This is a genomic window from Amycolatopsis kentuckyensis, assembly GCF_041679295.1.
Lineage (GTDB): Bacteria > Actinomycetota > Actinomycetes > Mycobacteriales > Pseudonocardiaceae > Amycolatopsis > Amycolatopsis kentuckyensis_A.
In genome coordinates, this window is record NZ_JBGDMD010000005.1 from 113,829 (window position 1) to 169,625 (window position 55,797).

The window sequence follows — 55,797 nt, forward strand, 5'->3', positions numbered from 1 at the left end:
GGCGCCGATGGACCTGATCCAGGCCATCCTGCTGGCCCCGGTCGAGCTGCTGTGGAACGGCGGCATCGGCACGTACGTCAAGGCGGAGAGCGAATCCCACGCCGCGGCCGGCGACAAGGCCAACGACGCCATCCGCGTCGACGGCAAGCAGCTGCGCGTCAAGGTCTTCGGCGAAGGCGGCAACCTCGGTCTCACGCAGCTGGGCCGGATCGAGTTCGCCCGGGGCGGCGGCAAGATCAACACCGACGCGCTCGACAACTCGGCCGGCGTCGACTGCTCCGACCACGAGGTCAACATCAAGATCCTGCTCGACCACCTCGTGCAGACCGGCAAGCTGGAGCGCGAGCAGCGCAACGAACTGCTGGAAGAGATGACCGACGAGGTCGGCGCGCTGGTGCTCAAGGACAACTACCGGCAGAACGCCGTCCTCGGCGTCAGCCGGGCGCACGCCGCGCCGATGCTGTCGGTGCACGCGCGCCAGGTGCAGGCGCTGGTGTCCGCGGGCGCGTTCGACCGCAAGCTCGAAGCGCTGCCGAGCAACTCGGAGTTCCGCGAGCTGGAGAAGGCGGGCAAGGGCCTCACGTCACCGGAGCTGGCGACGCTGCTCGCGCACGTCAAGCTGGAGCTGAAGGACGAGCTGCTGGCCAGCGACCTGCCCGACTCGAAGGTGTTCGCGGCCCGGCTGCCCGAGTACTTCCCGAAGCCGCTGCGCGAGCGGTTCGGCTCCGCGATCGGCGAACACCCGCTGCGCCGCCAGATCATCACCACGCTGATCGCCAACGAGGTGGTCGACGGCGGCGGCATCTCCTTCGTCTACCGGCTGATGGAGGAGATGAACGCGACCGCGACCGACGCGGTGCGCGCGTACGCCGTGGTCACGCAGGTGTTCGACCTGCCCGCCCTCTGGCAGGAGATCGACGCGCTCGACAACGTCGTGCACACCGACGTCGCCAACGAGATGGTGCTGGAGACGCGCCGGCTGCTCGACCGGGCCGCGCGCTGGTTCCTCACCAACCGGCCGCAGCCCCTCGCCCCGCTGTCGGAGATCAAGCGCTTCGGCCGCGTCCTCGGCGAACTGGTGCCGAAGATCGGCGACCTGCTGCGCGGCCGCGAGGCGGAGTCGGTGCAGAAGCACGTGGACGAGCTGATGGCCGCGAACGTGCCGGAGGAGCTGGCCCGCCGCGTCTCGCTGCTGCTGCACACGTACGGCCTGCTGGACGTGACCGAGGTCGCCGAGCTCGCCGAGCAGCAGATCGGCGTCGACGCGACGCACAGCCCGGCGGAGACGGCGGAGCTGTACTACGCGCTTTCGGACCACCTGGACGTCGACAAGATGCTGACCGAGATCAGCGCGCTCGAACGAGGCAACCGCTGGCACGCGCTCGCCCGGCTTTCGCTGCGCGACGACGTCTACGGCTCGCTGCGGGCGATCACGCTGGACGCGTTGCGGCACAGCGATCCCGGCTCGTCCGGGGACGCGAAGATCGCGCAGTGGGAGAAGACGAACTCCTCGCGGCTGCAGCGGGCGCGCGTCGCGCTGGACGAGATCCACAAGTCCGGCCGGCTCGACCTGGCGACGCTTTCGGTGGCCGCGCGGCAGATCCGGAGCACGGTGCGGTGACCTACGTTTCGCACGTCCGCCCGCGCTGGACGGACATGGACGTCTACGGCCACATCAACCACGCGAAGATGGTGACGTTGCTCGAAGAGGCGCGGATCCCGCTCCTGTTCAAGGGCGCCGTCGAAGCCGGGCTGGACCAGCTGCCGAAGGGCATCGTCGTCGTCAAGCTGGAGGTGGCCTACAAGGCGCCGATCGTGGTGTCCGGGCAGCAGCTGCGCGTGGACATCGACCTGACGGAGCTGCGGGCGGCGAGCTTCACGCTGGCCTACCGGGTCCACACGGGGCCGGCCGGATCCGATCCGGTGGCGGTGACGGCCGAGACGGTGCTGGCGCCGTACGACACGGTCGCGTTGCGGCCGCGTAGGCTCATCCCGGCCGAGTCGGAGTTTCTGAAGCAGGGGTTCGCGGATGCCTGAGTTGTTCGTGCCGGACGCGGCCGACCGGGAGACCCTGGGCGCGTTCGTCGCCCGCGCGGTCCGGCTGGACGGCCAGACAGCCGTCCGGCTGCGGCAGCGGGGTGACGGCGTGGTCGAGGCCTGGACGGCGACGCCGTTCGAGTGCTTCGCGACGCGCGCGGTGGCCGGTGACGTCACCCCCGGCGACGTCACAGTGTCCGGCAACGAGCTGCTCGCGGCGCTGACCGTGGCGGGTGGGCCGCGGATGGACCCGGGCCCGGCCCGCGACCTGCTCTGGCACGGCGAGCTGCCCCCGTCCGGCCGCTGGCCGCTGGTCGACGAGCTGCCGGCGCGGGTCGTCGCGGAACTGGCCGACCGGGGCGTGACCCTGGCCCGGGACAACGCCGGTCCGCACGGCAACCCGCCGGCGTCGCTGATGGACCAGGCGGTGCTGATGGTGAGCGGCGAAGCGACCGAGGTCAAGGTCCAGATGCGCTGCCTGTTCGCGATGTCCGGCATGGGGTTCGTGGATGCGGACCTGGCCGAGGACGTCGTCCGCGTGTCGGCGACGGACTCGTGGCTGCGGCTGGACGCGCGCTACGGCGCGATAGTGCGGCGCCGGCACGCGTTGTTGCCGTTGTTGTTCTGACGGATTCCTTACGGCGGCCACCGTTCTTCACCGGGCGGTGGCACTCTGGAAGCATGCCCCCGGACGACGATCCGACCGCGGAGTTCCTCGACGGTGTCCGCGCCGAGGAAACGCCGTGGCGGCGCGACCGTCCGCCGGGGGAGCAGGCGCCGGAGCGCGCCGAGCGTCCTGAGAGGTGGGGCCGCGCGCGAGCGGCGGGCCGGGCGGCCGCCCAAGCCGCGCCCTACCTCCAGGCCGCGGCGCTCGTCGCGTGGCTGGCCAGTGGGGCCTTCGACGACGGTTCGGGCGATCAGAACGGCTGACGTGTTAGAGTCCGCGCCTTCCCTTGGGAGAGGCGGACGATGAGGTTTCCGGCGTTCACCGTGACCGTGACCCGCGAGGCCGGCCAGTGGATCGCGAAGGTGACTGACGGCGTCGAGGCCGCGGGCGAGTTCAAGCGGTTCCCCGACGTCGATCCGGGCATGCGCAAGGTCATCGCGAACCTGACCGGCCTCCCGCCCGAGCGGTTCTTCCTCCGCTGGCGGTACGAGTTCGAGGACCAGGACGCCACCGACCTCGTCCTGCAGTACCAGGAGGCGCACCGGATCGCCGAGGACGTCGCCGAGTGGCGGGAAGGCGTCCGCGCCCGCCTGGTCTCCACGCTGAACGGCCGGCTCTCGCAACGCGCGATCGCCGACCTCCTGGGTCTGTCGCACCAGCGCGTCAACCAGCTGGCGCGCGGTCCCGCACCCGAGGCGGCCGACGTCGGCAAGCCCGGCCGGTGGGTGCCGCTCTAAACCAGCCAGGCGGCCGAATCCGCGGGCAGCTTGCCGTCCACCAGCGGGCTGCTCGACAGCAGCACCTCACCCGGCGGCAGCGCGATCGGCGACGCGGACGTGTTCAACGCGCACACCAGCCCGCCACCCTTGCGCCGGAACGCGAAGCAGCCCGCCGGGGCGCCGTACCACTCCAGCTCCTCGCCGCCGAACGCCGGATGCGTCTTGCGCAGCTCGATCGCTTGGCGGTACAGGGAAAGCGTCGAATCGGCGTCCTCGATCTGCTTCTCGACCGTCAGCCCGGCCCACGACGGCGGCATCGGCAGCCACGTCCGCGGGTTGCGCGAGAACCCGAACGGCGGCAGGTCGCCCTCCCAGGGCAGCGGCACGCGGGAGACGTCCCGGCCGAACTCCGCGCCGCTCGTCTTCGCGCGCGGGTCGGCCATGTCGGCCGGCGCCAGCTCGACGTTCGCCAGCCCCAGCTCTTCGCCGTTGTACAGGTACACCGCGCCCGGCAGGGCCAGCTCCACGAGCGCCATCGCCCGCGCGCGCCGCACGCCGACGGCTCCGCCGCCGTAGCGGCTCACTTGCCGCCAGACGTCGTGGTTGCCGAGGGTCCACGTCGCCGGCGCGCCCGAGCGGGCGGGGACGGTCAGGGAGCGCTCGATGGCCGTGCGCATCGCGTCCGCGTCGAAGTGCGTCAGCACCAGGCGGAAGTTGAACGCCAGGTGCAGCTCGTCGGGCCGCAGGTAGCGGGACAGGCGCTCCTCGTCGGTCACCCAGATCTCGCCGACCGCCATCGCGTCCGGGAACTCGTCGAGCACCTTGCGGATCATCTGGTGGATCTCGTGGACGCCGTCGTGGTCCCAGCGCGGGTCGTAGTAGTGGCTCGGCCCGAGAGCGTCGGCGCGGGGATCCATGTCCGGCAGGCCGGGCGGCTTGGCCATGCCGTGCGCGACGTCGATGCGGAAGCCGTCGACCCCGCGCTCGAGCCAGAACCGCAGGGTGCGTTCGAGGTCGGCGGCGACCTCGGGGTTGGTCCAGTTGAGGTCCGGCTGCTGCGGCGCGAACAGGTGCAGGTACCACTGGCCGTCGGGCACCCGCGTCCACGCCGGGCCGCCGAACGCGCTGACCCAGTTGTTGGGCGGGTCCTCGCCCTTCGGGCCGACGCCGTCGCGGAAGATGTAGCGGTCGCGCTCCGGGCTGCCGGGCTTGGCCGCCATCGCGGACTTGAACCAGGCGTGCTGGTTGCTGGTGTGGTTCGGCACCACGTCCACGGTGACCTTGATGTTCCGCTTGTGCGCCTCGGTCAGCAGGACGTCGAAGTCGCCGAGGGTGCCGAACATCGGGTCGACGTCACGCGGGTCCGAGATGTCGTAGCCGTGGTCGGCCATCGGGGAGCGGTAGAACGGCGTCAGCCACAGCGCGTCCACGCCCAGCAGCTCAAGGTAACCGAGCCTGGAGTGGATGCCTTCCAGGTCTCCGACGCCGTCACCGTCCGAATCGGCGAACGAGCGCACGTAGACCTGGTAGAAGACGGCATCTCGCCACCAGGCGTCCTGTCTCATACGAAGCTGTTCATCATGCTGTGCGCGGCCATCTCCAGGTAGGCCCAGAGCTGCCCGCGGTACGGCTCTTCCAGGTTCTCCTCGTCGACGGCGATCCGGATGCAGCGCAGCCAGGCGTCCCGTTCGATCGGCCCGATCTTGAACGGCGCGTGCCGCATCCGCAGCCGCGGGTGCCCGCGCCGGTCGGAGTAGGTGTGCGGGCCGCCCCAGTACTGCATGAGGAAGAGCCGGAAGCGCTCCTCGGCCGGGCCGAGGTCCTCCTCGGGGTAGAGCGGGCGCAGGACCTCGTCACGCGCGACTTCCTCGTAGAACCGCGCGACGATCCGGCGGAACGTGGGTTCGCCGCCCACCGCTTCGTAGAGGTTCGCCGGTTCGCTCACTGCAGACACGCCTTCCATTTTGCCCTTCGGGTACGGGTTCCCGACGCCCGGTCCCGTTCCTTCCGGTAGGTCGCAAACCCGTTTCCCAGCGTAACGGCGCCTCGCTACGGTTTCCGACCGTGACGACCACCTTGGACCACTGGCGCGACCACCCGGAACGCTGGGCCGAGCTCGCCCACACCGCGATCCGCGGCCCGGACGGCGAGCCCGACGACGCCCACCGCGCGGCCCGCGAGGCGGTCCTGCGCCTGCTGCTGCGGGACCGCCGGGACTCCGATGCCGGGTTCCTCCGGTTCCTGCTGGACCAGGAGATCCGGCTGCACGACGACGACTGGGGTTACGCGGACAGCCTCGGCTTGGCGGCGCTGCTGCTGAACGAATGCGGCGAAGCCGGGGACGTCTGGCAGCTCAGCGAGGCCAAGTACACGACCTTCGACACCTCGTGCGGGCTCGACGCCTTCCTGCTGTTCCCCGCCGGGGTGGCCGCGACGCTCGAGCACGTCGAGCGCAGCGACCACCCCGACCGGGACGAAGTGGCGGCCGACCTGCGTGAACACCTGGCGCACGACCCCGGCCTCGACCACGACCGGGCCGCCCGGCTCGCCGCGATGCGCGAGTACCACTCAGGCTGACGTCACTTCTCGATGGCCGGCGCGGAGCCGGGGAACAGCCGGCCGAGCGGGGGCTCGAACCCCGCCTCTTCCAGCGCCGCGAGCAGCTGGGCGCGCAGGGCCCGCTGGACCGCCCACTGCTTGCCCGGCCGCACCTTCACGGTCAGGCGCAGCTGGATGCCCTCCGGCGTGACGCTTTCCACACCCAGCATCTCCGGCGGCTCGAGGACGTTGTCCTTGAGCAGGTCGCTTTCCGCCGCCGCCGCGGCCGTCTCGCCGAGCACGGTGCTCGCGCGCTCGACGTCGGCGGTGTAGCCGAGGGGGACGTCGACGACCGCGACCGCGAAGCCCTGGCTCGAGTTGCCGACGCGCAGCACCTCGCCGTTGCGGACGTACCAGACCGTACCCTTGAGGTCGCGCAGCGTGGTGATCCGCAGGCCGACCGCCTCGACCGTGCCCGTCGCCTCGCCGATGTCGACGATGTCGCCGACGCCGTACTGGTCCTCGACCATCATGAAGATGCCGGACAGGAAGTCCTTGACGAGGTTCTGCGCGCCGAACCCGATCGCGACGCCGATGATGCCGGCCGACGCGATGATCGGGCCGAGGTTCAGGCCGAGCTCGCCCAGCACGAGGATGAACGCGAGGCCGTAGACCAGGAACGTCGCCATCGACTTGAGCACCGAGCCGATGGTCTGGGCGCGCTGGCGGCGGCGTTCGATCACCGCGGAGCCGAGCACCTCGGGGGCGCGCTCGCGCAGGGGGCGCAGCAGGGCGGGGAGCTTCCCGCTGCCGCGCGGCAGGGTGGTGACGCGGTTGATCAGCCGTCTGATCAGCAACCGCACGACGAACGCGATCACGATGATCATCAGGATCTTGAGCGGCTTCGTCAGCAGCCAGTTCGTCGAGCCGGCCAGCCACTCGTTGCCGGTGGCCTTGAACACCTGATAGCACAAAGTGGACGCGTCGTTGATGCACGGCGTCTGGCCGGCGGCGGTGAGCAAGGGGGACACGGGAGTTCGATCATCCTTCCGATCAGGTCGGGGAGCCCAACGATAAGTGGATGTTGGGTCGCGCGGATGTGACACGTCTTGTAACACACGTGCGCTGGGGGCCTGTTCTGTGGTCGACTATGCCTACGCCCCTGGAGGTGGTCGAGTGCCAGACCGACAACCCAGCCCCCGCGGCGCCTCCGGCCAAGCCATGGCCGACGAGACGCCAGAGGTGGTCCTGCGCGCCTATCCGGGGGGTTCCGCATCCGGCGGAGCCGTCCCGGCCGGGCCGGGGAACCGCCCAGGGGGAGTTACCCGCCCGCCCGGACAGCGTAGTAGAGGCCGCGATCCGGCTGCCCCGGCCTGGGGCCGGCGCCGGGTGCTCCTGCTCAACGCCACTTTCGAGCCGCTGACCGCGCTACCGCTGCGGCGGGCCGTGGTGCTGGTGATGTGCGGCAAGGCCGAAGTGGTGCACGGCGACCCCGGCGGCATCGAGCTGCATTCGGCCAAGGTGTCGCTGCCGGTGCCCTCGGTGATCCGGCTCAGCACGTACGTGCGCGTGCCCTACCGGGCGCAGGTGCCGCTCACCCGCGCCGGGCTGATGCACCGCGACCGGTACCGCTGCGCCTACTGCGGGGGGCGGGCCGAGACGATCGACCACGTCATCCCGCGCAGCCGTGGCGGACCCCACGCCTGGACGAACTGCGTCGCCTGCTGCGCCAAGTGCAACCACCGCAAGGCGGACCGGTTGCTCTCGGAGATCGGCTGGCGGTTGCGCGTGGTCCCGCGGGCGCCCCACGGCCCGCATTGGCGGCTGCTCGCGCATTCCAAGGAGGCCGATCCGCTCTGGCGTCCGTATCTGGGCTCCGCCGCCTAGTGTCGGCCGGCTGACGGAGCCCCGGACATGCCGGCGCCCCGGCTGCCTGTGCGGCGGCCGGGGCGAGCCGGGTGCTTGCGCGCGTTCAGGTAGTGCGTGCGGCCCTGGAGTACGGGTTCAGGCAGCGAGCGCGTAGTCGCTCTGGCAGGTGACGCGGGTCCCCAGGGTGACGCGCGTGCCGCGGGTCACGCGGGTGCCTCGCGTGACGCGGGTGCCGCAGGTGACGCGCGTGCCCGCCGTGACCCGCGTGCCCATCGTGACCCGGGTGCCCCTGGTGACCCGCGTACCGCGGGTGACGCGCGTGCCGGCCGTCACCCGGGTGCCCGCCGTGACGCGCGTTCCCGCCGTGACGCGTGTACCGCGAGTGACGCGTGTACCCCGGGTAACCCTTGTGCCCGCCGTCACACGGGTGCCGGGCACGAATTCGGTGTCGCTGGGTGACGAGAAGGTCTCGGTGATCGCCTGTGCGGGGGTGTGGGCGCTGTTCATGGCAAGGCCTCCTGGGACCGGTGCGTTACCTGCTGGGGCTGGGGAGCGGGGCGCAAGGCCCGTACAGGTGAAAAAGCTACGAGGATTTCAAGGCTGCGACAAGACGACAGCGGCGGGTGCGGCCGCCTGTACGTTGAGTTGCAACCTTTCGGCCCGACGGTCTTCGCCCCAACGTTCCAGTGGCCGCGAGCCAAGCGGCGGACGGCATCCGGCTTACGACGAACGGTCGAGTGCGCCGCGCGCGGTGGGCGTGGAGGTCATCCGATACGCTCAGCGCCGTGAACGTTGTCGAGACGATCGTGGTCTTCGCCGTGATCCCGCTGGCCATCTACGGTCTCGCCGGGCTGCTGACGCTCCGGCGCAGGTCCGGTGGGGCTCCGCGGTACCGGTCCGGCCAGGCTTGGGAGTACCCGGCCATGTGGTGGAGCGCCAACCCCGAAGGGGTCGGTGCCGGGCACCGGCACGCCGGCGCCGAGAACAGCGCGCCCGAGGGCGCCCCGACCGCGGCGGGAGGCGCTCGTGGCAACTGGTGAGCTGACGAAGCGCGTCGACGAGTCCGAACTGGGCTACGGCGAGGCTTTGACGTCGAGCGGCCGCGTGTCGGCCGCGAAGATGTACGAGCCCGAGGTGCCGACGAGCCCGTTCAACACCCGTCAGCTGAGCCGCCTGGACGAAGCGCTGACGTTCGCGAGCCGCGAGACCGGGCTGGACTTCAGCCTGTACCTCGGCGAGTTGGGGACGGACAGCCGATCGGCGGCGGAGAAGCTCCACGCGACGACGGCGGACCCGGCGAACTCGGTCCTGATCGCGGTCTCGCCGGGCGAGAAGCTGATCGAGATCGTGACGGGCAAGACGGCGTACGTCCGGCTGCCCGACCGCGGCTGCAAGCTGGCGGTGGCGAGCATGGTGGCGTCCTTCAAGGAGGGCGATTTGGTTCGCGGGCTGGTGAACGGCTTGGTGAACGCGCTGCGCATGCTGTCCGACCAGGCGGGCCCCGCGCCCCGCTGACGTGTCTTTACGAAGAGCCCCGCACCGGCTGGTGCGGGGCTCTTTCACGTCCTGGCGCCGGGGGCCGGCTGTCGCCGCGGCGAGGCCTGGCTCGTCATGAACGAGTCGTTCACCTCGCCGGATGCGATGAACGAGTCGTTGATGACCATCGAAGCTCGGCGTCCCGCCGAAGCGCCTCTTCGGCCCGGCATTCCGCGGGCGGGGCGGGGGCAGCTGTCCTGTCAAAGCTCTTCCGGCACCCCGAAGCTGTCATGGTGACTACGGCCGGCAACACCGCGTCAAGGCGGGAAAGATGCCTTGACCCGGCGCTGCCGGCCGTGTTGTGGCTTCGGATCGGGGTGCGGGGGAGTCTGGGTTCTCGTCGGTGCACGTTCTCGGGGGCCTCTTGCCTTTGGTGTCGGCTTTTGTGGCGTGGTGAGGCGGTGGGCAGTCAGTCGTTCAGGCGGGGTTGGCGGATGTCATGAATGAGTCATTCATGTCGTCCGGCCCGCCTCGAGACACCGATAAGCCCCGCTGACGCACAGACGAAAGGGGCCCCGCACCAACCGGTGCGGGGCCCCTTTTCCGTCCGATCAGGCCTGCGCGTCGAAGTCCCGCGCCGCCAACGCCCGCACGATCCCCGCCCGGCCCTCCGAAACCAACCGCCGCAGCGCCTGCGAGTGCTCACCCGCCAGCCACTCGTCCGACGCCGTCACCGTCTCCGGGTCCACCGCCCACGACGGGTACAGCCCGATCGCGATCGGCTGTGCCCGCTCGCTCGACCGTCGCTGCCACACCTCGTCGATCACCTGGAAGTACTGCGGGACGTACGAGCCCAGCAGCGCCTTCTGGCCCGGGTGGGAGAAGCCCGAGATCAACGAGTCGCTGACCGCGTTCGGCAGCTCGTCGTCGTACACCGCTCGCTGCCACGCGTCGGCCTTGGCCTCCGCCGTCGGGCGCAGCGCCCGGGCGCGCTCGGCCTGGCGGCGGCCCGTTGCCGTGTTGTCGCGGGCCAGCTCCGCGTCGATCTCCGGGCTGTCCGCCCGGCCGTGCGCCACCAGCGCGTGCAGCAGCCGCCAGCGCAGGTCCGTGTCGACCGTGAGGCCCGGCAGCGGCGCCGACTCGTCCAGCCAGCCGGCCAGCACGTCCAATGTGGACGCGTCCAGCACCGACCCGGAAAGGGAGTTGACGAACGCCAGCTGGTGGTCCGAACCCGGCTCGGCGCCGCGGACCAGCTCCAGCAGCCGCGCGGTGAACGCCGGCCAGCCGGTCGAGGCCGCCCACTCCTGCTCCGCGTAGGAGTTCAACGCCGTCTGGGCCTGCAGCAGCAGCCGCTGGACCACGCCGACCTCGGTCTCCGTGTGGATGCCGCGCTGCACCAGCGTGACGAAGTCGCGGGCCTTCAGCTCGGCCTCGCGCGTCATCTCCCACGCCGCCGACCAGCACAGCGTCCGCGGGAGCGGCTCGGTGATGTCGGCGACGCGGTCGATCAGCGTCGTCAGCGACGCCGGGTCGAGGCGCATCGTGCAGTACGTCAGGTCGTCGTCGTTGACCAGCACCAGCTTGCCCGCGGGCCGCCCGACCAGGGCCGGCACCTCGGTGCGCTCGCCGTCGACGTCGAGCTCGACGCGCTGGGTCCGGACGATCTTGCCCGAGCCGTCCTCGTCGTAGATCCCGACGGCGACGCGGTGCGTGCGCAGCTCACCGGCGCCCGGCTTCGCGCCGGACTGCACGACGGCGAACGAGGTGAACGTCCCGTCCGCGCCGACCTCGTAGCGCGGGCTCAGCGAGTTGAGCCCGGTCGTCTCCAGCCACTGCGCGCTCCACCACGACAGGTCGCGCCCGGACGCCTCCTCCAGCGCGCCCAGCAGGTCGGCCAGGGTCGCGTTGCCCCAGGCGTGCTTGCCGAAGTACACCCGCAGGCCGTCGAGGAAGTGGTCGAGCCCGACGTAGGCGACGAGCTGCTTGAGCACGCTCGCGCCCTTGGCGTAGGTGATGCCGTCGAAGTTCACCTCGACCGCGTGCAGGTCGACGATGTCGGCCGCGATCGGGTGCGTCGAGGGCAGCTGGTCCTGCCGGTAGGCCCACGACTTCTCGATGTTCGCGAAGCTGGTCCACGCGTTCTTGTACTCGGTGGCCTCGGCCTGGGCCAGGACGCTCGCGAAGGTCGCGAACGACTCGTTCAGCCACAGGTCGTCCCACCAGCGCATGGTGACCAGGTCGCCGAACCACATGTGCGCCATCTCGTGCAGCAGCGTCTCGGCGCGCCGCTCGTAGGCGTAGCGGGTGACGCGGCTGCGGAAGACGTAGTCCTCCAGGAACGTCACCGCGCCGGCGTTCTCCATCGCGCCCGCGTTGAACTCCGGCACGAACAGCTGGTCGTACTTGGAGAACGGGTAGGGCGTGCCGAACTTCTCGTGGTAGAACGCGAAACCCTGCTTGGTCTCGGTGAACAGCTTGTCCGCGTCCATGTGCTCGGCCAGCGACGCGCGGCAGTAGATGCCGAGCGGGATGGTCTTGTGCTCGTCGGTGTACTCGTCGCGCCACTCGGCGTACGGGCCGGCGATCAGCGCGACCAGGTACGTCGAGAGCCGCTCGGACTCCTTGAACACCGTCCGGACGGCGCCCTCGGGCGTCTCCTCGGTGGACTCGGCCGCGGTGTTCGAGATGACCTTCCAGTCCTTCGGCGCGATCACGGTGAGCCGGTAGACGGACTTGAGGTCGGGCTGGTCGAAGCAGGCGAACATGCGCTTGGCGTCGGCCGTCTCGAACTGCGTGTACAGGTAGACGCCGTCGTCGACGGGGTCGACGAACCGGTGCAGGCCCTCGCCGGTGTTCATGTACCGGCAGTCGGCGGTGACCGTGAGCTCGTTCGCCTCGGCGAGGCCGGCGAGCGCGATGCCCTTGTCTTCGACGTACGCGCTGACGTCGACGTCCGCGCCGTTCAGGGTGGCCGAGTGCACGCGGTCGGCGACGATGTCGACCCACGTGTCTTCGCCGGCCCGGGCGCTCGAGAACCGGACGGTCGTCGTCGACGCGAAGGTCTTCTCCCCGGGACCGCCGTGGCCGTCGGTGAGGTCCAGCTCGATGTCGTATCCGGTGACGTCGAGCAGGTCCGCGCGCAGCTTGGCTTGGTCGCGGGTCAGGTTGGGGGCGGGCACAGGCACCTCTGGTCGTTGGTATCGGTTTTCAACTCCCCGCATCCAATCATGGGGACGGGGTGGCGGGCGATAAGGGAACAAGCCCGGGCCCGGTGGTGTTGGCCCGTCATGTGGGAGTCCGCCCACATCGAGACGTCACTCAGGAGTACCCCGATGACCGCTGCCGAGCAGCCCACGAAGGTCGATTTCTACTTCGACCCGATCTGCCCGTTCGCGTGGATCACCTCCCGCTGGATCCTGGAGGTGGAGAAGCACCGCAACCTCGACCTGCGCTTCCGGATCATGAGCTTGTCGGTGCTCAACGAGGGCCGGGACGAGCTGCCCGAGCAGTACAAGGAGCTGCTGGCGAAGGGCTGGGGCCCGGTGCGCGTGGCCGTGGCGCTGTCGCAGCTCAAGGGCGAAGAGATGCTGCGCGACTACTACACCGAGTTCGGCATCCGCTACCACAACCAGGGCAACAAGGACCGTGACGTGGTCATCAAGGAGGCGCTGGCCGCCATCGGCGCGCCGGCCGAGCTCTTCGACGCCGCGGACTCCACGGAGTACGACGAGGCGCTGAAGAAGAGCCACCACGAGGGGATGGACCCGGTCGGCCAGGACGTCGGCACCCCGACGATCCACATCGACGGCGTGGCGTTCTTCGGCCCGGTGCTCAGCTCGATCCCGCGCGGCGAAGACGCGCTGAAGGTGTTCGACGGCGCCGTCGCGCTGGCGAGCTACCCGGACTTCTTCGAGCTGAAGCGCACCCGGACGGGCGACCTCAACTTCGACTGAGCCGCCTTCAAGGCGTCGCGAGGGCGGCCAAGGTGACGTCGCTGGGGTAGCGGGAGGCTGCCACGGCGGCCACCTCGGTCGTCTCGCCGCGGCCCATGGCCGCCTTGAGCGCGATCAGCTCGTGCAGGCCGTGGCGGTGGTAGCGGACGAAGTCGGCGTCGACCGGGTCGCCGTGGCCGGGCACGATCACCCGCGGCCGCAGCTCGAGGAGCCGGTCGAAGGTGTCCGGCCACGCCGTCAGGTCCGAGCCGGCGCTGAAGGAGAACGCGCTGAAGCCGTGTTCGGCGTTCTCGACCACGTCGCCGGCGAAGAGCACGCCCGCGTCCGGCACGTGCACGACGACGTCGTGGCCGGTGTGGGCGCGCCCGGGGTGCAGCAGGACGGCCGTCCGGCCGCCCAGGTCGAGCTCGGTCCGGTCGGTGAACAGGTGGTCCGGTGCGACGAACGTGGTGCGCGCGATCGCGTCGGCGGTGTCCGCCTTGCCCTGTTCGCGGTAGTAGGCGATCCACTTGGCCCGGTCGGCTTCGGCGGACTCGGCCAGTTCGGTGCGGCAGCCTTCGTGGGCCCAGACGGCGCACGGGCCGAACGCTTCGGTGCCCCAGGTGTGGTCGAAGTGCGCGTGCGTGTAGGCGACCGACCACGGCAGCGGCGTCAGCTCGCGGACCGCCGCCGCCAGCTCGGCGCCCTGTTCCAGGTCGCCGCGGGTGTCGACGACCAGGCAGCGGTCGGCGCCGAGCACCAGCCCGACGGTCAGGTCCAGCTCCTCGTAGCGGCGCGCGTGCACGCCGTCGGCGACCTCGATCCAGCGGCCGGTCATGCCAGTACTCCTTCACGCAGCATCGGGGCAGCATCGCTCACGTCGAGCCGGGAGGCCAGCGCGACGTCGCCGCCGTGGCCCGCCTCGGTCAGCTCGCGGCCGGAGACGCAGGCCGCGAGGGCTTCGACGTCGACCGACCGGGCGGCGAGCGCGGCTTCGGGGGACAGCTTCGCGCCCAGCACGGCCAGGGCGGCGGCGATCGCGCCGGCGCCCATCTGGTCCTCGACGCAGGGCCGCAGCGGCCCGAGCGTCTCGCCGTGGCCGAAGATGTCCACCCCCCAGCGTTCCCCGGCGGCGATCAGCCCAACCGGGCCGCCCAGTTCTCGCGCCTTCGCGGCGACGGCGGACGCGTTGCGCAAGCAGCCCGCGAGGACGTGCGCGCCGGTCGCCGCGGCGGCGTCGCAGAGCGTGGCGCCGTTGGGCGAGGGGAGCGCGAGCAGCGTCCCGGGCGGGATTTCCGTCACAGAAGACGGCCTGAGGGTGAACGCGCCTTCGCCCGCGACCACCGCGCCGGCCGCCCGCGCCTGGGCCACCCCGCGTTCGTCGCGCCACCGCACCGGCAGTACGCGCCCGCCGCGGCCGACCACGAGATCCGTGGTGGTGCCGAAGGAAAGCACGTCGACGACGACCAGCACCGCGCATTCCCGGCCGAGCGCGGCCACGCCTTCGCCGCCCCAGTCGAGCCGGACGTCGTACCCCGTCTGTTCCCAGATCCCCACCCCCGGAGCATGCCCGAAACCGGACCTGATGGCAGACTCCAGCCGTGCGTGTCTACTTGGGATCCGACCATGCCGGTTTCGAGCTGAAGAACCACCTGGTGGCTCACCTGGAGAAGCAGGGCCACGAGGTCACCGACATCGGTCCGCACGTCTACGACGCGGCCGACGACTACCCGGCCTTCTGCGTCGAGACGGCGTTGCGCGTCGTGGCCGACGAAGGCAGCCGCGGCATCGTGGTCGGCGGCTCGGGCAACGGCGAGCAGATCGCCGCCAACAAGGTCCCCGGCGCCCGCGCCGGCCTCGCGTGGAGCGTCGAAACCGCCCAGCTGTGCCGCGAGCACAACCACGCCCAGCTGATCGGCGTCGGCGCCCGGATGCACACCGCCGAGCAGGCGACCGAGATCGTCGAAGCCTTCCTGGCGACCGAGGTCTCGCCGGAGGAGCGGCACGCCCGCCGCGTCCAGCAGCTGCTGGACTACGAGCGCACCGGGACGCCGCCGGCGCTGCCGGAGGCCTGATGCCCGAGGGGCACACGCTCCACCGGCTCGCACGGCTGCACAAGCGCCGGTACGCCGGCGCCCCGGTCGCGGTGAGCAGCCCGCAGGGGCGGTTCGCCGCCGAGGCGTCCCGTTTGGACGGTCGGGTGTTCGCCGGCGCCGAGGCGTACGGCAAGCACCTCTTCCACGACTACGGCCCGGCCGGGATCGTGCACATCCACCTGGGCCTCTACGGCACGTTCGGCGAGTCCCCGCTGCCCGCGCCGGAGCCGGTGGGCCAGGTCCGGCTGCGGCTGGCCGGCCGGACGCACTGGACGGACCTGCGCGGCCCGACGCGGTGCGAGCTGCTCGCCCCGGACCAGGCGGACGAGATCAAGGCCCGCCTCGGGCCGGACCCGCTACGCCGCGACGCGAAACCGGAGCAGGCGTGGGCGCGCGTCTCGCGCTCGAAGACGTCGATCGCGGCGCTGCTGATGGACCAGGCGGTGCTGGCCGGCGTCGGCAACGTGTACCGCGCCGAGGTGCTGTTCCGCCACGGCGTCGCGCCGTTGACGCCGGGCCGCGCGCTGGACCGGGCGTTGTGGGACGACATGTGGGCCGACCTGGTGGTCCTGATGCGCGACGGCGTCCGCGTCGGCCGCATCGACACGGTCCGGCCCGAGCACCTGCCGGAGGCGATGGGCCGCGCGGCCCGGGTGGACCGCCACGGCGGCGAGGTCTACGTCTACCGGCGCGCGGGCGAGCCGTGCCTGGTGTGCGGGACACCGGTGGCGCACTCGGAGCTGGTGGGCCGCAACCTCTACTGGTGCCCCACCTGCCAGAACTGACGTGAATGACTCATTCATGTCGTCAGGCGACATGAATGAGTCATTCACTACGTGCGAAGCCGGGCGTCAGAAGTCGAAACCGCCGCCGTCGAAGCCCCCACCGTCGAAGCCGCCGCCGTCGAAACCGCCGCCGCCCCAGTCGCCGCCGCCCATGTCGCCGCCGCCGTCGCCACCGAAGTCGCCGCCGCCGTCACCACCGCCGTCGCCGCCCGCGTCACCGGACTCGAGCGCGTCCTGCTGACCCGCGTCGTAGCCCGACTCCCAGGCCGACGCGCTGGCGATACCGCTCATGCCGGAGAACATCGCGCTGAACAGGAACATCGACCCGAGACCCCAGGCGCCGGCGACGAGCGCGGGCTTCCACCACGGCTCGCTGTACCAGCCCTGCGGCACCGGCCGCCCGGCCACGCGGCCGCCCGGGTAGTAGTACGGCGTGTCCTGCCCGGCCTCGGGCGAGGCGGCGTAGTGCTGGCCCTCGACGTCGACGTCCCGGCGCTCGGTGACCTTGCCGGCGCGCTCGCGCTCGGCCTCCTCCGGCAGCTGCGGGCCGGGGTCCATGCCCATCGCGACCCGCGCCGCGCGGACGTAGTAGAGGCCTTCGACGGCGGTGTCCTTGACCAGCCGGGCCTGTTCGATCGTGCGTGCCTGCTCCATCTGCGAGCCGGCCGCGTTGTAGCGCTCGGCGGCGTCCGCCATCGCCTGCATCGACGCGGTGTCGTTGCCGTTGAGGTTGAGGACCTGGCCGCCCAGCCGCTCGACCAGGCGCCGGGCGTCGGCCTTGGCGTCGTCGAGCTCCCGCTGCCGGGCCGCGGCGCGCTGCCGCGAGAAATAGAGGCCGCCACCGACGATCACGACGACGAGCACGATCAGGAAGATCGCGGTGCCCATGGACCACTCCCAGAAGTTCGGGGCTCGGTGACCGGAAGTCACCTTTGAATCGGACAACGCGGACGCTACGCGGAGGGTTCCCGGCGAGTGATCCGGCACACCGTCAGAGCTGGCCGAAGAAACTAGAACACGTTATAGTTCGACACCATGAAGTTCACCCTGTCGATCGCGATGAACCCCCTCGATCAGCTGGGCGGGCTCGCCCGGGCCGCCGAAGAGGCCGGCTTCGCCTCCATCGCCCTGCCGGACTCGCTCTTCTACGCCGAAACGGTGGACACGGACTACCCGTACACCCCGGACGGCAGCCGCTTCTGGACCGCGGAGACACCGTGGGTGGACCCGCTCGTCGCGACCGCGGCGATGGGCGCGGTCACCAGCCGGATCCACTTCTACACGTCCGTGCTCAAGCTCGGCTCGCGCAACCCGGTGCTGCTGGCGCGCCAGGTCGGCTCGGCGTCGGTGCTCACCGGCGGCCGGTTCGGCCTCGGGCTCGGCGTCGGCTGGCTGCCGCAGGAGTTCGAGTACTGCGGCGTCCCGTTCGAGCGGCGCGGCAAGCGCGTCGACGAGGCCATCGACGTGCTGCGGCTGATCCTCGACGGCGGGATGGTCGAGTACCACGGCGAGTTCTACGACTTCGACAAGATCCAGATGAGCCCGGCGCCGCCGTCGCGGGTGCCGTTCTACATCGGCGGCCACACCGAGGTCGCGCTGAAGCGCGCGGCCCGCGTCGCCGACGGCTGGTCCTCGGCGATGATGAAGCTGGAAGAGCTGCGCGACACCATCGCCCGGCTGAAGGAGCTGCTGGCCGAGCGCGGCCGCGCCGACGACCCGTTCGAGTACCAGGCTGTCTGCATCGACAAGTTCGGCCTCGACGGCTATCGCGAGCAGGCCGAGGTGGGCGTCACCGACATCATCACCATGCCGTGGGTGTTCGACGGCGTCGGCTTCGACGCGCCGATCGAGCCGAAGCTCGAGGCGATCCGCAGGTTCGGCACCGAAATCATCGCGAAGTTCGAGGAGTGACGGGCATGGGCGTGCAGGTCAGCTGGGACACGGCGGTGGAGCAGCCGCCGGCGCGGCGCGCGGCGTTCGCGTCGATGACCGCGGTGACGGCGGGGGACAAGGAGGCCTGGCTGGCGCTGTTCGCGCCGGACGGCGTCGTCGAGGACCCCGTCGGGCCGTCGTTCTTCGACGAGGAGGGCAAGGGGCACCACGGCCGCGACGGGATCAGCGCGTTCTGGGACAAGACGATCGGCAACGTCGAGCGCTTCGAGTTCACGATCCGCGACTCCCACGCGGCGGGGGACGAGTGCGCCAACGTCGGCACGATCACGACGTACCTGCCGGGCGGCTACCGCGTCGACACCGACGGGGTGTTCGTCTACCGCGTCGGCGAGAACGGCTTGATCACTTCGATGCGGGCGTTCTGGGAGACCGAGCGCGCGATGGCGACGGCCCGGCAGGTGACGGAGTAGCGTCCCGGCCAGCGGAAACCGATTTTCATATCTGATACATGATCTCTTGACCTCAGGTTAGGTAGGACTCTTTACTAACTGGTGTAGACCTCCGATGTCTCACCAGGGAGCAAGCATGTCCTTCCTCCGTCGCACGGCGGTCGCGGCGGCCGCGTTCGCGCTCGCGGCCGGCGGCACCGTCCTGAGCCAGAACCCGGCTTCCGCGCTGGAGAACGGGCTCCTGCGCACCCCGCCGATGGGGTTCAACAACTGGAACTCCACGCAGTGCAAGGCCGACTTCAACGAGACGATGATCCGAGGTATCGCGGACATCTTCGTGAGCAAGGGGCTCAAGGACGCCGGCTACACCTACGTCAACATCGACGACTGCTGGGCGCTGCCGGACCGGAACTCGGCGGGCAACCTGGTGCCGGATCCCGCGCGGTTCCCCAACGGCATCAAGTCGCTGGCCGACTACGTGCACGCGAAGGGCCTGAAGTTCGGCATCTACACGAGCGCCGGCACGAAAACCTGCAACAAGGCCGGCTTCCCCGGCGGTCTCGGCCACGAGCAGCAGGACGCGAACCTCTTCGCCTCCTGGGGTGTCGACTACCTGAAGTACGACAACTGCAACAACCAGGGCGTCGACGCGCAGCAGCGGTACAAGGCGATGCGGGACGCGCTCGCGAAGTCCGGCCGCCCGATCGCGTACTCGATCTGCGAGTGGGGCCAGAACAAGCCGTGGACCTGGGCCGCGCCGGTCGGCAACCTGTGGCGCACCACCGGGGACATCTCCGACAAGTGGTCGAGCATGATCGGCAAGGCCCAGGCGAACCGCGGCCTCGCGCAGTACGCCGGCCCCGGACACTGGAACGACCCGGACATGCTGGAGGTCGGCAACGGCGGCATGACCGCGGCCGAGTACCGCACGCACTTCAGCCTCTGGGCGATGATGGCCGCGCCGCTGCTCATCGGCAGCAACCTGCGCAAGGTGTCCGACGACAGCTTCTCGATCCTGAAGAACACGGACGTGATCGCGCTCGACCAGGACCCGCTGGGCAAGCAGGCGACGGTGCTCAGCGCGAACGGCGGCCTGGTCGTCTACAGCAAGGTGCTGGCGAACGGCGACCGCGCGGTGGCGCTGTCCAACGAGACGGCGGCGACGGCGACGATCAGCACCACGGCGTCGGCGACCGGGATCGGCAGCGCGTCGTCGTACACGCTGAAGGACTTGTGGAGCAAGGCGGTCCGCACGACGTCGGGGACGATCAGCGCTTCGGTGCCCTCGCACGCGACGGTGCTGTACCGCGTGTCGCGCGCCGGTGCTGCGACGCGTTACGAGGCCGAGTCGGCCTCGCTGTCGGCGGGCGGCACGGTGGACTCGAACCACGCGGGCTTCTCGGGAACGGGCTTCGCGAACGGCGCCAACACGGTGGGGAGTTACGTCGAGTGGCAGGTGACCGGACCGGCCTCGGCGCTGACGTTCGGCTACGCGAACGGAACGACGGCGGCGCGCCCGGTGGACATCTCGGTGGACGGCACGGTCGTCGCCACGGGGGTGCCGTTCCCGCCGACGGGCGCGTGGACGACGTGGAGCACGGTGACCCGGTCTTCGGCACTGACCACGGGCTCGCACACGGTGAGGGTCACGGCGACGACAGCGGACGGCCCGGCGAACCTGGACTACCTGGACTTGGCGTCGTAGGCGACCCGGGCCGCCTCGACCTTGTCCAGGTTCGGTGACCACTCGGCGAGGCTGGCGAAGAGCGGGCCGAGGCTGCGGCCGAGGTCGCTGATCTCGTACTCGACGCGCGGCGGGACTTCGGCGTGGTAGGTCCGGGTGATCAGGCCGTCGCGTTCCATCTGACGCAGCCGCTGGGTGAGCACCTTCGGCGTGATGGTGGCGATGAGCCGTTCGAGTTCGACGAACCGCTGCCGTCCGTACTCGTTGAGCGTCCACAGGATCGGCGTCGTCCAGCGGCTGAAGACGATGTCGACCACGGGGGCGATCGGACAGGCCAGCTCGGGTGTGGTTCCGGTCACGTTCGTGGCCTCCAGCCATTACTTTCCTCTAGGTACCTACTATACGTCGGAATGTAGCGTCGCTCCCATGATCACAGTCATGGGAGCGACGGGCAACGTCGGACGGCCGTTGGTGGAGATGCTGACGGCGGCGGGTGAAGAGGTGCGGGCGGTGTCCCGCCGGGGGCCGGTCCCGGCCGACTTGTCGGACGCGGCATCGTTGCGTCCGGTGTTCTCGGGGGCCTCGGCGGTGTTCCTCCTGCTGCCGCCGGGTTTCCGGGGGCCGCTGGAGCCGGTGCTGGCCGAGGCCGGCGGAGCACGGGTGGTGCTGTTGTCGTCGCAGGGCGTCGGAACGGGCCGCCACCCGGCGTTCTTCGAAGACGCGGTCCGGGCGTCGGGTCCGGAGTGGACGATCCTGCGCCCGGGCGGGTTCGCGTCGAACGCGTTCCAGTGGGCGGAAAGCGTGCGTTCATCACGGACGATCTCGGCGCCCTTCGGGGACGTCGGCTTGCCGGTGATCGACCCGTCGGACATCGCCGCGGTGGCCGCGGCGGCGTTGACGGACGCGTCCCACGCCGGTCGGACGTACGAACTGACAGGACCATCGCTGCTGACACCTCGCGACCAGGCAGCGGCGATCGGCGAGGCGCTGGGCGAGCCGGTGGAGTTCATCTCACAGACGCGTTCGGAAGCGTTTTCTGCATTCACGGCCTTCATGCCCGCCGAGGTCGCGGAGGCAACACTGGACATCCTGGGGACGCCGACGCCGGCGGAACAGCGGGTGAGCCCGGACGTGTCACGGGTGCTGGGCCGCCCACCGCGTCCGTTCACGGAGTGGGCCGCGCGCAACGCGGTGGCGTTCAAGTGACCGAGCTGTCCTATGTAGACATCGGGACCGGCGCCCCGGTGGTGTTCCTGCACGGCAACCCGACCTCGTCACACTTGTGGCGCAACGTGATTCCCGCAGTGCCGGGCCGCAGGCTGGCCCCGGACCTGATCGGCATGGGCGCCTCACCGCGGCCGCCGATCGAGTACTCGTTCGACGACCACGCGCGCTACTTGGACGAGTGGTTCGACGCCCTGTCCCTCGACGACGTCGTCCTGGTGGGCCACGACTGGGGCGGAGCGCTGGCGGCGGACTGGGCGTCGCGGCACCCGGGGCGCGTCCGGGGGCTGGCGTTCACGGAGGCGGTCCTGAAGCCGATGACGTGGGCGGAGTTCCCACCGGCGGGAGCGGAGGTGTTCCGCGCGCTCAAAACCCCCGGGGCGGGCGAGCCGGTGATCGACATGTTCCTGAAGTCGCTCCCACCGGAGTACGAAGGCATGTACCCGACACCGGAGTCCCGGATCCCATTGCTGCGCTGGGCGAGTTCGATGCCACTGGGCGGCGAGCCGGCATCGGTGGTGTCCTGGATCGAGTCATTCGACAGGTGGCTGGCATCGTCGACGGAGGTACCGAAGCTCCTGATCACGTTCGACCCGGCCCCGGGCACGATGCTGACCCCACCGATGATCGCCTGGATGAGATCGAACTTCGCAGCACTGGAGGTAGCCCACCACCAGGCGACGGCGGGCCACCACACACCGGAGGAGCAGCCGGAGTTGATCGCCTCGACATTGACGGCGTGGCTGGCTCGGTTACCGGTCTAGGTCATTTCGGCGTAAAAGGATGAAACCGACGTTACTCACCACGCACACTGCCGATTGCATACCATTGTGCCGGCTTCCCCCTCTTCACGACGAGCAGGCGGTCGCCGTCGGCCAGAACGATCCGCCAGCCGTGCTCGTCGGCGGAGTCGAGTTCGGGAATCGACACCGTAATGTCGGAACTGGCTGCAGATTTCGCCGTCCCGGGGGCGTCCGGTGTCGCCGAGTTGGCCGGCGGCGTGGCATGAGCCGAGGCGTAACCGCGGGCGAGCAGATCGGCGGCGAATACGACGGCCATGGCGCCGATGATTGCAATGGCCAGTGCCGCTTGCGAACCCGAGCTCGGGTCGGGCCCCAGCAGCTTGGTGCTCCATCCGGCGAACTGGTCGACGATCAGCGCAACGGCTCCTACGAAGGCTGTCCCGAGGGTCAGGTTGGTCGCTCCAACCGGAATCGGGTCCGCTGCGTTGTCAGACTTTTCCTTGCTGAACACCTTCTCGATCACGTTCGGCATCGGCGTGCTCCCGTCGGATGATGCGCAGGGTTGGGAGCACCTGCGCGGTCGCTAGCGCAGTCGCTCGGCTGGTCGCCTTCGCAACGTCGTCTACCTGAACGTGTCGAGAACGTGTCCGTACGGTATTCGACGCTCGCTCGGGAACAGAGGTTCACCTGGGAAACGTTCGCGGAAACCGACTTAGGCAACGCACGTGACATGCGTCACATTTGAACTTTCTTGCGTATTTGATTGAGCCGGTCGGCGCCTGAACTGTATTTCGATGCAAGGTGGCAGGTGTCCTGCGGATTTGTTCGTTGGTAGCTATTGTAGCTACAATAGCTACTTTGCGTGACCGTTGCGGTTGTGGCTTAATTCGTCGTTGTGAGGAATGAACGGTCTGTTGAGTCGAGAAGCTTTAATGATCGAACTCGTCGGTATTTGGCAGTTGGGTTACTTGTGATCATTGGTGTCCTGATTTTAGTTTTGATATTCGGGGCGGTCTGCCGTGCGCTGACGGTGGAGCAGGTTGACGATTTATTCGCGCTGCTTGGTCCTGTTTTCGCGTTGGCCAGTGCGGTCTTCGCTTATTTCTTCAGGCGAGGCGGGGGGAGTAATTGCTAGTGCTGGCAGCGTCGACGACTTGTATTATATCGTGTGCATTTGGGACTGTCTTGCCTGTCGATTGGGTAGACTGTGGTTCAGTTTGCAGGCTGCTCTGTCGACTGTGGCGAAAATCGGCGTCTTAAGGCTGAGGGCAGCTGTTTAGTGGTGCGGCTGTCGTCAATCAGGTGAGCCAGTTAAAATTCGGTATTCGAGAATCGGTTCGCGCATTGGCGTGGCCGGTGTCTACTCGATCGCAATGCTTGTCGTGTTCTTCGTGGGCGTAGATCGCCTGCCGAAGTTGTCGCGGGTTGTCGACCCGGTCGTGAACTTCCTGCAGGGCGCCGCGCAGCCGGACGCCGCTTCGCTGACGATCAGCCGCAGTGACTGCTGACCGCCGCGAAGACGTCAGCGGACGACCTCGCGGACGAGGAGTCGTCTGGTGGTCCAGGGCTGTATGACGCTCGTACCGAGACAGAAACTGAGACGGCGGAACCACGTCCGAGAGGTGGTTCCGCCGTTCTTGCTGGTCAGAGCTGTAATGCTGGTCGGGATGACAGGATTTGAACCTGCGACCCTCCGCTCCCAAAGCGGATGCGCTACCAAGCTGCGCCACATCCCGTGTCACCCCCTGGGGGGTGTGTGATCAGCCTAGCGGGTCACGCTATCCTGACCTCGCACCCGGGTACCGACGGGGGCACGCGGGTGTAGCTCAATGGTAGAGCCCTAGTCTTCCAAACTAGCTACGCGGGTTCGATTCCCGTCACCCGCTCCACCGTAGGACGCGGCGTCCGCCTCCAAGGACGCCGCGATCACGTCCAGCAGCTTGTCCGTGTCGACCGGCTTCGTGATGTAGTCGTCCGCGCCGCTGGCCAGGGTCCTGGCCCGGTCCTCCGGGGTTGCCTTGGCCGTGACCGCGATCACCGGCAGGTCCGCGTTCGTCGCTTCCGCCCGGATCGCCGCGATCGTCGCGTTGCCGTCCAGCTCCGGCATCATCACGTCCATCAGGACCAGGGCCGTGTCTTCGTGGCGCTCCAGCGCCCGGATTCCGTCCACGCCCGTCTCCGCGTAGACCACCTCCAAGCCTGCCTGCTCCAGGACCGCTGCCAGCGCGAACACGTTGCGCAGGTCGTCGTCGACGATCAGGACCTTCTCTCCGTGGAAGCGCTTCGGGGTGACGTCGGGAGCCGCCACCAAGACCGTGCTGGGCACCGGAGGCAACTGCGGCGATGACAGCGCCGTCACCGGGTCGACCAGGTTGGCCGCCGCCACCGGGAGGTACAACGTGAACGTCGAGCCCACGCCCGGTTCGCTCACCACCCGGAGCTCGCCGCCGAGCAGCTCCGTCAGCTGCTGGCTGATGTTGAGCCCCAGGCCCGTGCCGCCGTACTTGCGGCTCGTCGTGCCGTCCGCCTGGCGGAACGCCTCGAAGATGACCGCCAGCTTCTCCTCGGGGATGCCGATGCCCGTGTCCTCGACCGCGAACGCGATGATGCCCGGCGCGTTGCGCAGCGCCTCCTGCTCCACCTCCGCCGGGTCCGCCGCGCGGATGTGCAGGCGGACGCCGCCCTCGTCGGTGAACTTCGCCGCGTTCGACAGCAGGTTGCGGAGGATCTGCTGGAGCCGGTGCTCGTCGGTGTGGACGCTGCCCGGCACCGGCGGATCGATGTGGACGGCGAACTCCAGGCCCTTGTCCGCCGTCAGCGGGCGGCACAGCGACTCGACGTAGTCCACCAGCTCCGGCAGCGTGATGTCGGTCATCTGCAGGTCGAGCCGGCCGGCTTCGACCTTCGCCAGGTCGAGGATGTCGTTGATCAGCTGCTGCAGGTCCGACCCGGCCGCGTAGATCGTCTTCGCGAACTGGATCTGCTTCTCCGTCAGGTTCCCTTCCGGGTTCTCCGACAGCAGCTTCGCCAGGATCAACGCGCTGTTCAACGGCGTCCGCAGCTCGTGCGACATGTTCGCCATGAACTCGGTCTTGTACTGCGACGCCACCGTCAGCTGCCCGGCGCGCTCCTCCAGCTCCTGACGCGCCTGCTCGATCTCGCTGTTCTTGACCTCGATGTCGCGGTTCTGCTGGGCCAGCAGCGCCGCCTTCTCGGCCAGCTCCGTGTTGGACCGCCGCAGCTCGCCCTGCTGGGCCTGCAGCTGCTCCGACCGCGCCCGCAGCTCCTGCGCCAGGCGCTGCGACTCCGTCAGCAGCGCTTCGGTCCGCGAGTTCGACAGGATCGTGTTCACGTTGACGCCGATGGTGTGCCGCAGCTGCTCCAGCAGGTCCTGGTGGACCGTGCTGAACTCGTTGACCGAGGCCAGCTCCAGCACGCCGAGCACCTCGCCCTGGAACAGCACCGGCAGCACGATCAGGTTGACCGGCGCGGCCGAGCCGAGCCCGGACGACACCAGCGCGTACTCCGGGGGAGCGTTGTGGACCAGGATCGTGCGGTGGTCGACCGCGGCCTGGCCGATCAGCGACTCGCCGATCGCGAACCGCAGGCCGGCGCGGGACTGGGCGAGCCCGTACGCGGCGATGCACTCCAGCACCGTGCCGTCGCGGTCGTCGTCGCGGGCCAGGAAGAACGCGCCCTGCTGCGCCCGGACCAGCGGCGCCAGCTCGGACAGGATCAGCGCCGCGACCGACGCCAGGTCGCGGTGGCCCTGCATCCGGCCCGACAGCTGCGCCAGGTTCGTCTTCAGCCAGTCCTGCTCGCGGTTGGTCCTCGTCGTCTCCTTGAGGTTCGCGATCATCTGGTTGATGTTGTCCTTGAGGTCGGCCACCTCGCCGGACGCGTCGACCGTGATGTGCCGGGTCAGGTCGCCCGCCGTCACCGCCGTCGCGACCTGCGCGATCGCGCGGACCTGCGTGGTCAGGTTCCCGGCCAGCTGGTTCACGCTCTCGGTGAGCCGCTGCCAGGTGCCCGACACGCCGTCGACCTCGGCCTGACCGCCCAGCTTGCCTTCGGTGCCGACCTCGCGCGCCACCCGCGTGACCTCCGAGGCGAACGCCGAGAGCTGGTCGACCATCGTGTTCATCGTGGTCTTGAGCTCCAGGATCTCGCCGCGCGCGTCGACGTCGATCTTCTTCGTCAGGTCGCCCTTCGCGACCGCGGTGGTCACCTGCGAGATGTTGCGCACCTGGCTGGTCAGGTTGTGCGCCATGAAGTTGACGTTCTCGGTCAGGTCCTTCCAGGTCCCGGCGACGCCGGGGACGCGGGCCTGGCCGCCGAGGATGCCTTCGGTGCCGACTTCGCGGGCGACGCGGGTGACCTCGTCGGCGAACGCGCGCAGCGTCTCGACCATGCCGTTCAGCGTCTCGGCCAGGGCCGCGACCTCGCCCTGCGCCTCGATGCGGATCTTCTTCGACAGGTCGCCGTTGGCCACCGCGCTCGCCACGGTGGCGATGTTGCGCACCTGGTCGGTCAGGTTGTCGGCCATGACGTTGACGTTGTCGGTGAGGTCCTTCCACGTGCCCGCGACGCCGCGGACGCGGGCCTGGCCGCCGAGGATGCCTTCGGTGCCGACCTCGCGCGCCACTCGGGTGACCTCGTCCGCGAACGCGGACAGCTGATCCACCATCGTGTTCAGCGTCGTCTTGAGCTCGAGGATCTCCCCGCGCGCGTCGACCGTGATCTTCTGGGTCAGGTCGCCCTGCGCCACCGCCGCCGTCACCTGGGCGATGTTCCGGACCTGGTCGGTCAGGTTGTTCGCCATCGAGTTGACGTTGTCGGTCAGGTCCTTCCAGGTCCCGGCGACGCCGGGCACGGCGGCCTGGCCGCCGAGCTTCCCTTCGGTACCGACTTCGCGCGCCACTCGGGTGACCTCGTCCGCGAACGCGGACAGCTGATCCACCATCGTGTTGAGGGTGTCCTTCAGCTCCAGGATCTCGCCGCGCGCGTCCACGGCGATCTTCTGGGTCAGGTCGCCCCGCGCGACGGCCGTCGCGACCTGGGCGATGTTGCGGACCTGGGTGGTCAGGTTGTTCGCCATGAAGTTCACGGACCCGGTGAGGTCGCGCCACGTGCCGGCGACGCCCGGGACCTGCGCCTGGCCGCCCAGCTGCCCCTCGGTACCGACTTCGCGCGCCACTCGGGTGACCTCGTCCGCGAACGCGGACAGCTGATCCACCATCGTGTTCATCGTGGTCTTGAGTTCGAGGATCTCGCCGCGCGCGTCGACGGTGATCTTCTGGGTCAGGTCGCCCTTCGCCACGGCCGTGGTCACGTGCGAGATGTTGCGGACCTGGTCGGTCAGGTTGTCGGCCATCTGGTTGACCGAGTCGGTGAGGCTGCGCCACGTCCCGGCCGCGCCGGCCACCTCGGCCTGCCCGCCGAGCTTGCCCTCGCTGCCGACTTCGCGCGCCACGCGGGTGACCTCACCGGCGAACGCCGAGAGCTGGTCGACCATCGTGTTCAGCGTGTTCTTCAGCTGCAGGATCTCGCCGCGGGCGTCGACGTCGATCTTCTTCGTCAGGTCGCCGTTGGCCACCGCGGTCGCCACCTGGGAGATCCCGCGGACCTGGTCGGTCAGGTTGTCGGCCATCAGGTTGACCGAGTCGGTGAGGTCGCGCCACGTCCCGGCGACGCCCGGGACCTGGGCCTGGCCGCCGAGCTTGCCGTCGGAGCCGACCTCGCGGGAGACGCGGGTGACCTCGTCGGCGAACGCGGACAGCTGGTCCACCATGGTGTTGATGGTGTTCTTGAGCTCCAGGATCTCGCCGCGGGCGTCGACGTTGATCTTCTGGGTCAGGTCGCCGCGCGCGACGGCGGTGGTGACCTGCGCGATGTTCCGGACCTGCTCGGTCAGGTTGTCGGCCATGAAGTTGACCGAGTCGGTCAGGTCGCGCCAGGTGCCGGACACGCCCGGGACGACCGCCTGGCCGCCGAGACGTCCCTCACCCGCGATCTCGCGGGAGAGCCTCGTCACTTCGGCGGCGAAGCGCGACAGCTGCGCGATGAGGCCGTTGACCGTCTTGGCCAGCGTCGCGTACGCGCCCTGCAGCGGCCGGCCGTCCAAGGTCAGGGTCATCGGCTGGGAGAGGTCGCCCTCGGCGACGGCGCCGAGCACCCGGTCGAGCTCGATCGTGGGCCGGGTGAGGTCCTCGATCAGGCCGTTCACGCTGTCGACGGCCGTGTTCCAGCCGCCGGGACCGACCTCGGTCTCCAGCCGTTCGCTGAGCCGGCCGTCCTGGCCGACCGCCGCGCGCACCCGCAGCAGCTCGCTGACCAGCCGCTGGTTGCGTTCGGCGATGTCGTTGAACGCGACCGCGAGCTGCGCCGAGATGCCGTCGCCGTGCGGCACGAGCCGCCGGCGGAAGTTGCCGTCCCCGAGATCCCGCACCGCCACGAGCAGCCGCTCCAGCGCCGCCGCCTCGCTCTGGGATTCCGTTGTCATGTGTGCCGACCCTCTCCACCACGCATGCGCCAGCCATGGTCCACGACCCAGCGTGTCATGATTCGCCCTACACTTCGAGCCAGTCCGCCCGCTCACGCGGTAGCCGTGCGATAGCAGTCCGGAGGCAGGAGGTCCGTGCATGGTGTCACGTCCGGCCCCGGCGTCGGCGGCCCTGCCACCGATGACCGGTGAGGACGCGCCGCCGGGCTTCGACGCCTTCGGGCGGGCCGTCCTCGAAGACGTGCGCGACGCGGTGTTCCTCCAGGACGCCGACGGCGCGCTGCGCTGGGCGAACCCGGCCGCGCGGACGCTGACCGGCGGCGCCGAGCCCCGGCTGCACCCGATCGCGGAGACCTCGGGCCACGTCGAAGTCGCGGGTAATCGTCGTCCGGCCCGGATCCGCGCGCTCCCCGGCGGCTGGCACGCCTGGACCGTGCCCGCGGAGGACGTCCCGCAGCGGCACGTCGGCGACTTCCTCGCCGAGGCCGGGCCCAGGCTCGCCGCCGCGCGCGGGCGCCACGGCACCGCGCGGGTGATCGCCGAGCTGGCCGCGTCCGCGCTGGCCGAGACCGTTTTCGTGCTGCTGCCGACCACCCGCGGCCGCTGGGAGTGGTGGAGCTGCGAGCGCCCGTCGGCCCACGGCCACGGCCGGATCCGCCGGGTCCCGGCCCAGGTCGCCCCGGTGCTCGCGGCGACATTCGCGGCCACTGGCAAGCCGGCGCCGGCGCCGGTTCCCGCGCCCGAGCTGGCGACGCTGCCCCCGGTCGTCGCGGACCGGTTCGCCGGGCACGCCGAGGTCGCGGTGGTGTCGCTGGGCCCGAGCGCGGGCGCCGGCGTCACCGGCGCGCTACTGCTGGGCCGCCGCGCCGACCCGGAGTTCGGCGCCGAGCAGGGCCGCGCGGTGGTGGAGTTCGCCAAGGCGGCCGGGACGGCGCTGGTCAACGCGCAGCGCTACGCCCGCCAGGAGGAGGCCACGCGCGGCCTGGAGACCACGCTGCGCCCGGTCGACCCGCCCGAGCTGGACGGCGCCCGCTTCGAGACCTGGTACGAGCCGGCCGGCGGGGTGCTCGCGGTCGGCGGCGACTTCTTCGACGTCCTCGCGCACGACGACGGCAGCGCGTTCCTCGTGCTCGGCGACATCTGCGGCAAGGGCGCCGAGGCCGCGGCGCTGACCGGGCGGGTCCGGCACGCGCTGACCGCGCTCGCCATGGTCGAGCGCGACGGCCGGACGCTGCTGCGGCTGCTCAACGAACTGCTCATCGCCGGCGGCAGCAGCCGGTTCGCGACGCTGGTGCTCGGCTCGGCCCGGCCGGCCGACGGCGGCGTCGACCTGACGCTGGCCTCCGGCGGGCACCCGGCGCCGCTGATCGTGCGCGGCGCCGGCCACGTCGAAGAGGTCACCGTCCCGGGGACGCTGGTCGGCATCTCGCCGCAGGCCCGGTTCGCCGAGGCGCAGGTGCGGCTCGAGCGCGGCGACGTCTGCCTCCTGTACACCGACGGCATCACCGAGGCCCGCAACCGCCACGACCAGACGGAGCTGTTCGGCGACGACCGGCTGCGCGCGGTGCTGGCGACGGCGGCGGGGCAGCCGGCCCGCGAGGTGGTGCGGCGGCTGCGCCAGGCCGTGCGCGACTGGCTGGGGAGCTCGGCCCACGACGACATCGCGGTGCTCGCCGTCGAGTGCTCCGACTGAGTCCTTTGTGGACCGCGTTTGACCCGGTTTCGAGCGGGTAATTCGTTCGTGCATTGATCCCGACGACAGGAATCTCATGGCGAACTCACTGCACGGACGCCGCGTCGCGATCCTGGCCGCGGACGGCGTCGAACAGGTCGAACTGGAGAAGCCGCGCCAGGCCGTCCTCGACGAGGGTGCGACGGTGGAGCTGGTGTCCCTGGACACCGGCGAGATCCAGGCGATGAACGGCGACATCGACAAGGGCGACCGGTTCCCGGTCGACCGGAAGGTGGCCGACGTCGAGGTCGGCGACTTCGACGCGCTGCTGCTGCCGGGCGGCACGATGAACCCCGACAACCTGCGGACGGACGGCTCGGCGGTCAAGTTCGTCGGCGACTTCGTGCGCGCGGGCAAGCCGGTCGGGGTGATCTGCCACGGTCCGTGGACGCTCGTCGAAGCGGATGTCGTCCGTGGCCGCACGCTGACGTCGTACCCGAGCGTCCGCACCGACCTGCGTAACGCCGGGGCGACCGTCGTCGACGAAGAGGTAGTGGTCGACAACGGCTTGGTCTCCAGCCGCAATCCGGACGACCTGCCGGCGTTCTGCCGGACGGTCGTGCGGGAGTTCGCGGGCTGAAGTCCTTTGTAGACATTCACCCGGCCGTGTGTTAAGTCCCGCTTAAATCTGTTGGCTTTCGGTGCCCCGGCGGAGGACGCTGAGGGTGTGCCCAGGACCGCCCGTTCCGCTCGTGGAGAGGAGGTGGACGCGATGACAGTGCAGGCCCGCCGCTACGGCCGCTGGTGCCGGGAGCACTTCGACGTGGTCGCCGCCGCCCAGGGCGTCCCGGCACCCCGGGGCGCCGACTCCGTCGAGGCGCAGCCGGAGCCCGAGTCGCAGCCCGAGCAGCCGGTTGCCGAACAGCCGCAAGGATAGTTTTCGAGCGTGAAGAAGGCCTCCCCGGTCGTCCCGGGGAGGCCTTCTTCGTTGCCGGTCAGTGGTAGCGGTAACCGCGGCGGTACCAGACCCGCCGGGGGCCCGGCACGCCGATCCGCGTGATCACGTCCGTCAGGATCGCACCGATGACCAGCCAGATCACCGCCGCGAGGCCGTCGTTCAAGAACGTCGCCAGCTTTTCCGAATCCGGCGTGAACAGGTTGCGCAGGCCCAGGGACACGCCCGCGGACCACTCGTTGATCAGGTGTGCGAAACCGTTCGCCATGTTCGCCTCGCCCAGCACCAGCACGATGTGGACGGCGAGCACCAGCGCGAACACCGCGCACACGAGGTGGATCAGCGCGTTGACCGTGCGCACGATCCGGATGCGCGGATGGGTTCGTTCCACGACTTCTTCGGCCTGAGCCTCTTCGTACCGCGGTTCGTACGGCTCCTGGGGCGGGGGATACGGCATCGTCGGCGCCGTCCTTTCGACTGTCCGATGTGGACGTATCTGGGCGAGCGGAAGCAACACTGGTGAATACCCCTCACTCGGGCGAGCGAACCACCGGTTCCGTAAACTTCCCTCACGAGCGCAGTGATAGGGTTGTTTGCGGAACACGAGGAGGGTCATGGAGGTCTTCTCCGTCGAACAGGTCGCCGCGAAGCTCGGGCTGCACGTCCGGACGGTCCGGAACTACGTGCGGGACGGGCGGCTCAAAGCCGTCCGGATCGGCAAGCAGTACCGGATCGCCGCCGACGATCTCGAGGCCTTCACCGGGTTGCCGGTGACGGAACCGCGGCCGGACCGGCCCGTCGCCGAGCTTTCGAGCGTCGCCGAGGTCTCCGGTGTCGACCGGGCGACCGCGGACCGGATCGCCACCGTCGTCGTCGCCTCGGTGAACGGCCCGCGCGACGCCGGTGAGCGGCCGCTGCGCGTCGAGACCATCTACGACCAGGACCGCGCGACCATGAAGATCATCGTGCTCGGCGACCTCGCCGCCGGCGCCGACCTGCTGCGGTTCGTCGCCTCGTTCACCGAAGGCCTGGCGTGACCGTCTACCGTTCGCGTGAAGGCGCCGAGCTGGTCCGGCAGCGATACGACGCCCTCCTCGGGCAGTGGCCCGTGCCGTCCGAGACGCGCACCTTCGACACGCGCGTCGGGGAGACCTTCGCCGTCGTCTCCGGCCCGGTGGACGCGCCGCCGGTCGTCGCGCTGCAGGGCTCCGGCGGGACGGCCGCGCACTGGCTGCCCGACATCGGGACGCTCGCGAAGGACCTCCGCGTCCACGCCGTCGACGCCCCCGGGGAGCCGGGGCGGACCGTCGAAGCGCGGCCGCCGCTCGGGGCGTACGCCGGCTGGCTCGACGACGTCCTCGACGCGCTCGGCCTCCCCGAAGCCGCCTTCCTCGGCACGTCGCTGGGCGGCTGGTGGGCGCTCGACTACGCGCTGACCCGGCCGGACCGCGTGCCGGCACTGGTGCTGGTCAACCCGGCCGGGATCGGCCGCCGCCGGGTGGCGCCGCTGGTCAGGTTCGCCGCCTACCGCCTCTTCGGCGACTGGGGACGGCGCCGGTCACTGGCCATGGTCGCCAAGGGGAGCCCCGCCGACCCGGGGCGGCGTGCGATCGGCGAGTTCACCCTGGCGACGTTCGAGCACTTCAAGCCGCGGCTGGACGCGATCCCGGTCTTCCCGGCCGAGCGGCTGCGCGCGCTCGCGATGCCCGTGCAGGCCCATTTCGGTGCGCGTGACGTCCTGCTGGACCAGCGCGACGCCGCCGCGAAGCTCCGGGGAGCCCGGCCCGGCGCCGACGTCCGGCTGACCGAGGACGCGGGGCACTTCCTGCCCGGCTGGGCGGAGGCCGCCGCGGCCTTCCTGGCGGGTTCCGCCACCCGCTGAGCCGCGCGGTGGAACCTCGCGACGCGGCGCAACCCCGTCCCGCGCGACACGTCCAGGTGATCATGAGAATCCCGGCGCTGCTGGCGTCCGTCCTCACCCTCCTGGCCGTGTCCGGCTCGCCCGCGACGGCGGAAACCGCGGTCCCGCAAGGGTTCCGGCCCGCTTCGACGAGCTGGACCACCCCCGCCACCGGCTACGTCCTCGGCTACTCGCCGTGCGGGAAGACCTGGTGCCCGGCGCTGCTCGGCACCACCGACGGCGGGACGCACTGGCGTCGCCTCGGCGCGCCGCCGATGGCGCTGCCCGACAACCACAACCACGTCGCCTTGACGTTCACCGGCGAGCGCGTCGCCTACGTCAGCGACGGCGTCCACGTCCTCACGACCCGCGACGCCGGCGCGAGCTGGCACCCGGTCGGCCTGATCGGCGCGCGGCAGCCGTACTACCTCTCGAAGCTCACCGAAAGCGGCGGCCGCGTGTTCTCCATGCTCACCACCTACGGCGGCCGCGGATCGACGCGGCTGTACTCGGGCGTCGCCGGCTCGCCGGTGCTGGTCCCGGTGCCCGGGTTCGCGGTCACCGGCGGGCTCACCTACGGCGACCTGGCCGTCGGCGGCGGTCTGCAGGTCGCCCTCGGCGCGGACTACGGCACCGAGAAGTACTGGACCTCGCGCGACGGCGTCGCCTTCACCCCGGCTGCGCCGCCGTGCCCGGCCGGGACGGTCGCGTCGCTCGCCGGGGTGCGCGACCGGCAGGTCGTGGCGTTGTGCAGCAGCAGCCCCGGTTCGCCGCAGCCCGGCTCGACCGAGCGGCGGCTGCGGCACGCCGACCGGCTCGGCGAGCCGTTCAGCGGCGAAGACGCGGTGCCCTACCTCGGGATCAACCAGGGTTTCGCCGCCGCGTCGCCGGCGTCCGCGACCGTCGCGGCCGAGGGCGGCGGCACCGGGTTCCTGCACAGCACGACCGACGGCGGCCGCACCTGGACCACGACGGAGCTGCCGGACCGCGGGTTCAGCCTGACCGATCTGGACTTCCCGGGCGGCGGCACCGGCGTGGTCGTCGACGGCCAGCCGGACGCCGACGGCGGCTCGGCGCTGTACCGCACCACGGACGGAGGACACCAGTGGCGTGAGGTGTCGTTCGGGTAGTTGTGCCTGGCAGGCAAGGCCCTTCGGCCCGGTTCACTTGGTGAACGGCATGTCGTAGTCTGAGCACTGTCCGTTGCCGGACACAGGTGGCCGGGCCCGGGCCGGGGCCGGCACCCACGACGAGGGAGAACAGCCGATGACGCCTGGCGACCTGCGGTCCGGAACCGAGGGGGGCTCCGCGTCCCTCGATTTCTCCAAGGCGAGCCTGGCCCGGTTGTCCGACGCGCTGCTGGGCGGGCACGACCACTACGAGGTCGACCGCGAAGCGATGCGGCGCCTGCTGGCGATCGCCCCGGGCGCGCGCACGATGGCGAAGGAGCACCGCGACTGGCTGGTGCGCGCGGTCCGGTTCCTCGCCGGGAAGCGCGGTGTCGACCAGTTCCTCGATCTCGGTTCCGGCATGCCCACGGCGGAAAACACCCACGAGGTGGCGCAGCGGTACAACCCGGACGCGCAGGTGGTGTACGTCGACAACGACCCGGTCGTGCAGGTGCACGGCCGCGCGTTGCTGGAAGAGAACTACCTGACCCACGTCACGGGCGCCGACCTCACGAAGCCGTCGGAGACGTTGACCGACGAGGTCGTCAAGGAGTACCTCGACTTCACGCGGCCGGTGGCGCTGATCCTGACGTCGATCATCCACCACATCGACGACTACGAGCGCGCGAAGTCGATCGTCGCGGAGTACGTGGCGGCCCTCGCGCCCGGCTCGTACCTGCTGCTCACGCACCACTTCGACCCGGAAGAGGACTCCCCGCGCCAGGAGCTGGCGCGGCTGCTGGAGACGAGCTTCCAGGGCACCGGGCTGGGCAGCGTGCACCGCACGCGGGAGCAGATCACGGCGTTCTTCGACGGCACGGAGCTGTTGAGGCCGGGGCTGGTCTATTTGCACGAGTGGTGGCCGGACGGCCCCCGGCTGCACCCGTTGAGCGAGCTGAACTTCCTCACGCTGGGCGGAGTGGCCCGCAAGCAATGACGTGAATGACTCATTCATGTCGCCAGAGGACAGGGTCCCGGCAAAGTCAGGGGCTACCGCCCGAGGCCCGGCGCGTTTCGCCCGGATCCCGGGTTGAGGCCGTCATGAACGACTCGTTCAGCGCGTCTGGCGAGGTGAACGACTCGTTCATGACGTTGCAGCCCACCGGACCGGCCATGCTGATCCGACTTTGCCGGGACCCTGTCGCCAGAGGACATGAATGAGTCATTCACGTCATTCGCCGGGGAGGTCAGGCGGCGTTGAAGGTGTCCGGGTCCGGGCCGGTGCGCTCACCGCGGTCCAGCGGCGACAGCGACTCCAGCTCATCCTCCGACAGGGTGAAGCCGAACAGGTCGAAGTTCTCCGCGATCCGCGACGGCGTCACGGACTTCGGGATCACCACGTTTCCCAGCTGCAGGTGCCAGCGGAGCACGATCTGCGCGGGCGTCCGGCCGTGCTTCACCGCCAGGTCCGCGACCACCGGGTCGCCCAGCAGCGAGCCGCCCTTCGCCAGCGGGCTCCACGCCTCCGTCGCGATGCCGTGCTTCGCGTCGAACTCGCGGAGCTCCGGCTGCTGCAGGTACGGGTGCAGCTCGATCTGGTTGACCGCCGGGACGACGTCGGACGCGTCCATCAGCCGTTCGAGGTGCGCGGGCTGGAAGTTGGACACGCCGATCGCGCGGACGCGGCCGTCGGCATAGAGCTTCTCGAACGCCTTCCAGGTGTCGAGGTACTTGTCGCGCGCGGGTGTCGGCCAGTGGATCAGGTACAGGTCCAGCTGCTCCAGGCCCAGCTTCTTCATGCTCTCGTCGAACGCCTTGAGCGTCGAGTCGTAGCCCTGGGCCGAGTTCCACAGCTTGGTGGTGATGAACAGTTCGTCGCGGGCGACGCCGGCTTCGGCGATGGCCTGGCCGACGCCCTTCTCGTTGCCGTAGACGGCGGCGGTGTCGATGCTGCGGTAGCCCGCTTCGATGGCGGCCTTCACGGCGGCGGTGGTCTCGTCGTCCGGGACCTGGAACACGCCGTAGCCGAGTTGCGGCATCCGCACGCCGTTGTTGAGTTCGATCACGGGCACGCTGGTCACGAGGGTTCCTTTCGGTGGGTGGTTCATCGGGCGGGTACCCGCTCCGCGGCTTCGAAACTAGCCGGGGTCTTGCGGTCGAGCAGGCCGGAGACGAGCGCCACGGCGAGGCCGGCCGCGGCGAGCGCGGCGCCGATCCAGTTGGGGGCGGTGTAGCCGAGGCCGGCTTCGATGGCCTGGCCGCCGAGCCACGCGCCGCCCGCGTTGCCGAGGTTGAACGCGGCGATGTTCGCCGCCGAGGCCAGTGCGGGCGCGCCTTCGGCCTTGGCGAGCACGCGGGCCTGCAGCGGCGGCACGGTCGCGAAGCCCGCCGCGCCGAACAGCGCGATGGTGATCGCGGCCGGCACCTTCGCGTGCGCCGTGAAGACGAACGCGACCAGCACGATCGCCAGCGCGGCGAGGATGACGTAGAGGCTCGGCATGAGCTTGCGGTCCGCGGCGCGCCCGCCGAGCAGGTTGCCGGCGAACAGGCCGGCGCCGAACAGCACGAGCAGCCAGGTGACGGCCCCGCTCGAGAACCCGGCGACCTCGGTCATCATCGGCGCGATGTAGGTGAAGGACGCGAACACCCCGGCGAAGCCGAGCGCCGTCATCACCAGCGCGAGCCACACCTGCGGGCGGCGGAACACGGCCAGTTCGCCGCGCAGGCCGGCGTTGTCGCTCGTCGGCTGGTGCGGCACCAGCGCGAGGATGCCGATGGCGCCGACGACCCCCAGGACGCTGACGACCCAGAACGTCGAGCGCCAGCCGAAGGCCTGGCCGAGCGCGGTGCCGGCCGGGACGCCGAGGACGTTGGCCACGGTCAGGCCGGTGAACATCAGCGCGATCGCGCCGGCCTGCTTGGCCGGGGCGACCAGTGACGCGGCGACGACCGAGCCGACGCCGAAGAACGCGCCGTGCGACAGCGCCGCGACGACCCGGCCAGTCATCAGCAGGCCGTAGCTCGGGGCGAGCGCCGAGAGCACGTTGCCCGCGATGAACAGGCCCATCAGGGCGACGAGCACGGTCTTGCGCGGCACCCGCGAAGCGAGCGCGGTGAGCACGGGCGCACCGACGACGACGCCGAGCGCGTAACCCGAGATGAGCAGGCCTGCGGACGGGATCGAGACACCGAAGTCGGCCGCGACCTCGGGCAGCAGGCCCATGATCACGAACTCGGTGGTGCCGATCCCGAAAGCGCTGATCGCCAGTGCGAGCAGAGCGGCGGGCATGGACTTCCTTCTTCCGGAGGTAGACTGAGAGCGTTCGCAACTACGAGCGTCCGAGATAGTTGCAGACGCCGTATATTGCACAGGCTTGATAGTGCAGCGTGCAAGGGAGCACGCGCAAGCCGGGGAGAGGTGAACCGTGTCACTGGACGACGACGCCGTCGAAGCGCGCGCGCAGGGCTGGCGCACGCTGGCCGCGCTGCACGCGCGAATCGAGGACAGGCTGCAACGCGCGCTGGAGCGCGACCACGAGCTTTCGGTGAGCGAGTACAGCGTCCTCGACGCGCTCGCCCGCCAGGACGGCTTCCACCTCCGGATGAACCAGCTGGCCAACGCGGTGGTGCTGAGCCAGTCGGCGACGACGAGGCTGGTGACGCGGCTGGAGGGGCGCGGGCTCCTGGCGCGCTACCTGTGCGCGGACGACCGCCGGGGGATCTACACGGAGGTGACGCCGGCGGGCCAGGCGCTGTTGACGGCGGCGCGTCCCACACACGACGCGGCGCTGGCGGAGGCGCTTGCAGACGCCGAGGGATTGCCGGAACTTTCACCGCTGGTCGCGGCGCTGAACAGACTTTCCTTCCCCGCCGTGCCATCGGCCTGACTCGCCGTGCCGGGTTCTCCGACAAGCGCCCCAATGTGGCCTTGGTTGCGTCAGACGCACCCAAGGCGGCCTTCGGTGCGCGAGACGCACCGAAGGCCGCCTTGGGGCGCTTGACTTGCGCCGGGCCGGACGCAAGTGCCCGGCTGGAACTTTCACCGCTGGTCGCGGCGCTCGGCACGCTTTCCTTCCCGCCGGTGCCGTCGACCTGACGCAAACTTGCGCAAACCCGCCGAAACTCTCGCTCAGCGGTACGCGCCCGATCGGGGGCGGGATTACGGCGGGCGCGCTCCCGAACTCCTGCTCCATCCGTGGGACACTTTTGCTTCCCGCGTGCGATAGTTTCGCTGGTCAGCACCGTTTGTCCGGCTTTCGTCCCGCACGCCGCCGCGTTGACCGGATCGTTTCGGCCGTCCTAATTTGTTGTTCCACCAGACGAACCGGGGCGGTGTCGGCGTGGACTCCTCCTTCTCCCTCAAGCCGGTGCGCCCGGCCGACCAGGCCGCCGTCCGCCGGAGCAACCTGGCGTTGGTGCTGCGGCACCTGCGGGACGCCGGCCCCCGGTCGCGTGCGGCCATCGCCGCGGACACCGGGCTCAACAAGGGGACCGTGTCGAGCCTCGTCGCGGAACTCGCCGGCCGGGGGCTCGTGCGGGAAGGCGAACGGGAACGCGCCGGCGCCGTCGGGCGGCCCGGGACGATCGTCGAGCTCGATGGTCGCGGTGTCGGTGGCATCGGTGTCGAGATCAACGTCGACTACCTGACCGCGCTCGCCCTCGACCTCACCGGCACCGTCCTGTTCGAGCAGCGCGTCGCGCTCGACGTCCAAGCGCTGCCCGTCGCGAAGGTCCTCGACGCCGGCGCGGAACTGACCGCGCGGGCGCTGCGGGAGTGCCGGCGCCTCGAGGTCAGGCCGGCCGGGGTGACCGTCGGGATCCCGGCCCTGGTCGACGTCGCGAGCGGCACCGTCGCCTTCGCACCCAACCTGCACTGGACCGACGTCCCGGTGGTCCGCGGCATCACCGACCGGCTGACCCGGCGGCTCGGCCCGCCGTCGTTCCCGATCCGGACGGCCAACGACGCCAACCTCGGCGCCCTCGGCGAATACGCCATGGGCAGCGTCGCCGGCACCGCCGACCTCGTCTACCTGACCGGCGAGATCGGCGTCGGCGGCGGGGTGATCTCCGGCGGCCGGCTGCTCGGCGGCGCCGAGGGGTTCGCCGGTGAGATCGGGCACATCCAGGTCGACCCGGCCGGGCGCCTCTGCGGGTGCGGCCGCCGCGGCTGCTGGGAGACGCTCGTCGGGCTGGCCGGGATGCTGCGCCTGGCCGCGTCGCCCGCCGATCCGGTGCACGACCCGTCGCTCGACCTCGAGCAGCGGCTCGACATCATCCGCCGCCGCGCCGAGCGGAAGGACCGGCGGACGCTCGACGCGCTCGCCCGGGTGGGCACCGGGCTCGGCGTCGGCGCGGCCGTGCTGGTCAACGTCTTCAACCCGCGGGTGGTGCTGCTCGGGGGCTACTTCGCCCAGCTCGGGCCGTACCTGCTCGGCCCGATGCTGGCCGAGCTCCGGACCCGGGTGATCGCCCCCGGCATCGGGGGCTGCCGCGTCGAGCTGTCGTGGCTCGGGTTCTCCGCGGCTTCGCGCGGCGGGGCGCACGTCGCGCTCCAAGCGGTGTTCGACGACCCGGCGCTGGTGCCGGTGCGAGCGGAAAGGGACAGCGGATGAAGACCCCTCAACCGGTCCGCAAGATGGGACGTGTCAGGGCCGGATCCAGCAGGCAGACTGGGCCGCATTCACGACTGGGTGGAAACACGTGATCGACTCCGGCGATGTAGCTCTGGCGGGCACCCGCGCGCGCGGCGACACGAACGCCGCGTGCGGTGCCCCGTCCCGCGGCACCGGAGCTTTCGGCGCGGGCTGAACCGAACAGGTGGAGGAAGCATGGGGAAGATCGGTGTCTGGCTGATCGGGGCCCGCGGATCGGTGGCCACGACGGCCGTCGCCGGGGCGGCCGCGATGCGGGCGGGACTCGCCGCGCGCACCGGGTGCGTGACCGAGTCGCCGGACTTCGCGGGGGCCGAGCTGCCCGGGCTGGGGGACCTGGTCTTCGGGGGGCACGACGTCGTCGACACGCCGCTGGTCAAGCGGGCCGAGCAGCTGGTCGCGGCGGGCGTGCTGCCGGCGACGCTGCCGGGCCCGGTCGCGGCCGACCTGGAGGCCGCCGAGGCGCGGCTGCGCCCCGCACCCGACGGCGGAGGCCGCGCGGCGATCGACCGGGTCGTCACCGACCTCACGGCGTTCCGCGAGGGCCTCGACCACGTGGTCGTCGTCAACGTCTCCTCCACCGAGCCGCCCTGCGCGCCGCACCCGGCCCACGCCTCGCTGACCGCTCTCGAAGCCGCGCTCGACGCGGGGGAGGACGTGCTCCCCGCGAGCGCGCTCTACGCCTACGCCGCGTTCCGCGCCGGTTGTGGCTTTGTCGACTTCACCCCCTCCACGGGCGCGCGGCTGCCCGCGCTCGACGAACTCGCCCGCGCGACCGGGCTGCCGTACGCGGGCCGCGACGGCAAGACCGGCGAGACGCTGCTGCGAGCGGTCCTCGCACCGATGTTCGCCCAGCGCGCGCTGAACGTCCTGGCCTGGTCGGGCACCAACCTGCTCGGCGGCGGCGACGGCGCCACGCTCGCCGACCCCGGCGCGGCGGCCAGCAAGAACGCGTCGAAGCAGCAGGTGCTGGAGAAGAACCTCGGGCACCCGGTCGACGGCGAGGTCCACATCGACAACGTCCCGGCCCTCGGCGACTGGAAGACCGCCTGGGACCACGTGCTCTTCGAAGGTTTTCTCGGCACGCGCATGACCTTGCAGCTGACCTGGCAGGGCTGCGACTCCGCGCTCGCCGCGCCCCTGGTGCTCGACCTCGCCCGGCTGACCGGCAAGGCCTGCCGCGACGGCGTCGCCGGGCCGGTGGCCGAGTTCGGGTTCTTCTTCAAGGACCCCGTCGGCGACGGCGCGCACGACCTCGCGTCGCAGTACGCCGCGCTGCGTGAGTGGGCGAACCGGTGAAGGCGCTCGTCGAACTCGTCCGCGCGCCTGCCGCGCTGACCGTGCCCGGGGACGCCGTCGCCGGAGCCGCCGCTTCGGGGTGGCCGTTCGGTCGCCGCACGCTGGCCCTGACCGGCGCGTCCGTCTGCCTCTACTGGGCGGGCATGGCGCTCAACGACTACGCCGACCGCCACCTCGACGCGATGGAACGGCCCGAGCGGCCGATCCCGTCGGGCCGCGTTTCGCCGGGCACCGCGCTCGGCGTCGCGACCGGGCTGACCGCGGGCGGGCTCGGCATCGCCGCGGCCGCCGGCGGGAAGCGGGCCCTGCGCGTCGCCCTGCCGCTGGCCGCGACCGTCTGGGCGTACGACTTCGTGCTCAAGGAGACCGTGTTCGGGCCGGCCGCGATGGCCGCGACCCGGACGCTCGACGTCCTGCTCGGCGGCGGTGGAGCCCGGGCGGCGTTGCCCGCGGCGCTGACCGTCGGGGCGCACACCTACGCCGTGACGACGTTGTCGAGGTCCGAAGTGGACGGTGCGAAGCCCGCGCTGCCGGCGGCCACCCTCGCCGCCACGGCCGGCGTGCGCGTCGCCGCGGGCCGCGTCGGCCCGCTGGCCTCGGCGCTGCTCGGGACCTACGCGGTGACGACCGGACGGGCGCAGTACGACGCCGTCCGCGACCCGGCCGCGCCGAAGATCCGCCGCGCGGTCGGCGCCGGGATCCACGGCATGATCCCGCTGCAGGCCGGGCTGATCGCGCGGACCGGGGCGTGGCGCTCGGCGCTGGCCGTCGCCGCCGCGTTCCCGATCGCGCGGGCGCTGAGCCGGAAGGTGTCGCCGACATGAGGTTCGGGTACGGCACCAACGGCTTCGCCAACCACCGCCTCGGCGACGCCCTGCACGTCCTGGCCGACCTGGGCTACGACGGCGTCGCGCTGACGCTCGACCACCAGCACCTCGACCCGTTCGGACCGGACCTCGCGAGCCGCGTCGCGTCCCTGGCCGCCGAGCTGGACCGGCTCGGGCTGGCCGTCGTGATCGAGACCGGCGCGCGGTTCCTGCTGGACCCGTGGCGCAAGCACTCGCCGACGTTCCTCGACCCCGACCGCGCGCGCCGCGTCGAGTTCCTGACCCGGGCCGTCGAGATCGCCGCGGACCTGGGCGCGGAGGCGGTGTCGTTCTGGAGCGGGAACAAGCCCGCCGATCTGTCTATCGAGGACGCTTGGGCGCACCTCGTCGACGGGTGCGCCGAGGTGCTCAAGGCCGCCGACGAGCACGACGTCAAGCTCGGCTTCGAGCCGGAGCCCGGGATGCTCGTCGAGGACCTGGACGGCTACTTCGAACTCTTGCGCAGGCTCGGTGATCCGGAGCGGTTCGGGCTGACGCTGGACATCGGGCACTGCCGGTGCAACGAGTCCGCGTCCGTGCCCGACTGCGTCCGCCGCGCCCTGCCGCGGCTGGTGAACGTCCAGATCGACGACATGCGCCGCGGCACGCACGAGCACCTCGAATTCGGGACGGGTGAGATCGACTTCCCGCCGGTGCTGGCGGCGCTGTCGCCGTACTCCGGGCTCGTCGCGGTGGAACTGCCGCGGGACAGCCACGCCGCCCCGCGGATCGCCCGCGAGTCCCTCGACTTCCTGCGGAAGGCGGTGACGGCGTGAACGCCTGGCTCGACGAAGCCCTGACGAAGGTCGCGACCGACGCGACCGCGCTGCGCACAGTGTTCCCGGGAGTCGGCCGCCGGGTCGGCCGGGGCCCGTCGGACACCCCGGGGTGGACGGTCGACGACGTGGCCCGCGTGGAGCTGCTCAAGGCGGCTCCCGGGGCCGCCGCGGAGATGCCCGACCTCTACCGCTACGGCGACGCCGCGGAGAAGCGGGCCGTCCTGCGTGGACTGTCCGTTGTGGACATCGGGGACGCCGGACTGGACCTGGTCGCGGACGCCCTCCGCACCAACGACACCCGGCTCGTCACCGCCGCGATGGGGGAGTACGCCGCCGAGCACCTCGACGACGCCGCGTACCGCCACGGCGTCCTCAAGTGCGTCTTCATGGGCATCCCCCTCGCCGAAGTCGCCGGGCTCGACCGCCGGACCGACGACGAACTGCTGCGCATGATGCGGTCCTTCGCCGCCGAGCGCACCGCCGCGGGCCGCGACGTCCCCGCCGACCTCCGTCCGCTGCTGAACGAACAGGACGCCTGATGCGCATCTTCGACCCGCACATCCACATGAGCTCCCGGACCACCGACGACTACGCGGCCATGCACGCCGCCGGCGTCCGCGCGCTCGTCGAACCCGCGTTCTGGCTGGGCCAGCCCCGCACGAACGTCGGCAGCTTCACCGACTACTTCGACGCGCTCGTCGGCTGGGAGCCGTTCCGCGCGAGCCAGTACGGCATCGCCCACCACTGCACGATCGCGCTGAACCCCAAGGAAGCCAACGATCCGCGCTGCGCGCCGGTGCTCGACCTCCTGCCGCGCTACCTGGAGAAGGACGGCGTGGTCGCGGTCGGTGAGATCGGCTACGACTCGATGACCGCCGAGGAGGACAAGGCGTTCGCGGCGCAGCTGGCGCTGGCGATCGACCACGACCTGCCGGCGATGGTGCACACCCCGCACCGCGACAAGGCCGCCGGCACCGAGCGCAGCATCGCCGTCGTCCGCGAGTCCGGCATCGCGCCCGGGCGCGTGGTGCTCGACCACCTCAACGAGGTGACCGTCGGCATGGTCAAGGAGTCCGGCTGCTGGATGGGGTTTTCGATCTACCCGGACACCAAAATGGACGAAGAGCGGATGGTGGCGATCCTTCGTGAACACGGCACGGAACGGGTGCTGGTGAACTCGGCCGCGGACTGGGGCAAGAGCGACCCGCTCAAGACCCGCAAGACCGGCGACGCGATGCTGGCCGCCGGGTTCACCGAGGACGACGTCGACCGGGTGCTGTGGCGCAACCCCGTCGAGTTCTACGGCCAGAGCGGGCGGCTGTCGCTGGACGAGACGGCCCCGGAAGCCGAGTTCGCGGGCAACTCGATCCTGCGGGGTGCGCGCAAGTGAGGTTCCGGCACCGCGACGGCACACTCGTCCACCTCGCCTACTGCACCAACGTGCACCAGGCCGAGGACCTCGACGGCGTGCTCGCCCAGCTGGCCCGCTTCGGCGAGCCGGTGCGGGAACGCCTGGGCGTCGACCGGCTGGGGCTCGGCCTGTGGCTGGCCCGGCCGGTGGCCGCCGAGCTGACCGCCGACCCGGGGGCCGTCGGCAAGCTGCGTGCCGAGCTGGCCGCGCGCGGCCTCGAAGTCGTCACGCTCAACGGGTTCCCGTACCAGGGGTTCCACGACCCGGTCGTCAAGCACAAGGTGTACCGGCCGGACTGGTCGACGCCGGAGCGGACCGCCTACACCCTCGACCTGGCCCGGCTGCTCGCCGAGCTGCTGCCGGACGACGCCGTGCGCGGCAGCGTCTCGACGTTGCCGCTCGGCTGGCGCACCGAATGGCGGGACGACCGCGGCCAGCTCGGCCTGCTCGCCGAGGGGCTGGCGAAGGCCGGCCGTCCGGTGCGGGTCGCGTTCGAACCGGAACCCGGGTGCGTCATCGAGACCACCGCGCAGGCGGCGGCTCTGCTGTCCGATGTGGACAAGGAGTGGCTGGGCGTCTGCCTCGACACGTGCCACCTCGCGGTCGGGTTCGAGGACCCGGCGGCCGCGCTGGGCCGGCTCGAGGCGGCCGGGCTCGACATCGTCAAGCTGCAGGCGTCCGCGGCCTTGGAAGCGGCCGCGCCGAACGACCCGGCGACGCGGAGGGCGCTGGAGTCCTTTGTGGAACCCCGGTTCCTGCACCAGAGCAACGAAGGCGCGCCACCGGGCGCCGACGACCTCGATGAAGCGCTGGCCGGCGGGCTGCCGGGCGAGGCGCCGTGGCGCGTGCACTTCCACGTGCCGCTGCACGCCGACCCGGCGCCGCCGCTGACGTCGACGCGTCCGGTGCTGGCCGGCACCCTCGCCGAGCTGTTCGGCGGGGCGGCCGCGCGCACCGACCACGTCGAGGTCGAAACCTACACCTGGCAGGTGCTCCCGGACACACCCGCCGACGACGCCGGGCTGGTCGCGGGCATCGCGGCCGAGCTGGACTGGACCCGGCGTTCCCTGATCGTACTAGGCTTGGAAGAGGTTTCCGCATGAGTTTGCTCGTCCTCGACGTCGTCGGGCTGACACCCCGGCTGCTGCCGCACATGCCGAACCTGCGCAAGATGGCCGAACCCGGCTTCACCGCGCAGCTCGACACCGTGTTCCCCGCCGTCACGTGCTCGGTGCAGTCGACGTTCCTCACCGGCCTGCAGCCGGCCGAACACGGGATCGTCGGCAACGGCTGGTACTTCCGAGACCTCGGCGAGATCTTCCTCTGGCGCCAGCACAACAAGCTCGTGCAGGGCGACAAGTTCTGGGACGCCGCCCGCCGCGCGCAGGCCGGCCACAAGGTCGCCAACGTCTGCTGGTGGTACGCGATGGGCATGGACGTCGACCTGACGGTGACCCCGCGGCCGATCTACCACGCCGACGGCAAGAAGTCCCCGGACGCCTACACCCACCCGCCGCAGCTGCACGACCGCCTGGTCGGGGCGCTCGGCGAGTTCCCGCTGTTCACCTACTGGGGCCCGACGGCCGCGATCACGTCGTCGAAGTGGATCATCGCCGCGGCGCAGAAGATCATGGCGGAGGACAAGCCCGACACCACGCTCGTCTACATCCCGCACCTGGACTACGACCTGCAGCGCTTCGGCCCGGACGCGCCCCAGGCCGCGGCGGCCGCGCGCGAGATCGACACGGCGTTGAAGCCGTTGCTGGACTTCGCGGCCGCGGGCGGGCACACCGTCGTCGCGCTCTCGGAGTACGGCATCACGAACGCGAGCCGCCCGGTCGACATCAACCGGGCGCTGCGCCGCGAGGGCCTGCTCAACGTGTACGTCCAGGCCGGCATGGAGTACCTCGACCCGTGGACGTCCCGGGCGTTCGCGGTGGCCGACCACCAGGTCGCGCACGTCTACGTCGCCGACCCGGCCGACATCCCGCGCGTGCGGGACATCGTCGCCGGGCTGTCCGGAGTGGACGTCGTGCTGGATCGCGAGGGCCAGGCGGGGATCGGGATCGACCACGAGCGCGCCGGCGAGCTCGTCGCGATCGCCGAGCCGGACGCCTGGTTCACCTACTACTACTGGCTGAGCGACGACCGCGCGCCGGACTTCGCGAAGACCGTCGAGATCCACCGCAAGCCCGGCTACGACCCGGCCGAGCTGTTCTTCGACCCGAACGACCCGGCGGTGAAGCTGAAGGCGGCGTCGGCGCTGGCGCGCAAGAAGCTCGGCCTGCGGTACTCGATGCAGGTCGTCCCGCTCGACCCGGCGCCGGTTCGCGGGAGCCACGGGCGGCTGCCCGACGCGCCCGAGGACGGGCCCGTGCTGCTCTGCTCGGACCCCTCGCTCGCGCGCGAAAAGATCCACGCCACCGAAGTCAAGGATCTGCTGCTCACGGCTATCCGCACCGAGTAGGACGCACCCTGGAGGTCAGACATGGCACGACCGTTGACGTTGTTCACCGGGCAGTGGGCCGATCTGCCGTTCGAGGAGGTGTGCGAGCTGGCGAGCGGCTGGGGCTACGAAGGCCTCGAGATCGCTTGCTGGGGCGACCACTTCGAAGTCGACCGGGCGGTGGCCGAAGACTCCTACGTCCCGGCGAAGCTGGCGACGCTGGCCAAGTACGACCTCAAGGTGTGGGCCATCTCGAACCACCTGGTGGGCCAGGCCGTCTGCGACCACCCGATCGACGAGCGGCACGAAGCCATCCTGCCCGCGCGGATCTGGGGCGACGGCGAACCCGAAGGCGTCCGGCAGCGGGCGGCGGCCGAGATGCAGGCCACCGCCCGCGCCGCGGCGAAGCTCGGGGTGTCCACAGTGGTCGGTTTCACCGGCTCGTCGATCTGGCACACGGTGGCGATGTTCCCGCCGGTGCCGCCGTCGATGATCGAGCGCGGGTACGCCGACTTCGCGACGCGGTGGAACCCGATCCTGGACGTCTTCGACGAAGTCGGCGTCCGGTTCGCCCACGAAGTCCACCCGAGCGAGATCGCTTACGACTACTGGAGCACCGTCCGGACGCTGGAGGCGATCGGCCACCGCGAGGCGTTCGGGCTCAACTTCGACCCGTCGCACTTCGTCTGGCAGGACCTCGACCCGGCCGGGTTCCTGTGGGACTTCAAGGACCGCATCTACCACGTCGACTGCAAGGAGGCCCGCAAGCAGCTCAACGGCCGCAACGGGCGGATGGGTTCGCACCTGCCGTGGGCGGATCCCCGCCGCGGCTGGGACTTCGTCTCGACCGGCCACGGCGACGTCCCCTGGGAGGACGTCTTCCGCATGCTCAACGCCATCGGCTACGACGGCCCGATCTCCATCGAGTGGGAGGACGCGGGCATGGACCGGCTCATCGGTGCGCCGGAAGCGCTGGAGTTCGTCCGCAAGCTCAACTTCACCCCACCCACGGCGGCCTTCGACGCCGCGTTCTCCTCGAAGTAACGCTTCTGTTCAACGGGTGACCGCCAGCCCCGTCGGAAGGTGATCGAAACCGGCTTCGCGCCACACCGGGGCGAAGCACGCTCAAAATCAGGAAGGATCCCGCATGTCTCCGTCCCCACCGAAGTGGGCGAGGCTGTTCGGCACCGCGCTCCTGGGCGCCGGCCTCCTGCTCACCGTCGACACCCCGGCCCGCGCGGACATCCCGCCCGCGGACTACCAGCAGGTCGCCCTCGCCACCGGCGCGGCCGAAGTGGGCGGCGAGGCGATGTCGCTCGCCGTGCTGCCGGACCGCTCGGTCGTGCACACCTCCCGCGACGGCACCGTCCGCGTCACCACCGCGGCCGGCGCGACGTCGATCGCGGGCAGGCTGAACGTCTACACCCACGACGAGGAAGGCCTCCAAGGCGTCGCCGCCGACCCCGGGTTCGCGACCAACCGGTTCGTCTGGCTGTACTACTCGCCGCGGCTGTCCACACCGGACGGTGACGCACCGACGGAGGGCACCGAGGCGGACTTCGCACCCTTCAAAGGCGAGCTGCACCTGTCGCGGTTCGTGCTGAAGACCGACAACACCCTCGACCTGGCCAGCGAGAAGGTCGTGCTGAAGGTCGCCAACGACCGCGGCCAGTGCTGCCACGTCGGCGGGGACATCGACTTCGACGCCGCCGGCAACCTGTACCTGACCACCGGCGACGACACCAACCCGTTCTCCTCCGACAGCTACTCGCCGATCGACGAACGGACCGACCGCAACCCGCAGTTCGACGCGCAACGCTCGTCCGGCAACACGAACGACCTGCGCGGCAAGCTGCTGCGGATCCACCCGCAGGCCGACGGGACGTACACGATCCCCTCGGGGAACCTCTTCGCGCCGGGCACCGCGAACACGCGGGCGGAGATCTACGCGATGGGCTTCCGCAACCCGTTCCGGATGAGTGTCGACAAGCCGACCGGTGTCGTCTACCTCGGCGACTACGGCCCGGACGCGGGCACGACCGACCCGAACCGCGGGCCGCAGGGGCAGGTCGAGTTCGACCGGATCACCGGGCCGGGCAACTTCGGCTGGCCGTACTGCACCGGCTCGAACACGACGACCGAGACGTACAACCACTACACGTTCCCGAGCGGACCTTCGGGCGCGAAGTACGACTGCGCCGGCGGGCCGACGAACTCCTCGTTCCGCAACACCGGCCTCGCCAAGCTGCCGGTGCCGAAGCCCGCGTGGATCAAGTACGCGGGCGACGAGGGCTCGCCGCCGGAGTTCGGCAGCGGCTCGGAGTCGCCGATGGGCGGGCCGGTCTACCGGTACGACGCCGCTTCGACGTCGACGGTCAAGTTCCCGCAGTCGTTGGACGGCAAGTACTTCGCGGGGGAGTACGGGCGCAAGTGGATCAAGGCGGTGACCGTCAACGGCGACGGCACCCGCGGCCCGATCGAGGACTTCCCGTGGTCCGGCACCCAGGTGATGGACATGGCGTTCGGCCCGGACGGCGCCCTCTACGTCCTCGACTACGGCACCGGCAGCGACAACCAGGCGCTGTACCGGATCGAGTACCTGGCGGGCACCAACCGCAACCCGGTCGCGAAGGCCGCGTCCGACAAGACGTCCGGACCGAACCCCTTGACGGTGAACTTCTCCTCCGCGGGGAGCAGCGATCCCGAAGGCGGGGCGCTGAGCTACCGCTGGGACTTCGGCGACGGCTCCTCGTCGACGTCGGCGAACCCGGCGCACACCTACACGACCAACGGCACGTACTCACCGACGTTGACGGTTTCCGATCCGGAGGGGCTGACCGGCACCGCGAGCCTGGTGGTGACGGTCGGGAACACGGCCCCGTCCGTCACGCTGGGCTCCCCGATCGACGGGCAGCTGTTCTCCTTCGGTGACACCGTGCCCTTCCAGGTGACCGGCAGCGATCCGGAGGACGGACCGCTGGACTGCTCGAAGGTCAAGGTCACCTACCTCCTCGGCCACGACAGCCACGAGCACCAGATCACGCAGGCGACCGGGTGCAGCGGCTCGATCGCGGTCCCGGTCGACGGTGAGCACGACGCCGCGGCCAACATCTACGGCGTCTTCGACGCGCAGTACACGGACAAGGGCGGGCTGACCTCGCACAGCGTGCGCAAGCTGCAACCGCGCCACCGCCAGGCCGAGCACTTCGCGGCACAGTCCGGCATCCAGCTCGCCGACCACGGCGCGGCGGAGGGCGGCCGGACGGTCGGCTACACCGACAACGGCGACTGGATCTCGTTCACGCCGTACGCGCTGGGCAACGCCACGTCGATCAGCGCGCGCGTGTCTTCGGGCGGCCCGGGCGGGACCCTCGAGGTGCGGGCGGGCTCGCCGACCGGCACGCTGCTCGGTTCGGCGGCCGTGGCGAACACCGGGGACTGGGACACGTTCCAGACCGTCACGGCGAACCTGGCGAACCGGCCGGCCGGCACGACGGCGCTGTACCTGGTGTTCACGGGCGTCACCGGGCAGGGGAACCTGTTCGACCTGGACGCGTTCACGTTCACGACCGCGGCCGCGGCGATCGAGGGCGAGTCGTTCACGTCCGGCTCCGGCGTGCAGGTCGCGCCGCACGCCGCGGCGAGCGGCGGCAACACCCTCGGGTACATCGAAAACGGCGACTGGGCCGGCTACGCGTCGGTCAGCACCGTGGGCGCGCGGACCTTCACCGCGCGGATCTCGTCGGCCGGCGCGGGCGGGACGATCGAAGTCCGGTCCGGTTCGGCGACCGGGACGCTCCTGGGGTCGGTGGCCGTGCCGTCGACCGGGGACTGGGAGACGTTCCAGAACGTGACGACGTCGGTGTCGGGTGGTTCGGGCCCGCTGTTCCTGGTGTTCCGCGGCGGTTCCGGTTCCCTGTTCGACGTCGATTCCTTTACGCTGAGCGGTATGCCGACCCAGGTGGACCCGTCGTACGACGTGCTGGTGTTCTCCAAGACGGCGGGCTTCCGCCACGATTCGATCCCGGCGGGCATCCAGGCTCTTCGCGAGCTGGGTGCGGCGAACGGCTTCACCGTGACGGCGACCGAGGACGCGTCGGTGTTCACCGCCGCGTCGCTGGGTTCCTACGAAGCGGTGGTGTTCCTGTCGACCACGGGTGACGTCCTGGACGCGACGCAGCAGGCGGCGTTCGAGTCCTATGTGGAGGGTGGTGGAGGCTACCTGGGCATCCACGCGGCGGCCGACACGGAGTACGACTGGCCGTGGTACGGGCAGCTCGTCGGGGCGTACTTCAAGAGCCACCCGGCGATCCAGCAGGCCCGGTTCGTGACGGAGGACGCCACCCATCCCGCGACCGCGAACCTGCCGGCGGTGTGGACGCGCACGGACGAGCTGTACAACTACCGCACGAACCCGCGCGGCAGCGTCCACGTGCTCCAGACGCTGGACGAGGCCAGCTACACGGGCGGGGAGATGGGTGCCGACCACCCGATCGCGTGGTGCCACCCGCAGGGCAGCGGCCGGGCGTTCTACACCGGTCTGGGCCACACGATCGAGTCGTACTCGGACGCGGTGTTCCGCACTTCGCTCCTGGGCGCGGTCCGGTACGCCGCGGGAGTGGCCCCGGCTTCGTGCACAGCGTCCTCGTCCACAGTGGAGGGTGAGTCGTTCACGTCGGGTTCGGGTGTGCAGGTTGCACCGCACGCCCCGGCAAGCGGCGGGAACACCCTCGGTTACATCGAGAACGGTGACTGGGCCGGGTACGCCTCGGTCAGCACGGCGGGGATTTCGCGGTTCAGCGCGGTGGTGTCGTCGGCCGGAGCGGGCGGCACGATCGAGATCCGCGACGGCTCCGCCACCGGCGCGTTGCTGGGCACGGTGACGGTGCCGAACACGGGGAGCTGGGAGACCTTCCAGACGGTGACGGCAACCGTTTCACCCGGCTCGGGTCCGCTCCACCTGGTGTTCCGGGGCGGCGCGGGATCGTTGTTCGACATCGACACCCTGACGGTGTCGTAAGGACAGAGAAGGGCCGCCGTGCGGACACGGCGGCCCTTCTCCGTCACCGGACCACTTCGGCGATCCCGAGCATGTTGCCCTCGCTGTCGCGGAACCACGCGGCGCGTTCGCCGCGGCCCTTGCTCGGGTAGTTGCCGCGGATGTCCATGATCCCGTTCACGCAGCCGTCGTACTCCTCGAACACCACTCCGCGCGCCCGCAGCCCGGCGACCGTCGCCTCGATGTCGTCGACGTAGAAGCCCAGCTGCGTGAACGAACCATCGGACGCGCCGGCCGAGGCGAACAGGCAGAAGACACCGGACGCGCCTTCGTAACGCAAGCCGCCTTCGCGCTCTTCGGCCGCTTCGAGGCCGAGCTTTTCCGAGTACCACCGGCGCGCCCGGGCGAGGTCCTGGGTGGGGATGCGGGCTTCGAACTTCGCGTCGCTCAGCATCCCCCCAGGCTAGCCGTCAGCGGACGCCGAGCAGGTGCTCCAGCGCCAGCTGGTTCAGCCGGGTGAAGTGGTACCCGCGCTGGGCCGCCACGTCCGGGTCGAAGTCGTCGTTCAGGACGTCGTCGAACGACTCGCCCGGGGCCAGCGTCGGGGTCGAGAGGTCCGGGACGCGGGACGCGGCGAGGGCTTCGACGACCTCCGGGTCGGCCCGGAACGCCGCCGACTTCTCCTTCAGGATCAGGTAAGTGCGCATGTTCGCCGCCGCCGAGACCCACACGTCCGACGGGTCCTCCGTGCGCAGCGGCTTGTAGTCGAAGTGGCGCGGACCCTCGTAGCCGCCGTTCTCCAGCAGGTCGACCAGGAAGAACGCGCTCTTCGTGTCGCCGTGGCCGAAGATCAGGTCCTGGTCGTACTTCGGGCCGTGCTGGCCGTTGAGGTCGATGTGGAACAGCTTGCCCTGCCACAGCGCCTGCGAGATGCCGTGCACGAAGTTGAGGCCGGCCATCTGCTCGTGCCCGACCTCCGGGTTCAGCCCGAACATCTCCGGCCGCGCGAGCTGGGAGATGAAGCCCAGCGCGTGCCCGATCGTCGGCAGCAGGATGTCGCCGCGCGGCTCGTTCGGCTTCGGCTCGAGCGCGAACCGCAGCGAGTAGCCCTTCTCCACGACGTAGTCCGCGAGGAGGTCGAGGCCCTCCTTGTAGCGGTCGAGCGCCGCGCGGACGTCCTTCGCGGCGTCGGACTCGGCGCCTTCGCGGCCGCCCCACACGACGTACGTCTCGGCGCCCAGCTCGGCGGCGAGGTCGAGGTTGCGGCGCACCTTCCGCAGCGCGTACCGCCGGACGTCGCGGTCGTTGCTGGTCAGGCCGCCGTCCTTGAACACCGGGTGGGTGAACAGGTTGGTCGTCGCCATCGGGACCTTCAGGCCGGTCTCGGCCAGCGCCTTGCGGAACCGCTCGATCGCCTTGTCGCGGTCGGGCTCGGTGGCCAGCAGGTCGTCGTCGTGGAACGTCACGCCGTAGGCGCCCAGCTCCGCGAGCCGGTGCACGCTCTCCACCGGGTCCAGCGGCGGCCGCGTCGCGATCCCGAACGGGTCGTTCGCGGGCCAGCCCACGGTCCAGAGGCCGAAGGTGAACTTGTCGGCCGGCTGGGGAGCGTAGTCGCTCATGACTGTCCCTTCATTTAGTTCACGTTGTAGACTAAATATGCGCCGCGGGGGTCCCGGGCGTCAAGGGGCCGGTTAAAGTGCTCGCAGGAGGGACGCGATGACCCAGGCCGTGCGGCACGACTCGATGCGCGCCCGCAACCTCGAGGTCGTGCTGGGCGCCGTCAGCCGCGGCGGCCCGCTGACCCGCGCCGCGCTCGCCGAGCTGACCGGCCTGACGAAGTCGACGGTGTCCAAGCTCGTCGGTGACCTGGTGGACGCGGGGTTGCTGGCCGAAACCGGGCCGGCCCGCGCGGGCGAACGCGGCCGGCCGGGTGTCGAGGTCGTGCTGAGCGGGGCGCGCGTGGCGTCGTTGGGGCTGGAGATCAACGTCGACTACCTCGCGGTGCGCGTGCTCGACCTCACCGGCGGCGTCCGGTTCGCGGCCCGCCGCGAGCGGGACAACCGCGGGTCGCGGCCGAAGAAGGTCCTCGCCGAGCTCCAGGCACTGGCGACCGACGGCCTGACCGAGGCACACCGGTTCGGGCTGGAGGTGGCGGGCGCGGTGCTGGCGGTGTCCGGCCCGGTCGGCGACGGCGTCCTGTTCAGCGCGCCGAACCTCGGCTGGCAGGACGTCCGCCCGGCCGACCTGCTGCGCCTGCCGATCCCGGTGGAGCTGGACAACGAGGCGAACGTCGCGGCGCTGGGCGAGTTCTGGTACGGCGACGGCGAGCGCGACTTCCTCTACGTGTCGGGGGAGGTGGGCATCGGCGCGGGCCTGGTCGTGAACGGGACGCTGTTCTCCGGCGCCCGTGGGCTGGCCGGCGAGCTGGGCCACGTCGTGGTCGCGCCCCAGGGGCCGCTGTGCCGGTGCGGCGGCAGCGGGTGCTTGGAGACGTTCGCGGGCCAGGAGGCGTTGCTGGCGGCCGGAAACGCGCCGACGCTCCCCGCCTTCCTGGCTGCCCTCGAAGCCGGCGACACAACGGCCCGGCAAGCGTGCGCGGCGGCGGGACAAGCCCTCGGTATCGCCCTGACGTCGGCGGTCAACCTCTTGGACCTGGACCGGATCGTGCTGGGCGGGGTGTTCACGCAGCTGTACCCGTGGCTGTCCGGCCCGGTGTCGGAGGTCCTGACCACCCGCCTCGGCGGCCTGCGCGGCGAGCCGCCGGTGCTGTCGGCGTCACGACTGGGCGGCGACGCCGCGACGCTCGGTGCGGCCGGGCGGGTGGTGCACCGCGTGCTCGCGGATCCGGCGCCCTTCGTGAGCCGGGCTCAGGAGGCGTAGGCCTCCACTTCGGACAGCTGACCGGCGGGCCAGCCGGTGTTGCCGGTGAAGGTCAGGCGCACGTACTGCCGCGCCGCGGCCGGGAGTTGGATCGTCACGGCGTTGCCGTTCGCGGGGTCGAACACGTAACCCGCCGGGCTGCCGCCGTTCACCGAAATGGTCTGCGTCCGGGCGCCCCACGACGGCGGCAGCTTCAGCACCAGCCGGCCCGCGGTGGCGGCCGCGCCGAGGTCCACCGTGACCGTCTGCGGGAACGCGTTGTTCGTGCTTTCCCAGTAGCTCGCGGCGTTCCCGTCGACGGCGTTGCCCGGCGGGTAACCGCCTTGGGAGCCGGTCGCCGACACCGGCCTGCCCTGGGCCAGGTTCACCGAGGCGGGCGGCGGTCCACCGAGCTGGGACGCCCAATACCGCGTCCGGTCCAGATAAGCCGTTTCCGAAGCAGCACCCGAAGTTCCATACGCGCCGGTGAACGTCTCGTACACCGGCGATGGCGGCGACGACCGCGCCGGTTCGATGACCGACCCCTCGTGCCACTCGTTGAACGACGTCACCGAAACCCAGTCCGCGCCCGAGGAAAGCGCGTTCTGCCACTCCCGGTCGTAGGTGGCCCCGTTGTCACGGCCCAGCGTCGGCGTGGTGTTCCCCGGCACGGCCCGGTCGTCGTTGTACCCCGGACCCACCGAAGGCGCCCACACCAGACCGTTCGCCTCGCAGTAAGCACCCGCCTCACGCCAGCCCGGCGCCGTGGCCCCCGCGATCGCGTCGTAGGTGTACATCCCGCCGAAGTGCGCGACCTTGCTCGTGTCCGTCGTCTGCGCCAGCACGATCGCCGACGAACGCACCTGGTCCAACGGGGTCCAGTCCGTGATCCGCAGGCTTTCGAAGACGTAGAACGCGCCGCGCCCGCCCTCGCGGTAGAACGCGGGACTCGACCCGTACCGCCCCAGGATGTAGTTGACGTCGGAGACCGTGGAAGCCGCCGTCCGCCCACTGTAGGGCTCCAGGTGCCACGCGACGCGGATCCCGTGCCGCGCCGCCGCTTCCAGCACGCCGGCCGCCAGACCGTCCTCATAGGACCCCTGGCCCCACCAGCTGTAGACGATCACCCCGGCGCCGGACTGCTCGATCCACCGCATGTGCTGCTCGACCGCGCCGGCGAAGTCGCCGGAGTCGTACGGGCCCAGCACCGGGTAGAAGTTCGCGCCGACGTCGGACG

The 55,797-nt window shown here is 70.7% G+C and carries 53 protein-coding genes and 2 tRNA genes (2 of these 55 running past the window's edge); 37 read left to right on the plus strand and 18 right to left on the minus strand.

All coding sequences use genetic code 11. From position 1 onward, the window contains the following. The 5 genes in view from ACERZO_RS21520 to ACERZO_RS21540 are tightly spaced (at most 53 nt apart) and all read left to right on the plus strand, a layout consistent with a single transcriptional unit that may run on beyond the window. Window positions 1-1,621: the 3' portion of an NAD-glutamate dehydrogenase gene (locus tag ACERZO_RS21520; RefSeq protein WP_372666523.1), read on the plus strand. Its footprint begins 3,365 nt before the window's first position; only the last 1,621 of its 4,986 coding nucleotides appear in the window; its start codon lies beyond the left edge, outside the window; it ends in the stop codon at window positions 1,619-1,621. Continuing rightward, the gene (locus ACERZO_RS21525) at window positions 1,618-2,037 is read left to right on the plus strand and encodes an acyl-CoA thioesterase (protein WP_372666524.1); all 420 of its coding nucleotides are present in this window, start codon (window positions 1,618-1,620) and stop codon (window positions 2,035-2,037) included. The genes ACERZO_RS21520 and ACERZO_RS21525 overlap by 4 nt, the downstream gene beginning before the upstream one ends. Continuing rightward, window positions 2,030-2,665, plus strand: a complete 636-nt coding sequence (locus tag ACERZO_RS21530) for a hypothetical protein (RefSeq protein WP_372666525.1) — start codon at window positions 2,030-2,032, stop codon at window positions 2,663-2,665. The genes ACERZO_RS21525 and ACERZO_RS21530 overlap by 8 nt, the downstream gene beginning before the upstream one ends. 53 nt (window positions 2,666-2,718) lie before the next feature. Further along, window positions 2,719-2,967, plus strand: coding sequence for a hypothetical protein (locus ACERZO_RS21535; protein WP_372666526.1), 249 nt, complete (start codon window positions 2,719-2,721; stop codon window positions 2,965-2,967). 39 nt (window positions 2,968-3,006) lie between these two features. Further along, window positions 3,007-3,441: a hypothetical protein gene (locus tag ACERZO_RS21540; RefSeq protein WP_372666527.1), complete on the plus strand. Its 435-nt coding sequence runs from the start codon at window positions 3,007-3,009 to the stop codon at window positions 3,439-3,441. On the opposite strand, the gene ACERZO_RS21545 is transcribed toward ACERZO_RS21540, so the two are convergent. Then, on the minus strand, window positions 3,438-4,988 hold the full coding sequence (locus ACERZO_RS21545; protein WP_372666528.1) for a glycoside hydrolase family 13 protein: 1,551 nt from the start codon (window positions 4,986-4,988) through the stop codon (window positions 3,438-3,440). The two genes, ACERZO_RS21540 and ACERZO_RS21545, sit on opposite strands and share 4 nt — an antisense overlap. Beyond that, window positions 4,985-5,368 (minus strand): globin, encoded by a 384-nt coding sequence (locus ACERZO_RS21550; protein ID WP_364456271.1) that lies wholly within the window; start codon window positions 5,366-5,368, stop codon window positions 4,985-4,987. Before ACERZO_RS21550 ends, ACERZO_RS21545 begins: the two co-directional genes overlap by 4 nt. A gap of 119 nt (window positions 5,369-5,487) precedes the next feature. Between ACERZO_RS21550 and ACERZO_RS21555 the strand changes: the two genes are divergently transcribed. Continuing rightward, complete coding sequence (locus ACERZO_RS21555; protein ID WP_372666529.1) at window positions 5,488-6,000, plus strand: hypothetical protein; 513 nt, start codon at window positions 5,488-5,490, stop codon at window positions 5,998-6,000. A 2-nt stretch (window positions 6,001-6,002) separates the two neighbouring features. On the opposite strand, the gene ACERZO_RS21560 is transcribed toward ACERZO_RS21555, so the two are convergent. Next, on the minus strand, window positions 6,003-6,992 hold the full coding sequence (locus ACERZO_RS21560) for a mechanosensitive ion channel family protein (RefSeq protein ID WP_372666530.1): 990 nt from the start codon (window positions 6,990-6,992) through the stop codon (window positions 6,003-6,005). 358 nt (window positions 6,993-7,350) lie between these two features. Here ACERZO_RS21560 and ACERZO_RS21565 point away from each other — a divergent pair, with 358 nt between their 5' ends. Further along, window positions 7,351-7,848: an HNH endonuclease gene (locus ACERZO_RS21565; RefSeq protein WP_329044121.1), complete on the plus strand. Its 498-nt coding sequence runs from the start codon at window positions 7,351-7,353 to the stop codon at window positions 7,846-7,848. 117 nt (window positions 7,849-7,965) lie between these two features. Here the strand turns inward: ACERZO_RS21565 and ACERZO_RS21570 are convergent, their stop codons facing one another. Next, on the minus strand, window positions 7,966-8,337 hold the full coding sequence (locus tag ACERZO_RS21570) for a hypothetical protein (protein WP_372666531.1): 372 nt from the start codon (window positions 8,335-8,337) through the stop codon (window positions 7,966-7,968). A 278-nt stretch (window positions 8,338-8,615) separates the two neighbouring features. On the opposite strand from ACERZO_RS21570, the gene ctaJ reads away from it, so the two are divergent. After that, window positions 8,616-8,870 carry an aa3-type cytochrome oxidase subunit CtaJ gene (gene ctaJ, locus ACERZO_RS21575; protein ID WP_372666532.1) on the plus strand — a complete coding sequence of 85 codons (255 nt, stop codon included), beginning with the start codon at window positions 8,616-8,618 and terminating at the stop codon, window positions 8,868-8,870. Continuing rightward, on the plus strand, window positions 8,857-9,345 hold the full coding sequence (locus tag ACERZO_RS21580) for a DUF5130 family protein (RefSeq protein WP_372666533.1): 489 nt from the start codon (window positions 8,857-8,859) through the stop codon (window positions 9,343-9,345). Before ctaJ ends, ACERZO_RS21580 begins: the two co-directional genes overlap by 14 nt. Before the next feature lie 572 nt (window positions 9,346-9,917). Here ACERZO_RS21580 and pepN read toward each other — a convergent pair. Then, complete coding sequence (gene pepN, locus ACERZO_RS21585) at window positions 9,918-12,485, minus strand: aminopeptidase N (RefSeq protein ID WP_372667200.1); 2,568 nt, start codon at window positions 12,483-12,485, stop codon at window positions 9,918-9,920. Window positions 12,486-12,638: 153 nt separating this feature from the next. Here pepN and ACERZO_RS21590 point away from each other — a divergent pair, with 153 nt between their 5' ends. Continuing rightward, complete coding sequence (locus ACERZO_RS21590) at window positions 12,639-13,259, plus strand: mycothiol-dependent nitroreductase Rv2466c family protein (protein WP_372666534.1); 621 nt, start codon at window positions 12,639-12,641, stop codon at window positions 13,257-13,259. A gap of 7 nt (window positions 13,260-13,266) precedes the next feature. Here ACERZO_RS21590 and ACERZO_RS21595 read toward each other — a convergent pair whose 3' ends face one another. Together ACERZO_RS21595 and ACERZO_RS21600 are read right to left on the minus strand one after the other, a co-directional pair. Further along, on the minus strand, window positions 13,267-14,076 hold the full coding sequence (locus ACERZO_RS21595; protein ID WP_372666535.1) for an MBL fold metallo-hydrolase: 810 nt from the start codon (window positions 14,074-14,076) through the stop codon (window positions 13,267-13,269). Further along, complete coding sequence (locus ACERZO_RS21600) at window positions 14,073-14,795, minus strand: 2-phosphosulfolactate phosphatase (RefSeq protein ID WP_372666536.1); 723 nt, start codon at window positions 14,793-14,795, stop codon at window positions 14,073-14,075. The genes ACERZO_RS21595 and ACERZO_RS21600 overlap by 4 nt, the downstream gene beginning before the upstream one ends. Before the next feature lie 44 nt (window positions 14,796-14,839). Here ACERZO_RS21600 and ACERZO_RS21605 point away from each other — a divergent pair, with 44 nt between their 5' ends. Both ACERZO_RS21605 and ACERZO_RS21610 read left to right on the plus strand, forming a co-directional pair. Next, window positions 14,840-15,313, plus strand: a complete 474-nt coding sequence (locus tag ACERZO_RS21605) for a ribose-5-phosphate isomerase (RefSeq protein ID WP_086671433.1) — start codon at window positions 14,840-14,842, stop codon at window positions 15,311-15,313. Further along, window positions 15,313-16,119 (plus strand): Fpg/Nei family DNA glycosylase, encoded by an 807-nt coding sequence (locus ACERZO_RS21610; RefSeq protein WP_372666537.1) that lies wholly within the window; start codon window positions 15,313-15,315, stop codon window positions 16,117-16,119. Before ACERZO_RS21605 ends, ACERZO_RS21610 begins: the two co-directional genes overlap by 1 nt. 66 nt (window positions 16,120-16,185) lie before the next feature. Here the strand turns inward: ACERZO_RS21610 and ACERZO_RS21615 are convergent, their stop codons facing one another. After that, the gene (locus ACERZO_RS21615; RefSeq protein WP_372666538.1) at window positions 16,186-17,007 is read right to left on the minus strand and encodes a hypothetical protein; all 822 of its coding nucleotides are present in this window, start codon (window positions 17,005-17,007) and stop codon (window positions 16,186-16,188) included. 147 nt (window positions 17,008-17,154) lie between these two features. Here ACERZO_RS21615 and ACERZO_RS21620 point away from each other — a divergent pair, with 147 nt between their 5' ends. The 3 genes from ACERZO_RS21620 to ACERZO_RS21630 all read left to right on the plus strand — a co-directional run bounded on the left by ACERZO_RS21620 (window position 17,155) and on the right by ACERZO_RS21630 (window position 20,166). Next, window positions 17,155-18,030 (plus strand): TIGR03619 family F420-dependent LLM class oxidoreductase, encoded by an 876-nt coding sequence (locus ACERZO_RS21620; protein WP_372666539.1) that lies wholly within the window; start codon window positions 17,155-17,157, stop codon window positions 18,028-18,030. Between the two features lie 5 nt (window positions 18,031-18,035). Continuing rightward, on the plus strand, window positions 18,036-18,482 hold the full coding sequence (locus ACERZO_RS21625; protein ID WP_372666540.1) for a nuclear transport factor 2 family protein: 447 nt from the start codon (window positions 18,036-18,038) through the stop codon (window positions 18,480-18,482). Between the two features lie 115 nt (window positions 18,483-18,597). Next, window positions 18,598-20,166, plus strand: a complete 1,569-nt coding sequence (locus tag ACERZO_RS21630; RefSeq protein WP_372666541.1) for a carbohydrate-binding protein — start codon at window positions 18,598-18,600, stop codon at window positions 20,164-20,166. Here ACERZO_RS21630 and ACERZO_RS21635 read toward each other — a convergent pair. Continuing rightward, complete coding sequence (locus ACERZO_RS21635) at window positions 20,145-20,504, minus strand: winged helix-turn-helix transcriptional regulator (RefSeq protein WP_372666542.1); 360 nt, start codon at window positions 20,502-20,504, stop codon at window positions 20,145-20,147. The genes ACERZO_RS21630 and ACERZO_RS21635 overlap by 22 nt on opposite strands. A 67-nt stretch (window positions 20,505-20,571) precedes the next feature. On the opposite strand from ACERZO_RS21635, the gene ACERZO_RS21640 reads away from it, so the two are divergent. Next, window positions 20,572-21,351 (plus strand): NAD(P)H-binding protein, encoded by a 780-nt coding sequence (locus tag ACERZO_RS21640; protein ID WP_372666543.1) that lies wholly within the window; start codon window positions 20,572-20,574, stop codon window positions 21,349-21,351. Then, on the plus strand, window positions 21,348-22,133 hold the full coding sequence (locus tag ACERZO_RS21645) for a haloalkane dehalogenase (protein ID WP_372666544.1): 786 nt from the start codon (window positions 21,348-21,350) through the stop codon (window positions 22,131-22,133). Before ACERZO_RS21640 ends, ACERZO_RS21645 begins: the two co-directional genes overlap by 4 nt. 31 nt (window positions 22,134-22,164) lie before the next feature. On the opposite strand, the gene ACERZO_RS21650 is transcribed toward ACERZO_RS21645, so the two are convergent. Both ACERZO_RS21650 and ACERZO_RS21655 read right to left on the minus strand, forming a co-directional pair. Next, window positions 22,165-22,644 carry a hypothetical protein gene (locus ACERZO_RS21650; RefSeq protein WP_372666545.1) on the minus strand — a complete coding sequence of 160 codons (480 nt, stop codon included), beginning with the start codon at window positions 22,642-22,644 and terminating at the stop codon, window positions 22,165-22,167. Window positions 22,645-23,771: 1,127 nt separating this feature from the next. Further along, window positions 23,772-23,848 (minus strand) — tRNA-Pro (locus ACERZO_RS21655). Between the two features lie 79 nt (window positions 23,849-23,927). Between ACERZO_RS21655 and ACERZO_RS21660 the strand changes: the two genes are divergently transcribed. Beyond that, window positions 23,928-24,001: transfer RNA gene (locus tag ACERZO_RS21660), tRNA-Gly, on the plus strand. On the opposite strand, the gene ACERZO_RS21665 is transcribed toward ACERZO_RS21660, so the two are convergent. Beyond that, window positions 23,953-28,614: a HAMP domain-containing protein gene (locus ACERZO_RS21665; RefSeq protein WP_372667201.1), complete on the minus strand. Its 4,662-nt coding sequence runs from the start codon at window positions 28,612-28,614 to the stop codon at window positions 23,953-23,955. The genes ACERZO_RS21660 and ACERZO_RS21665 overlap by 49 nt on opposite strands. A gap of 139 nt (window positions 28,615-28,753) precedes the next feature. Here ACERZO_RS21665 and ACERZO_RS21670 point away from each other — a divergent pair, with 139 nt between their 5' ends. The 3 genes from ACERZO_RS21670 (at window position 28,754) to ACERZO_RS21680 (ending at window position 31,223) form a co-directional block, all read left to right on the plus strand. Further along, window positions 28,754-30,307 (plus strand): SpoIIE family protein phosphatase, encoded by a 1,554-nt coding sequence (locus ACERZO_RS21670; protein WP_372666546.1) that lies wholly within the window; start codon window positions 28,754-28,756, stop codon window positions 30,305-30,307. 76 nt (window positions 30,308-30,383) lie between these two features. Then, window positions 30,384-30,926 carry a type 1 glutamine amidotransferase domain-containing protein gene (locus tag ACERZO_RS21675; RefSeq protein WP_372666547.1) on the plus strand — a complete coding sequence of 181 codons (543 nt, stop codon included), beginning with the start codon at window positions 30,384-30,386 and terminating at the stop codon, window positions 30,924-30,926. A 132-nt stretch (window positions 30,927-31,058) separates the two neighbouring features. Further along, window positions 31,059-31,223 carry a hypothetical protein gene (locus ACERZO_RS21680; RefSeq protein ID WP_372666548.1) on the plus strand — a complete coding sequence of 55 codons (165 nt, stop codon included), beginning with the start codon at window positions 31,059-31,061 and terminating at the stop codon, window positions 31,221-31,223. Between the two features lie 58 nt (window positions 31,224-31,281). Here the strand turns inward: ACERZO_RS21680 and ACERZO_RS21685 are convergent, their stop codons facing one another. Then, window positions 31,282-31,698: a hypothetical protein gene (locus tag ACERZO_RS21685; protein WP_372666549.1), complete on the minus strand. Its 417-nt coding sequence runs from the start codon at window positions 31,696-31,698 to the stop codon at window positions 31,282-31,284. Between the two features lie 157 nt (window positions 31,699-31,855). Between ACERZO_RS21685 and ACERZO_RS21690 the strand changes: the two genes are divergently transcribed. The 4 genes from ACERZO_RS21690 (at window position 31,856) to ACERZO_RS21705 (ending at window position 35,247) form a co-directional block, all read left to right on the plus strand. Next, window positions 31,856-32,278, plus strand: coding sequence for a helix-turn-helix domain-containing protein (locus tag ACERZO_RS21690; RefSeq protein WP_372666550.1), 423 nt, complete (start codon window positions 31,856-31,858; stop codon window positions 32,276-32,278). Continuing rightward, complete coding sequence (locus ACERZO_RS21695; protein WP_372666551.1) at window positions 32,275-33,123, plus strand: alpha/beta fold hydrolase; 849 nt, start codon at window positions 32,275-32,277, stop codon at window positions 33,121-33,123. Before ACERZO_RS21690 ends, ACERZO_RS21695 begins: the two co-directional genes overlap by 4 nt. A gap of 56 nt (window positions 33,124-33,179) precedes the next feature. Then, window positions 33,180-34,271, plus strand: coding sequence for a hypothetical protein (locus ACERZO_RS21700; RefSeq protein ID WP_372667202.1), 1,092 nt, complete (start codon window positions 33,180-33,182; stop codon window positions 34,269-34,271). A gap of 136 nt (window positions 34,272-34,407) precedes the next feature. Continuing rightward, complete coding sequence (locus ACERZO_RS21705) at window positions 34,408-35,247, plus strand: SAM-dependent methyltransferase (protein WP_372666552.1); 840 nt, start codon at window positions 34,408-34,410, stop codon at window positions 35,245-35,247. 250 nt (window positions 35,248-35,497) lie between these two features. Here ACERZO_RS21705 and ACERZO_RS21710 read toward each other — a convergent pair whose 3' ends face one another. Further along, the gene (locus tag ACERZO_RS21710) at window positions 35,498-36,331 is read right to left on the minus strand and encodes an aldo/keto reductase (RefSeq protein ID WP_372666553.1); all 834 of its coding nucleotides are present in this window, start codon (window positions 36,329-36,331) and stop codon (window positions 35,498-35,500) included. Between the two features lie 23 nt (window positions 36,332-36,354). Further along, entirely contained in the window at window positions 36,355-37,539 is a 1,185-nt protein-coding gene (locus ACERZO_RS21715) for an MFS transporter (protein WP_372666554.1), read from the minus strand. A 136-nt stretch (window positions 37,540-37,675) separates the two neighbouring features. Here ACERZO_RS21715 and ACERZO_RS21720 point away from each other — a divergent pair, with 136 nt between their 5' ends. From ACERZO_RS21720 to ACERZO_RS21770, 11 genes are all read left to right on the plus strand, one after another. Then, window positions 37,676-38,137, plus strand: coding sequence for a MarR family winged helix-turn-helix transcriptional regulator (locus tag ACERZO_RS21720; protein WP_372666555.1), 462 nt, complete (start codon window positions 37,676-37,678; stop codon window positions 38,135-38,137). 453 nt (window positions 38,138-38,590) lie between these two features. After that, entirely contained in the window at window positions 38,591-39,862 is a 1,272-nt protein-coding gene (locus tag ACERZO_RS21725) for an ROK family protein (protein ID WP_372666556.1), read from the plus strand. Window positions 39,863-40,078: 216 nt separating this feature from the next. Then, entirely contained in the window at window positions 40,079-41,200 is a 1,122-nt protein-coding gene (locus ACERZO_RS21730) for an inositol-3-phosphate synthase (protein WP_372666557.1), read from the plus strand. Then, a complete protein-coding gene (locus tag ACERZO_RS21735) occupies window positions 41,197-42,024 on the plus strand; it encodes an SCO3242 family prenyltransferase (RefSeq protein ID WP_372667203.1) in 828 nt (275 codons plus the stop codon). Before ACERZO_RS21730 ends, ACERZO_RS21735 begins: the two co-directional genes overlap by 4 nt. Beyond that, entirely contained in the window at window positions 42,021-42,842 is an 822-nt protein-coding gene (locus ACERZO_RS21740; RefSeq protein WP_372666558.1) for a sugar phosphate isomerase/epimerase family protein, read from the plus strand. The genes ACERZO_RS21735 and ACERZO_RS21740 overlap by 4 nt, the downstream gene beginning before the upstream one ends. Continuing rightward, on the plus strand, window positions 42,839-43,384 hold the full coding sequence (locus ACERZO_RS21745) for an EboA domain-containing protein (protein ID WP_372666559.1): 546 nt from the start codon (window positions 42,839-42,841) through the stop codon (window positions 43,382-43,384). Before ACERZO_RS21740 ends, ACERZO_RS21745 begins: the two co-directional genes overlap by 4 nt. Beyond that, window positions 43,384-44,235: a TatD family hydrolase gene (locus tag ACERZO_RS21750; RefSeq protein WP_372666560.1), complete on the plus strand. Its 852-nt coding sequence runs from the start codon at window positions 43,384-43,386 to the stop codon at window positions 44,233-44,235. The genes ACERZO_RS21745 and ACERZO_RS21750 overlap by 1 nt, the downstream gene beginning before the upstream one ends. Continuing rightward, a complete protein-coding gene (eboE, locus tag ACERZO_RS21755; RefSeq protein ID WP_372666561.1) occupies window positions 44,232-45,359 on the plus strand; it encodes a metabolite traffic protein EboE in 1,128 nt (375 codons plus the stop codon). The genes ACERZO_RS21750 and eboE overlap by 4 nt, the downstream gene beginning before the upstream one ends. Further along, entirely contained in the window at window positions 45,356-46,723 is a 1,368-nt protein-coding gene (locus tag ACERZO_RS21760; protein ID WP_372666562.1) for a nucleotide pyrophosphatase/phosphodiesterase family protein, read from the plus strand. Before eboE ends, ACERZO_RS21760 begins: the two co-directional genes overlap by 4 nt. Window positions 46,724-46,744: 21 nt before the next feature. Further along, entirely contained in the window at window positions 46,745-47,746 is a 1,002-nt protein-coding gene (locus ACERZO_RS21765) for a sugar phosphate isomerase/epimerase family protein (RefSeq protein ID WP_372666563.1), read from the plus strand. Between the two features lie 103 nt (window positions 47,747-47,849). Continuing rightward, a complete protein-coding gene (locus tag ACERZO_RS21770; RefSeq protein WP_372666564.1) occupies window positions 47,850-51,722 on the plus strand; it encodes a carbohydrate-binding protein in 3,873 nt (1,290 codons plus the stop codon). A gap of 43 nt (window positions 51,723-51,765) precedes the next feature. Here the strand turns inward: ACERZO_RS21770 and ACERZO_RS21775 are convergent, their stop codons facing one another. Then, window positions 51,766-52,155: a VOC family protein gene (locus ACERZO_RS21775; protein WP_372666565.1), complete on the minus strand. Its 390-nt coding sequence runs from the start codon at window positions 52,153-52,155 to the stop codon at window positions 51,766-51,768. Between the two features lie 16 nt (window positions 52,156-52,171). Beyond that, entirely contained in the window at window positions 52,172-53,320 is a 1,149-nt protein-coding gene (gene xylA, locus ACERZO_RS21780) for a xylose isomerase (RefSeq protein WP_372666566.1), read from the minus strand. A gap of 97 nt (window positions 53,321-53,417) precedes the next feature. Here xylA and ACERZO_RS21785 point away from each other — a divergent pair, with 97 nt between their 5' ends. After that, entirely contained in the window at window positions 53,418-54,581 is a 1,164-nt protein-coding gene (locus tag ACERZO_RS21785; RefSeq protein WP_372666567.1) for an ROK family protein, read from the plus strand. On the opposite strand, the gene ACERZO_RS21790 is transcribed toward ACERZO_RS21785, so the two are convergent. After that, on the minus strand, window positions 54,569-55,797 hold the 3' portion of the coding sequence (locus tag ACERZO_RS21790) for a discoidin domain-containing protein (protein ID WP_372666568.1). Its footprint extends 169 nt past the window's final position; only the last 1,229 of its 1,398 coding nucleotides appear in the window; its start codon lies beyond the right edge, outside the window; its stop codon occupies window positions 54,569-54,571. The genes ACERZO_RS21785 and ACERZO_RS21790 overlap by 13 nt on opposite strands.

Bases quoted from the DNA above. Each gene is read 5' to 3' on its own strand.
- ACERZO_RS21685 (WP_372666549.1), bottom strand. From the start codon at position 31,698: ATGCCGTATCCCCCGCCCCAGGAGCCGTACGAACCGCGGTACGAAGAG.
- ACERZO_RS21540 (WP_372666527.1), top strand. From the start codon at position 3,007: ATGAGGTTTCCGGCGTTCACCGTGACCGTGACCCGCGAGGCCGGCCAG.
- ACERZO_RS21665 (WP_372667201.1), bottom strand. From the start codon at position 28,614: ATGACAACGGAATCCCAGAGCGAGGCGGCGGCGCTGGAGCGGCTGCTC.
- ACERZO_RS21595 (WP_372666535.1), bottom strand. From the start codon at position 14,076: ATGACCGGCCGCTGGATCGAGGTCGCCGACGGCGTGCACGCGCGCCGC.
- ACERZO_RS21705 (WP_372666552.1), top strand. From the start codon at position 34,408: ATGACGCCTGGCGACCTGCGGTCCGGAACCGAGGGGGGCTCCGCGTCC.
- ACERZO_RS21760 (WP_372666562.1), top strand. From the start codon at position 45,356: ATGAGTTTGCTCGTCCTCGACGTCGTCGGGCTGACACCCCGGCTGCTG.
- ACERZO_RS21530 (WP_372666525.1), top strand. From the start codon at position 2,030: ATGCCTGAGTTGTTCGTGCCGGACGCGGCCGACCGGGAGACCCTGGGC.
- ACERZO_RS21715 (WP_372666554.1), bottom strand. From the start codon at position 37,539: ATGCCCGCCGCTCTGCTCGCACTGGCGATCAGCGCTTTCGGGATCGGC.
- ACERZO_RS21675 (WP_372666547.1), top strand. From the start codon at position 30,384: ATGGCGAACTCACTGCACGGACGCCGCGTCGCGATCCTGGCCGCGGAC.
- ACERZO_RS21630 (WP_372666541.1), top strand. From the start codon at position 18,598: ATGTCCTTCCTCCGTCGCACGGCGGTCGCGGCGGCCGCGTTCGCGCTC.
- ACERZO_RS21670 (WP_372666546.1), top strand. From the start codon at position 28,754: ATGGTGTCACGTCCGGCCCCGGCGTCGGCGGCCCTGCCACCGATGACC.
- ACERZO_RS21690 (WP_372666550.1), top strand. From the start codon at position 31,856: ATGGAGGTCTTCTCCGTCGAACAGGTCGCCGCGAAGCTCGGGCTGCAC.
- ACERZO_RS21610 (WP_372666537.1), top strand. From the start codon at position 15,313: ATGCCCGAGGGGCACACGCTCCACCGGCTCGCACGGCTGCACAAGCGC.
- ACERZO_RS21750 (WP_372666560.1), top strand. From the start codon at position 43,384: ATGCGCATCTTCGACCCGCACATCCACATGAGCTCCCGGACCACCGAC.
- ACERZO_RS21570 (WP_372666531.1), bottom strand. From the start codon at position 8,337: ATGAACAGCGCCCACACCCCCGCACAGGCGATCACCGAGACCTTCTCG.
- ACERZO_RS21785 (WP_372666567.1), top strand. From the start codon at position 53,418: ATGACCCAGGCCGTGCGGCACGACTCGATGCGCGCCCGCAACCTCGAG.
- ACERZO_RS21615 (WP_372666538.1), bottom strand. From the start codon at position 17,007: ATGGGCACCGCGATCTTCCTGATCGTGCTCGTCGTCGTGATCGTCGGT.
- ACERZO_RS21680 (WP_372666548.1), top strand. From the start codon at position 31,059: ATGACAGTGCAGGCCCGCCGCTACGGCCGCTGGTGCCGGGAGCACTTC.
- ACERZO_RS21650 (WP_372666545.1), bottom strand. From the start codon at position 22,644: ATGCCGAACGTGATCGAGAAGGTGTTCAGCAAGGAAAAGTCTGACAAC.
- ACERZO_RS21770 (WP_372666564.1), top strand. From the start codon at position 47,850: ATGTCTCCGTCCCCACCGAAGTGGGCGAGGCTGTTCGGCACCGCGCTC.
- ACERZO_RS21640 (WP_372666543.1), top strand. From the start codon at position 20,572: ATGATCACAGTCATGGGAGCGACGGGCAACGTCGGACGGCCGTTGGTG.
- ACERZO_RS21535 (WP_372666526.1), top strand. From the start codon at position 2,719: ATGCCCCCGGACGACGATCCGACCGCGGAGTTCCTCGACGGTGTCCGC.
- ACERZO_RS21765 (WP_372666563.1), top strand. From the start codon at position 46,745: ATGGCACGACCGTTGACGTTGTTCACCGGGCAGTGGGCCGATCTGCCG.
- xylA (WP_372666566.1), bottom strand. From the start codon at position 53,320: ATGAGCGACTACGCTCCCCAGCCGGCCGACAAGTTCACCTTCGGCCTC.
- ACERZO_RS21730 (WP_372666557.1), top strand. From the start codon at position 40,079: ATGGGGAAGATCGGTGTCTGGCTGATCGGGGCCCGCGGATCGGTGGCC.
- ACERZO_RS21545 (WP_372666528.1), bottom strand. From the start codon at position 4,988: ATGAGACAGGACGCCTGGTGGCGAGATGCCGTCTTCTACCAGGTCTAC.
- ACERZO_RS21740 (WP_372666558.1), top strand. From the start codon at position 42,021: ATGAGGTTCGGGTACGGCACCAACGGCTTCGCCAACCACCGCCTCGGC.
- ACERZO_RS21625 (WP_372666540.1), top strand. From the start codon at position 18,036: ATGGGCGTGCAGGTCAGCTGGGACACGGCGGTGGAGCAGCCGCCGGCG.
- ACERZO_RS21620 (WP_372666539.1), top strand. From the start codon at position 17,155: ATGAAGTTCACCCTGTCGATCGCGATGAACCCCCTCGATCAGCTGGGC.
- ACERZO_RS21590 (WP_372666534.1), top strand. From the start codon at position 12,639: ATGACCGCTGCCGAGCAGCCCACGAAGGTCGATTTCTACTTCGACCCG.
- ACERZO_RS21775 (WP_372666565.1), bottom strand. From the start codon at position 52,155: ATGCTGAGCGACGCGAAGTTCGAAGCCCGCATCCCCACCCAGGACCTC.